Here is a 52,419-nt window from a genome sequence, read left to right as displayed (position 1 = left end):
CTTATAATGGCAAAAGCACCTGTTCGTGCACGTAAGCGTGTAAGAAAACAAGTCTCTGACGGTGTGGCTCATATCCATGCTTCTTTCAACAACACAATCGTTACCATTACTGACCGTCAGGGTAACGCATTAGGTTGGGCAACTGCCGGTGGTTCCGGTTTCCGTGGTTCTCGTAAATCAACTCCATTCGCAGCACAGGTTGCAGCAGAACGTTGCGCAGAGGCTGTGAAAGAGTACGGTATTAAGAATCTGGAAGTTATGGTTAAAGGACCTGGTCCTGGCCGTGAGTCAACCGTTCGCGCATTAAACGCGGCTGGTTTCCGCATCACTAACATTACTGATGTGACTCCGATCCCTCATAACGGTTGTCGTCCTCCGAAAAAACGTCGCGTCTAATCGCCCTCACGTTTTTTAGGATAGTTGGAGAAAGAAAATGGCTAGATATTTGGGTCCGAAGCTCAAGCTGAGCCGTCGCGAAGGAACAGACCTCTTCCTGAAGTCTGGTGTTCGCGCGATTGACACCAAGTGTAAATTAGATCAAGCACCAGGCCAGCACGGCGCCCGTAAACCGCGTCTGTCTGATTATGGTGTTCAGTTACGTGAAAAACAAAAAGTTCGTCGTATGTACGGCGTGCTGGAACGTCAGTTCCGTAACTACTATAAAGAAGCAACTCGTCTGAAAGGCAACACAGGTGAAAACCTGCTGTCTCTGCTGGAAGGTCGTTTAGACAACGTTATTTATCGTATGGGCTTTGGCGCTACCCGCGCAGAAGCACGTCAGATCGTCAGCCACAAAGCTGTCATGGTAAATGGCCGTGTTGTAAACATTGCTTCTTATCAGGTTTCCCCTAACGACGTAATCAGCATTCGTGAAAAAGCGAAAAAACAGTCTCGTATTAAGGCTGCTTTAGAGCTGGCTGAGCAGCGTGAAAAACCAACTTGGTTGGAAGTTGATGCTGCGAAAATGGAAGGTGTGTTCAAACGTATTCCTGAGCGTACTGACCTTTCTGCTGATATTAACGAGCACCTGATCGTCGAGCTTTACTCTAAGTAAGGCTTAGCACCAAAGAGAGGACACAATGCAGGGTTCTGTGACAGAGTTTCTTAAACCGCGCCTGGTTGATATCGAGCAAATCAGTTCGACGCACGCCAAGGTGACCCTTGAACCATTAGAGCGTGGCTTTGGCCATACTCTGGGTAACGCACTGCGCCGTATTCTGCTTTCGTCTATGCCGGGTTGTGCGGTAACTGAGGTTGAGATTGATGGTGTACTCCATGAGTACAGCACTAAAGAAGGTGTACAGGAAGATATCCTGGAAATTCTGCTCAACCTGAAAGGGCTGGCGGTAAAACTTCAGGGAAAAGATGAAGTCATCTTAACTCTGAATAAATCTGGCATTGGCCCTGTGACTGCAGCCGACATCATCCATGACGGTGATGTTGAAATCGTCAAGCCGGAGCATGTAATTTGCCATCTCACTGACGAAGGCGCATCTATTAATATGCGCATCAAAGTTCAGCGTGGTCGTGGTTATGTTCCAGCTTCTGCCCGAATTCATTCGGAAGAAGATGAGCGCCCAATCGGTCGTCTGTTAGTAGACGCGTGCTACAGCCCAGTTGAGCGTATTGCTTACAATGTTGAAGCAGCACGTGTTGAGCAGCGTACCGACTTGGATAAATTGGTTATCGAAATGGAAACCAACGGCACGATTGATCCAGAAGAATCAATTCGTCGTGCGGCAACCATTCTGGCCGAACAACTGGAAGCTTTCGTTGACTTACGTGATGTTCGTCAGCCGGAAGTGAAAGAAGAAAAACCAGAATTCGATCCGATTTTACTGCGCCCAGTAGACGATCTCGAATTGACTGTCCGCTCTGCTAACTGTCTCAAGGCAGAAGCAATCCACTACATCGGTGATCTGGTACAGCGTACAGAAGTTGAGTTGCTCAAAACACCTAACCTCGGTAAGAAATCTCTTACTGAAATTAAGGACGTTCTGGCATCTCGCGGCTTATCTCTGGGCATGCGTCTGGAAAATTGGCCGCCGGCAAGTATTGCTGACGAATAAGATCACAGGTTAAGGTTTTACTGAGAAGGATAAGGTCATGCGCCATCGTATGAGTGGTCGTCAATTGAACCGCAACAGCAGCCATCGCCAAGCTATGTTTCGTAACATGGCCGGTTCTTTAGTTCGTCACGAAATTATCAAGACGACTTTGCCTAAGGCAAAAGAACTGCGTCGCGTTGTTGAGCCGTTGATTACCCTGGCTAAAACGGATAGCGTTGCTAACCGTCGTTTAGCATTCGCCCGTACTCGTGATAACGAAATCGTGGCAAAACTGTTCAACGAGCTGGGACCACGTTTCGCTCAGCGTGCAGGTGGTTACACCCGCATTCTGAAATGTGGTTTCCGTGCTGGTGACAATGCTCCAATGGCTTACATTGAGCTTGTTGACCGCGCTGAATCCCAGACTGAAGCAGCAGCAGAGTAATCTGTTACTGCGTAAAAAAACCGGGTTTTTACCCGGTTTTTTTATTTCTGTTAATCCTGCCCTTGAAGTTACTTTCCTCAGCCCCATATCTCTGCCAACGACATACAACATTTTACTATTCTGATATGATGGCTTCAGGCCAGATGATGTCAGGAGGTTGCCGATGTACCGAATTGGTCAGTTAGCAAAACTTGCAGAAGTGACACCGGATACGATCCGTTTTTATGAAAAACAGGGCATGATGGATCATCAGACCCGGACGGATGGCGGCTATCGTTTGTATACTGAGCAGGATCTGCACCGGCTGCGTTTTATCCGGTATGCAAAACAATTAGGGTTTACACTGGAAGCGATCACGGAACTGTTATCGATCCGGGTTGATCCTGAACATCACACCTGCCGTGAATCAAAGCAAATTGTGGATGATCGGCTGAAAGATGTGGAAACGAAGTTAGTCGAAATGCAGCGAATGCGGGATTCTCTGAAGATGCTGAGTGATGCCTGTTGCGGAACGGCACATGTCAGTTCACAATGCACCATTCTGGAGATCCTGGAACAAGGTGCGACTGAGCCCTGTGGCTGTTCACAAAAAGAGAGTAAACATAATCAATGAGGTTACTATGACAAAATATGCTCACAAGCGTGGCGTAATACAAGATAACGCCCTGGAAGCACTGCTATCCGATCCGTTGTTCCGGCAGAGAGTAGAAAAAAATAAGAAAGGTAAAGGGAGTTACAACCGGAAAGAAAAACACAACAAGGCAGATTACCGGGAGGCCAGTAGTAAACGATTAGATAATCTTTTACTACTGGCCTTTTAGTTTATTATTTCTTTTGTTCTTTTAATAAATCACGGATTTCAGTCAGTAATGTTTCTTCTGCTGACGGTGCCGGCGGCTCCGCAGGTGCTTCAGCCTGTTCGCGGCGTAATTTATTCAGCATTTTGATGGCAATGAAGATAGCAAACGCAACGATAACGAAATCAAAGACGGTTTGCAGGAATACACCATAATTCAGTACAACAGCAGGCACATCTCCGCTGGCTTCCCGCAGTACAACGGCAAACTGTTTGAAGTCGATCCCGCCGATCAGTAAACCGAGTGGTGGCATGATGACATCAGCAACTAATGAGGACACAATTTTGCCGAATGCCGCACCGATAATGATACCGACAGCCATATCAACGACATTGCCGCGCATCGCAAATTCACGAAACTCTTTTATGAAGCTCATACCCTTTTCCTTACCCAAAATGTTAACAAGTTGTCATTCTCAAGTATAAATCAATAGTATTTACTATCAGAATGGAATTAAAATGCAATAAATCATTAACTATCAATGGGTTACCATTAAATAAAAGATCAAAAAACGGATTCATGAACACGTACATGTACAAATAAACTATGCACCAATACGCACCATGACTCACTGTATAACACGAAATAGCCGCACCGTACACCCACCAGTGCGGCTTTGTTTTATTCCTCTGAGTCTCCGGCCTGTTCCGCTGCTTCCTGAGCCTCGCTCTCCATCTGCTCCGCCAGTCCACGCCGCTTAACATTCCACACAGAGCCCTGCGGCATTTCCACACGCACATCGAGGCGGGTTGATTCCGGCAGGTCGCACAGTTCACCGTCCTGATAGAAAATGCGCTCACCTTCCGGGGTGACGTCTTTCAGCCGCCAGTTCTGGAAACGTTCCGGTAAGTGTGCATGCTGACGGTGACAGGTTTCGATGATAATACTGCCGTCTTCCTGTACGCGGTCATCGACATAAACCAGCTCAAGGCCGTTGTTATCTTTCGGTACTGAGATGCCACCGTTTACACCCCATGCACCATCTGAGTTATAACCGAGTATACCGGTAATGTGGTACTGGCCGGTGCCGGTACGGCGGACTTCTGCGCCCTCGGATTCGTCATTGGTATCGTAGTTGCCGTCCGGGTGAATCTGGATAATCGGGGATGATTTTTTGACATAACCGCTACCGTCAACATAGTAGTTGCCCGTCGTCATCATTTCGCCGCCATTTTTAGGGATTGTGATGTTAGACCAGCCCCCGTCACCCGTTCTTAACGCACTGAGTAACAGACGACCATCATCATAAGCATAGAGTCCCGCTTTGAAATTATTATTCGGCGATGCAATTTCTGCGCGTGATACACAGTCCATTGTGTTATAGAGTTTTAATCTTCCGTCCTGAAAACTGAATAACTGAGTATCTGTTGTGTTGCAGTAAAATATCCCGCCATTCTTTATGCCGATCCATGATTTTTTATCCGGCGCATACAAACCATTAACGACAGAGTTATCTGTTTGCCCAAACAAATAGTAAGCAATCCAGTCTTTGACCGCCTTCTGGTGCATGACATTAACCATCGATTCCCCGACGGTTCCGGTCAGTTGCACAATCCCTTTTGTTGCAGTTGTGGCGTCACCTGGTTTTGCTGCGTTGATTGCTTTAACCGTTCCGTCCTGGCTGATAACATCCGTTTTTGAATCACCGGTACCCTGAACCACTTTCGGTATTTTACCGATAGCGTCATTCAGCGCCTTAATACTATCCAGCGTCACCTTCTGCCCGTTCGGCAACTCAATTTCCACCTGGCCGGTGTCTGTCATCCACTGCTGCATTGCCTGGAGAAAATACACGATATAGCCCTGGTTCGCTGACATGGTGCGGGCCGCATCCGAAATGGTATCCGGTACCGTGGTGGCGATAGAGTATTTCGCGCCGCTGAGCGTTACCGGGGCATTGAATGACAACACCAGTTCGGTATCACTGTTTACCGCTCGGATCATCATACTGACAGGCGCTGTGCCGTTCTCAATGCTGATAAGCTGGCCGGGTGCCACACCGTGAATGTTCTTTTTCCACTGCGTACCGGTGCCGGTCACAATCGGTGAGCCGGCATTAATGGCTATAGTGCCGTCTGTGTAAATCATGGGGTTTCCTTAAATTTCAGACGAAAAAAAACCGCCGGAGCGGTTGTTGAGGGAATTACTTATTTTGATTTTAGTTTTGCTGGTCGAAGTAAGCGACAGGTAACGCCAATAATCAGTCCTCTGTACCCTTGCCTTTAACACATGTAATTTTGTCAAATGCATCCATACGGATCCAACCATGTAACCCCAGAACAGGATCTCCTGTGCTGAAAAACCGTTTACTGTCCGGTGCATATTTTGTCAGCTTAGCTGAGTAATGCCGGTTATCCAGCCCCTCAAACATATGCCCGGTGCAATCCACTGGTTTGGTGTATACGTTATGGCTGCAGGCTGTCAGCGTGGTTATTGCAGTTAATGTGATTAATTTTAATATATTCATTCTTATATCCCCGTTGTATCTATTATCATTATATATAGCGGTATATCACATGACTCAAAAGATTGTGACGCATGTGGTCTGGAATACGTATCAACCAATAAACGCACCTCCAGTTTAGAGCCATTCATTCGCCAGAAATAAGACTCGAATTCCATAAATTCTTCATAATCTGTTCTTTTCTGAGCGCCGCCGCCAAATACAACTGCACAGTTATTACCATTATTAGGCATTGTCATAGACCACATTGTATCAGGCCATAGTTTTAGCCGCTGTACATGCAGTATATTTGCAACACCCCAGTTAGTATTATATACCACCTGATTGGTTACCGGGTTTATTACAACAATTCCTATTTTTTGATTACGCACCTTAACAGGTGCGTTACCAAACTCCCATATTTCTATATTTCCGCCGGAGCCGTCGCGAAAAGGCATAGAGACAAAAGCATTGTTATTCGTATTATCAAACGCCTGCCCACCTATTCTGACCCAAAATGATGATCTGGCTGCGATCATTTGTGTGTTTGGGTGGACTTTGGTCGGGAAATAAACCTCTTTAATGGTTCCCTGTCCTGCATCCTGCACTTTCGGACAATTAAACGACTGCTTTCTGATTAGCCCTAATGCTATATTAGTGCCGTCAATTTGCATCCGGCCGGTGTCACCAAAACATATAAAACCGTGCGTCATGATTTCACACCATATAATATGCGCATATAAGTTTCCCTGGCTCTCTGCTCATCGTTTCGCTTTAAATTACCTTCAAAAACAATTACGCCATTTTCAACCCGGCAGTCGCACCAGCCGTTATGATTGAACCAAAAGCTCGGATTAACCCAGACAATAATTTCCCCCATCGGTAACAGATTCCGGTGATCCCAGCTGTATTTAAACTGACCGACAGGTGCGGGATTAACATCATGCCACCCGACGAATCTTCCAAGTCTTTTGCCGGAATCTAATATTTTATTACCATGTTCATCATATACAATAATCCCATGAGCCATATTAATACCCCGATATATCACCAACAATAACAGTTAGACGTTTGTTGTCATACACCTTAATACCATCTGCTGTAATAGAGGTTCCATTTGTTGTCGTCCCGCCAAAGAACTCGAATTTATTAGCCTTTGCATCCAGAATAAAACCCTGCTGATCTGGTATATAGTTCTCCGACTGCATTTTATCAGTAACAACAACTTCGTTCAGCCAGGCTTTGTTGATGAATGTCTCATTCATGAAAATCTGTCCGTCCTTCATATACATGAACAGATCCATTTTCCCGTTCACCGGGTTATAAAACGCAAACTGCTGCGCGTTAAAGCCCATGATGGTATCGACCTTACCGCCTTTCAGTTCTGCGCCAATCACCATACCGGCATCATAATTCACACCGTCATACACAATACTGACCAGCGACTTCCAAATTGCTGAAGCCGTGCCTTTCTCCATGTCATACTCGGCTTTGATGGAGTTCTGCGCACGGGCAAGGCTTTTATCTGCGGTGGCCTGTACCGCATCAAGGTGCTCAGCAAGCGCTTTGGTTTCCGTCACCACGTAGTTATCAACGCGGATAATTTCAGCTTTCATCACACCGTTTTCACGCTGCAGGTGCATCCACTGGCCATAGGTGTTGTTGGCGTTGTTGATAATGGCCTCGAATGAGTCCATGTCGTTATTGCTGAGTTCCTGAATAATTTTTGAGTCTTCCAGGATCGCTTCAACATCATCCAGAATAGCCTCTGTATCAAACTCGGCCACACCGCGCACAAACTCAGTCCAGGGGGACTGATTGCCGGTTTTATCTACCAGGCGGGCGCGGAAATAAAACGCGGTACCGGCGGCCAGACCGGCAAGCTCATGAGAGCGGGACGGGTACGGCACATCGGCCAGCAGCAACAGGTTCTGTCCGTCGTTGGTTTTGCTGTACTGAATTTCAGTTTTCAGGGTGTCTTCCGTAAATTTCCCGAACTCCCAGTTCAGCTTGATCCCGAATACCAGCGTGGATACCCGGAAGTTCAGCGGTACCGGCGGATCACCCGCCTTACCGGTCAGCCGGGTTTCCTCTGAATATCCCCAGCCGCTGGAGATTTCCGCTGCATTTATCGCCCTGACCCGCACCAGATAGCGGCCTGAATAGACCCCGGGCACGTCAAACGAGGTGGTGGCATTGCGCGGCACATTGATCCAGTTGCCGTCATCACGCCGCCACTGTGCCTCATAGGCAATGGCGTTCTCGGCCGGTGACCAGGTAACCTGCATGGTTTCGACGCTGATCCCCTGATTCACCACAGAGTAAGAGCTGATGGTGATATCTTTCGGCGGGAACTGGTTGCCGGGCGGAATAACACTGATCGGACGTTCATCGAGTACCGCGCCGGTATCTATCCGGTCGTATTTGTCCGGATCATGCATGGCCGCCGATATCGTGAACGTGCCGTCATCATTCTCAGTCACGCTCACCACCCGGTACTGCTGGGCGTACAGCTCATCTGATTCCGTCACCCAGACACATTCCGGCTCCGGCGTTTCACTGTATTCCGTGGTAACGGTTATAACGTTATCCGTGACCATCTGGATGGTGCGGGCCTGTGATTTACCGGACGGCAGGTTCAGCATCAGCCGGTCACCCGGCGCGGCATCCGGTTTGCGGTCGAGTGTGATACTCCGGCCATTCACCGCACTGACGCGGCCGCCGGTCACTTTCCCGGACAGGTTTTCATCCGCCACCGCAATGATGTACCCCGGCTGCGGGATATTACCGTCCAGCCCCACACCGAATGTCACTACCCGGTCTTTGTTGTTGGTGAGTATCCCCCAGCGGCCTTTGCGGTTGGCCTCAGACTGCCGGGTACAACCGATTGCCGTCATTTCCAGCTGATTAAATCCGAACCGGTAAACCAGTTCATTTTCAAACACCGGCTCCATCGCATCGGCATAGCCGTTTAACGGATCTGAGTACGACACCAGCGCGGAGGAATAGCGGGCCTTACTGCTGCTGCCGGAATAGGTGAACTTCCCGTCGAGTACGTTGGCTTTGGTATAGCTGTAATCGATATCACGCGGCATATCCGCCAGGGTGATAATCTGGTTACCGCCCCAGTAGGTCATGCCCCGGAAAATGGCTGCAAAATCGCGCAGTACCGTATAGGCTTCATTGCGATCCTGCACATACACATCACAGATATAGCGTGGTTCGGTGCCGCTGCCGCCCTTGCCGTCCGGTACCGTCTGGTCACAATACTGCGCAACACGGTACAGTTCCCATTTATCGATATTCTGCATTTTGATGCGGTCGCCGAGGCCAAAGCGATCGGAAATGACAATGTCGTAGAATATCCAGGCAGGGTTATTGGTCCATGCCCATTTAAACGAGCCGTCCCAGGTACCGGAATACGTCCGTTGTTCCGGATCATAGTTTGACGGTATGCGGATAACCCGCATCTTCGGTTCACAGGTGACCTGCGGGATAGAGCCGTTAAACTGTTTTGAGTCAAACTCAATATATAGCAGCGCGGTGTGCGGATAGGTCAGTTTGGCATCGATCACCTCGGTGTAACTCTGCAGCACCATGGTGTCACCAATTTTGGCGCTGTTGGCATCTTCTGTGATTTTACGCACCCGCAGTGTCCAGGATGTGGCCGACTGCGGAAGATCAATACGATGGGTGCGCTCATAACCGGAAGTGGTTTTACCCTTTACGCGGCCGTCCACAACGGTTTTCCAGCTCCCGCCGTCAGTCTGTAAATCAATGGCGTATTTCACTTCATTGCCGACCATGTCCCCGTTATCCTCCTGGCGGAACAGGGACGGCCATTTCAGGCGGACGCGGACCGCAGACAGCTGCGGATTAGTGAATGCGTGTGCCCACGGTGTGCTGCTCTGAACAGTGGTACCAACCGTGATTTCATTCTCCGCTGCCGGCATCCCCTGAATATAGGTTTGTGCCTGGGTACCGGGGCGGTATTCCCATACCACGCCGGGGAAGTTTTCTGACCCGTCAGCATTCAGAAGCGGGGTACCGTCCAGAAAAATAGCCTTCCCGGTCAGCTCACCGGCAAATTCACCTTCACCGAGGGCGATCAGTAATTTTGCTCTGGCAACTGACTGTAAATCGTCCGGCTGTTCGACGGGTGTGCGCGGGCTGCCACCGCCACCTTTGCGGCCTGTGATTTGTGTCATTATGAATTTCCTGCTGAAAAACGGAGAAAGGATTACTGCTGATCTTCGACGTAAATTCCGGCTGAGATAACGGCCCCGCCGATACGACGCTTACCGTAACCGATCGGTACCGGGTAGCCCTGAGAAACAGTGTTCGTCGGGGCACCGAACGCATAGGACGGTTTATTTTCGCCCTGGTCTTTCATGGCGATCCCGCTTGGTTGCGGGGACAGCATCTGAATAACACCACCGAGTATCATGGATGCACCGGTCATTGCCAACCCGGTCTCCAGCGCATCCCATGAAGCCAGTGATGTACCGCCAGAAATGAAGGCGGCAGCCACCAGCACCGCACCAAAAATAACCTGCAGCAACCCGCCGCTCTTGCTGCCGATCACCACTGGCACAATCCGGATGACATCGTCAGTCACCGGAAAACCGAGGTCATCCACCCCGATATTCTTTTTCCCGCGAAATACCGCATAGGTTAAGCCGCGTGATTTGCTGGTATTCAGGAACTGTTCAAAGCCCGGAATAGTACAACACAATGCACGGACGGCTTCGGACGTGGTACAGACAAGCCGCTGGTGCGTTTTACCGAAGGTTTTACCCAATACACCGCCCAGCTCTATTTTTGCCATTATTTCCTGTGACATATCTTCCCCATAAAAAAACCCGCCGGAGCGGGTTGTGTCAATTATTCACGAATGTGTTGTGCCTCAGGGTCATCACTGTGCGGTCGCGCCAGTAACCGCCATATGGCACCCGCTGGCTCAGGTGACCATATAAGTGATGCAGGAGCATATTATCGTCCAGCAGAATACCGGCATGATTGGCGACCGGAGCCTGTACCTGCATCACTATCATATCGCCCGGTTGCGGATCATCGACCTGAATAAATCCGGCCTCCTGCCAGTTGTCCACATAACGGTTTTCCCCCTGCTCCCACCACGGGTAATCCACCCGGTAATCCGGCAGTTCAATACCGCATTCCTGCCGGAACCAGCTCATGACCAGCCCCCAGCAGTCTGTAAACCCGAGCACAAACGGCCGACCGAGTAATGGTAATTCACCGCGCGGCTGAACAGTCCGCAGATCCCCTTCCGGCCAGCTGATGATATACCACGGCACACCGAAAGCATCGCACTGTGCTTTGTCCAGTTCTGACGGCTGGGTAGTGGCATCCGGGTGACTGTGTACAATACCGATCACCGTTCCCCAGTCTTCCGCAGCAGCGTAATCCTCCGGCGATAATACGAAATGCTCTTCCGGTGTGGCCGCGATATTGCGGCAGGGAAAGTATTTCACTACACGGGATTTTTGCGCGATCACCCCGCAGCACTCGCGGGGGTATTCACGTTCTGCGTGGGCAAAAATGGCTGCCTGAATGTTTTTACGCATCATTATTTCCTCAGTAATGAGGTTCCCGGAAAGCCGCCAAACGGGATCGGATTGTTTTTGCCGAAGCGGGGGAAGCAACCTGTGTTCAGCATGCCGCTGCACTGATCCTGTGCCGGATCATCCACACGATTGCCGTGCTTATCGAAATACCCGTTCTGCCCGGCATAATCACAGCCGTCACCGGATTTGTATTTGCCGCGTATACACCAGGTACACATTGCATGCAGTTGCCGTGTCGGGATCGGTACCCCCTGCAGATCCATCGGACTAGCTAATTCAAACTCGATAACTTCGTTAGTTTCCGATGATTTGCTGTCGATATAAAAGACAGAGACTTTTTCCTGTGTCGGATCTGCCGCCGGGTTACCATCCGTAAAGTTTACCGCATCCAGATAGTGCGCCAGGGTATCGTGTATCGTGACTTTCGCCTTCAGCATGTCATCATATGCCAGGCACAGCGCGGTGATTGAGCCATCGAGGTTTGCCACCGATAACTTCGGCTGTGCGCCGGACCCCGTTGTGGATGCCTCAATCCCGTCAATCAGCACCGGCCACGCACGGTACTCTTCGCCCTGCCACCAGATGGATTTCGCCGGCAGTTTTTCAGGGTCACCACCAGCGGCAGTAATCTCTGCCTCAGTGTGAGGAATGTTGTAAGCATGGAACCGCAAAACATCCGGCGCACCGAACGCGGTACCGTCAACCTCAAAAAGCCGGACGGCATTACCCGGTTCCAGCTTCTGGTAATCGTTTGTGATCATGGTTTAAATGCCTGGGTAAAAGTGAGAGAAAGTGAATAGTTGTCACCGCCGAGCGGGGTGAGTTTCGGATCATCACAGCGATACAATCCGGTATCTTCCAGCGGCGGCGTCCACTGGAATGCCCGGATTCCGCCGTGCCGGTCAATAAAATCACGGATTGGCCGGATGTAACTTTCCGTCCCGGTAAAATTCAGTGACCATTTCTGACTGCGGGGGTTAATACCGTCACCGCAAACCTGTTCGTAACCGTCACCAAACTTCGCCTTACGGGTTCTGAAGGAGATATCGCCCTGCGGATTCAGGCGCGGACTCCAGGTGAATGTTTCTATCATCTCCCCCCCTTAGCCAGATTCCAGACAGCCCCGCCGGGACGGGTGTCCCTGTCCATCAGTGTGCGGAAACGTTGGTCGACATACTGCCCTATATCTCTGCCGAACCGCTCAAGACCACCGGATGCCTGAACCTGCTGATTTCTGTCACTGTCGATGTGGATATTAACCACAGGTGCCGTACCGCCGGCACTACTGCCACCATAGGCACGTACACCAAGGTTGCCGTCCGGTCCGCGCTTCAGCGGCATAATCGCTTCAGATCCGGCTTCACCCATCAGGCCGATATTGGGTGCGCCGCCTTTGGCGAACGGAAACACCGTCGGAGAACTGACAATGCTGTTGCTGTATGCACTGAGTCCCGGTGAGGTATACACCCCGCCGGTCGCATTGGGTGCCACCCCCATCGCATTGCCCAGCCATGTCCCGCTCAGGCCGCTTTTCAGGCCGTTGAAAATGGTCATCTGGACGATCATTTTTGTGATGTCGGTGAGAATGGATTTCGTAAAGTCGGCAAAATTCGCCCGTCCGGTGGTCAGAAAGTCAGTGAACATAGACGATGTGCTGTTAAGCGCATTGGCTGATGTGTTGCGCACCATCGCAAACGCGTTGCTACTGCTGTCGCTGAAATCTTTCCAGCCCTGTTTTAAGCCACCCTGCCAGTCTGCATCTGATGCAGTTTTATCTTTTGCAGCCTTACGGACGATATCTGTCTGTTTTTGTTGTTCGGCATTCAGAACGTCCGTCTGATCTTTGTATAACTGCGAGGTTTTATCTGAGATTTCTTTATCCAGCTGATACCGGCGCTGACGGAAGTCATCCGCAATCCGCTGTTCCTCAAGCATCAGGTCATAATCTGCTGTCGGCATCATGAGTTGCAGACGCTGATTATCCGCCTCCTGCTGCATGGCCCGGGTGCGCTGCGCTATTTCAAAATTCTGATCATCAAACTTTTTACGCAGCCCTTTCAGTGCTATTTCACGCTCAAGGCCGGCATTGAGCTGTAACTGAGTCCGGATAGACCCGGCATTTTCCATTACGCTTTTCTGAGCGGCATTCAGTTTTTTACCTGCCAGGCCGACCAGCTCCTGCTCAAATGCAATCAGCTTACTTTCGGATGCGGTCAGCTTTTCATTTTCAGCAAGCTGCGCCCTGAGTGTGGCAGTCTGCTCCATCAGCTGCTGCGCCCGGCGCTGACCTTCCGGAATACCGCTGCCGCCGCGTCCCTTCTTATCCAGCGAACTGTAAAGGCTGTCGATCCCCTTCATTGTCTGCTCAAACTGCTTTGCATCCATCTGACCGGATTTCAGCTGCTCACGGGCGGCATTCTGCAGTTTCAGCTTTTCCGCGTGTTTATCCGCGCCCGCTTTATACGCTGAGTTTAACTGCAACTGCGCATCTATCTGTTCACGGGTATTTTTTGTCTGTTCCTTTTGCTGCTGCTCCAGCTGCATCCCTTTTATTGCCGCACCAATCTGCCACACCAGTTTTTCCTGCTGCATGGCAAGCATAGCAGAGGGTTGCGCATTCATGGCAGAGGCCTGCACCTGTGCCGCACCATAAAAGGAATCAGACATGGAACGGGACAGTGAGCGGTAGCGATCTTCAATATCCTTAACGCTCTTCTCATGAATGGCATTGACCCTGGTCTGTTCTTCATTCAGTGTCTTTGTGGCACTCAGGGCGCTTTTTCTGGCCAGCTCTTTTGCCCCTTCAACATCCCCCTGACGTTCCAGCAGCGCAATCTGGTTTATAGTGGCCTCGTCAAAAACCAGCCCTTCATTGATAAGCTCGCGCAGGCTCTGCAATGGCTGCTCGTTAATGGATGACAACTTAGTAATCAGGAGATCGGCGCTGCCGCCGGATTTTTCCAGCTGCACGCCGAATTCAGACACTTCACGCAGCATAGAGCCGGAAAAACCGGCTGTTGCTGCCGCCGTCACTGTTTTGTACGCTTCCGCCGTTCCGCCCAGCTGATTAGCCAGTGTGCGCAGCTGGTATACCGAGTTATTCAGCCCCGCCCCGCCTTTCTGAATAGCAGCATTAAACGCCTTTTGTCGTTCTTCCGCTTCTTTGTATTGTGAATACAGATAAGTGGCAGCACCGGCGGCGGCCATCAGACCAATGCCAAGTGTTCCGCCCAGCATAGCCCAGGTGTTTTTCAGCAGGCCGCCAGCCTGGGCGGATGCCCGCTGTGCAAATGTCAGCTCTTTGCTGGCACCGGCCAGCTGCGTGGTCGCCGCTGTCAGCTTTTGCTTACCCAGTGCCTCGTCAGCTTCCGCAGCGGCCAGCGCTGCCGAGCCGGATCTGAGACGATCCCTGGCTTTTTCTGCCAGTGCGTTTGCATTCGCTATCTTTCTGTCATTGATTGCCCGCTCTTCGCTGTATTTCCTGTCTATTGCATCGGCGGACATACCGTTTGCGAGGTTAACTTCCCGCATTTTTTCCATATGGGCATTCTGCACCATTGCCAGTTCACGCTGATACCTGGCAGACTCGCGCATTTTATGGCCCATTTTCATCTGCTGCATTGCTGCTTCTTTGGCGCTGTTAGCCTGTTTAATGTGACTTTCAGCGACTTTTACTGCGTCATTTGCAGCAGCAATATCCATCTGCCGCTTCTCGCCCATAGACATTTTAAGGCGATCAACGTCATTGGCGGCCCGTTCCAGTGCCGGAATAAAGGCACTGAGAACAGATGAGCCGGCGACATTCGCGCCGGATGAAATATTGGTCAGCGATGTCCGTAAGTGTGCGAACCCGCCTTTAGCTCCGGTGTTACTCATTCGCGCAATACTGTTACCTGCCCGCTGAGCCTCAGTTGAAACCTGAGAAATCTGTTCGGCCGTTTTAGCCGACTCCCTGCCGATATTTTGTGTGAATTTTTTTGAGCTGGCGGATGCACTGTTATAGGCATCCTCCACATCAGACTTAAAACTGGCTGCGTTGAGGTGTAACGCAACCGCTAAACTTGCAACGTCAGCCATTTAAGATCCTCATTACATCATTGCACTGCGTGCTGATATCCGGTGATACCGTTGGTACCACTGTGTTTTCCCCGGCCTCACCCGCAGCCTCCTCTTCCAGCATAAAAAAAGCCCGCCAGTGATTGAGCAGATCGGCGGGCATGTCAGCCAGTTTCCGGGGGTCAGGTTCCCCCCACCGGTCTGCCAGCTGAAATAACAGATAGAGGCGGGGTGAGTCCGTCAGTTTTTTTTCGCGTCCTCAATGGTCCCGTAGCAATATTTTTGCAGGGTATTCATTGCATCCACAAAAACAGGATTACTGTGTGCATCAATAAGTTCTTCTGCCGTCGGCAGATTTTCCGCACTGACCGGGGTTCCGTTCTCATCACAGATAGCTGACAAAATCAGACCGGCCCCCGTAAGGGTGACCCCGGAATAATCACCGGCATCAAAGGCAGCCTTACGCTCTTTCTCATAGCGGTCAAGCTCCCCGACAGTGAGGCGCCGCAGATAAACTTCTGTACCGAAGAGTGTGTGTTTTTCCGTGTGTGAATCCGGTTTTAACAGGGCTGATTTCAGATTCATTATTCTCCGCCTCCTGTTGGTGGTGTGACAGTGGTGGTTCCCCAGGTGATGTTGTTCTGCTTACCTTTCACGGTAATCTGAATCACCTCACTGGCCGGGGCGCTGATGTCGTTCATTTCCCAGCCTGACAACGCGAGGATCATTGTCGCTGTACGCCCGTTCGGCAGTGCGAAATAAAACTGCACGGTCTTACGCTGCTCGGCAGCATTGAGAAACGCAGCGAAATCAGCATTGCCGGGATCATCAATAAACCCGAGTGATTTTTCAGGCCCTTCCGGCAGATCAGAAATCGACTGTTTGTTGGTATCTTTCAGGGTGGTGCAGTCAATAAAACCACCGGTAAGCCCGGTAGCCCCCAGCGCTTTACAGTTAATCAGCGCTTTCATTTTGTCGACGGTATCACCGGCCTCACCGAATTTTACGATGGTACCGGCGGGCAACATGGCGTATTCCGGGGAGGATTTTTCTCCGGCCATAATAGTTCTCCAGGTTAACGGTTTTCATTAATACCGGCGCGTATGGCGGCGGTAAGGGTGTTTAAAATATCTTTACGGTGATAATCCAGCGCAGGGCGTATAAACGGACGCGGGATCTGTTTTGATGTCCCGAATTCCTGAGCCTGCGCCTTCATGTGGTGCGCTTTTGACGGACCCACGCGAACGGTCATCAGAGTGATGTATTTTTTATCCTTCATCCGGTCAGTGGTTCTGACTTTGATGCTGTCCCGCATGTGGTCATCGTCGTGACTGCTGTCATAACCGGCGTACTGTTTCATATCCTCAGCAACAACGGTCATCGCCTCGCGGCCTGCATCGCGCAGTATTTTGGATGTCAGCTTTTCCCCGAGATTCATCAGCTCCGCTTCCAGCCCGTCAAGGCCGGAAACCTTAACCGTAGTTCTCACGATACATCCTCCGGATAAGTGATAATAAAATCCCGCATGACTGACCAGCGGACGGTGTTTTTTGTCAGCTCTTCCCGCCCCTGCTGAAAACTACCACGCTGCACGGTCTGCACCGGATAATTACCGATGTAACCGTGCACTATCGACTCCCAGGCATCACGAATGGCTTTATCCAGCAGCAGGGCTTTTTCGTAGTCATTCAGTACGTGAATGCCTATCTGAAAACGCGCCACGATAAGATGAGTGGTGACCATACCGGCGGAATAACGCGGATCACTGATACGCTGAAAGGTGATACCTTCCTGTGCATCTTTCGGTAATAACAGGGGGAAAACGGGCATTGCGGTGATAGCGGAAAGAGACGACTTAATGTCACTTTCGATCATGTCGTATGTCTGCCTCCGTGGTAATAATCAGTTTCGCCGGATCGTTACGGTCACAGGCACGGACGGTAAAAAACCGGTTCTGGTATTCAATCACCCAGTCGATTTGAATATCTGCGCGCGGCCGCACAGTAAACTGCATGGTTTCAATAACCTGATCCTGCTCTGCCGTCCGGATTTTACGGTTGGATATCGCCTCAGCTTTAGCCCACACCATGATGACTTTCATCAGTTCGGTACGGAGATCACCAAGTTCCCCGGTCACCACCTCCGGCCGGTACAGAGTGATGCGTTTGTTGAGTTCACCGGTTTTCATGGGTCACCTATAAATTGATATGCCGGTAAGGATCCAGAATGGCTTTAAACCCGTTCGGCATGGCTGACGGGTCCCGGTTTTCGTAAAAATGGGTAACAGCCAGCATCAGAGCCAGCTCAATATCAGCAGAAACAATCAGGCCATCGGGGTCGCTCTCCGGAATGTTACTGTTATACAAATTGCGGTTAATGTAATTTTCAGCCCGCTTTTTTGCCGCCTGAAGATAGGTCAGGAGTAATTCATCTTCCTGCTCATTATCCTCATCGATACGGCACTGCATTCTCAGTTTTTCGAGTGTCGGTAACGACATGTTTCCCCCATACCTGCGGCCACGCCGGACCGCAGGCACAAAAAAACCGCAGTTAAGCGGCGTATCGGGTTAAGACCGGATTACTTTGTCGCAGCTTTGGCCACCAGCGCCTTAATCGCGGAGGTGTCTTCCAGGCAGCAGTCAAAGCGATGAAACGCGAGGAATGCAGTCTGGTCATATTCTGCATAACGCTCCACCAGACGCTTCAGTGTCATATAGGTGACACGGCGGACAATGAAGCGATCGAAGTCACCACAGAAGATAAACTTCTTGCCGGTTTCCATGCTGTCGATAGCCTGATCCACAGCATACTGCATACCAAGAATGGTCGAAGGTGCCACGCCGGTGATTTCAGGCAGCCACAGCGGACGCTTGTTACCGTCTTCCATTTCTGTCATCAGTTTCAGGGTGCTGTCATTAAAAGCCAGTCGGAATTTCGGGTTGTTACGGTAAGCGGGGTCAATGGCGTGTTTCAGGGCATTAATATCTTTCCAGGTGAATACGGCAGAGGCATCGACCGTGCCGGTAACGGATGCATCCAGCCCCTTCGGCTGCACCGGAGTGCCTGCGCCGGTACCTTTCACCAGATATTTCGCCTCACCGCGTCCGATACGCTGCGCAATCCGTGCTGCGAGGTAGGATTCAATATCAATCCCGCTGTCCTGCAGCAACTCATTGGATACACGGATAATTTTGGAAGACAATTTTTTGGCACCGAGAATGGCGGTCCCGAATTCCACATCCTGTTCGCTGGCTGCGGTGTTTTCACCCAGTAGTTCACCCTCTTCCGCTGTGCCGTCTGATGTTGACCAGGTAATATCCTGCCCGTTTGAAGTTGTCAGAATCTGCGAAATGCCTGCAATGCCGCCATAGGCTTTCATCTGATCAACGACTTTATTCAGCATCTGAGTGGGTACAGTGTAGCCCCCTTTTTCATCCGGGGAGGTCCCCTGCGCACGCAGCTCTTTAACCGCCTGGCGTTCTTCAGCTGTCAGTTCACCGAAACCATGACGGAGAAAACGGTCAAATGCCGCCTGACGGCGCTCTGCGGCTTCGCTTTCCGGATTACCCGGCTGCTTTCCGCGCTGCTCCGGTTCTTTGTCATCCACGAAGGTCTGATCTGCCGAGCGCAGTTCCTCTTCGCGGGTGATCTGCTCATTCAGGCGGTCAAACTCAGTTTTGGCCTGATTCCACTCGCCGCGCTGCTCCTCGGTCATGACACCGTCACCTACTTTTTCATGGATAGCACGCATTTCGGTGGCGATAGTATTACGTTTTTGTTTTAATTCATGAAGTTTCATAGAGTTACCTTATGCATTCATTAATGTAAGAAGACGCTCACGCGCCAGTTTTTCATTGATAGCTTTGGCTAAACCGCCGCTGTCGCGTGCTTCTTTCCACGCTTCCATTGACCGCACCGTTGAATTCGCAGCCTGATAAGCCGGATAAGTCACCGGACTGACATCATACAGACGGGATATTTTGTGAATTTCCCGGACAACCATGCCGTCATCATCCTGGTACCAGTCATCACCATTCACCGCCACACTGAACGCGAATGAACTCTGATTGACATCACCGCGTAACATCGGGGCAATAACCAGATCCCGGATAGTCTGCGTGTCGGGCGCAGTGATGTCGTAAACAAGCCCCTGCTCTGTGACACTCAGGGATAACGTCCCGGAAGAGGACCGGCCGAGGATATAATTGCGGTCATGGTTAAACAGCCCGCGCACATCATCATTCAGCACATCGTCGAATGCGCCGGGTTTGATAATTTCACGGAATCCCCACATCGGCTCTGACAGGGAATTAAACACCGAGGCCAGACCGATAATGTGGGTCGGCTTGTCCTCTTCCCCCGGCGCGGCCCGTACCTCTCCGACATAGCTGCGGGTTTCTCTTTCATTACTGCTCATCTTTTTCACCACCTTTTGATTTACTGCCGACAGGTTGTGCGGCGTTAACGCTGACCAGCATTTCATCCAGCCCGCTAACCGGGTTCATATCCTCAAATGCCCGCGCCTCATTCCGGCTCATCCAGCCGTCAGTAATGGCGTAATGATAAAATTCAGCACGCTCTTTCGGGGTTCCGCGTAACAGCCCGGCCAGATTAAACCGGGCATAAAATCCGGCGCGGCGCTCCTGCCGGGTGAACAACCGCCTGTTAAGCTCCTGCTCCCAGTTCACCACCCACGGCATAACTGTGTGCCGGACAAACTGAATAGATTGTTCGGAAATGTTGGAGAATGTCGCCTTTTCCAGGTCATTGATCATGTGTGCCGGCACATTAAAAATTCCGGCAATCATGGAGCGGTTGAGTTTCAGCATGTCAATCAGCTGGGCATCCACCGGGGAAACAGTCAGGGCTTTGTAATCAAGATCAGCAGGCAACAGCATGGTTTTGTTTTCCTGGCTGCGCAGTGCCGCAGACGCTTTCTGCCACATGTCTTTCAGTCTGGCCCAGCCATCTTTCTGTAAATCCCCTTTCACCGAGACGATACCGGCAGGACGGGCGTTACCGCCGAAGAAAGAACTGGTGTATTTCTGCCCGGACATCCCCATGCCGATGGTTTCCGCATGCTGCACTATCGGGCTGATCCCCATCCGCTGGTTATTACCCAGCGCCCGGATATGGATCATGTCATCCGGGCTGACCGCAAAATTACCCTGTTCGTTATAAACCCCGTAGGTATACCGGCCGCCTGTATTGAGTAGTGCGGTTTCCCACGGCATACAGGCTTCCAGATTGGTCACCTCACCGCGACTGTTACGGATCACCTGTGTGTAGCCGTTTCCCCAGCCGAGAATGTGGCGTTCTTTGGTTTCCCGCCATTTATAGCTGGTCTGCCATTCGTTCGGCTCATCGTGAACAAGGTGGAACACGGGATGATCGCGGGCAGTCTCAACCTTATCGCCGGTTTTGCGCATCACATGCAGCGGCATCTGTGCTATTGAGGAAGAAAGAACATAAATACAGGCATATACAGCAGCCAGTTTCATCGAAGTTTCTGGGCTGACATACACATCGGCTTTGAACAGACCGTCTGTATCAACAGAATCTGCACTGATGGGTACCGCCGGATTCTCAATACTGGTCGGTGTATCGCGGAATAATGCATCAAGAAGCACGTTTCCCCCTCATGGCCACAGCCAGTGAATAGATAACCATTGCTGACCCGCCAATCACCAGGGAATCCGGCAGGCCGTATTTCAGGTAACAGCCAGCCAGCACCGCGCCGAAACCTGTCAGGGCAGTGAGATCAAGAAGTATATTTTTCATAGGAATAGAATTTCTTCGTCAGGATCCAGAGAGGAAAGGAAGTCACCGGGACCGTTCAGCATCGCTCTGCCTATAGCCATAATCAGCGCTGTTGCACCGTCAATTTTGTTTTCGTTCTGCTCTTTGGTGGGGCGGACAACATCATCATTGCCCGGCAGATATCTGCCGACCACGTTACCGATACACCATGTCATGATCGGATTACCGTCATGGTGAAACCGTCCGGCCGCTACAGCAGCTTCCAGCTCCTTCATCGGGTCGGACATGTTGGTGTAGTTTTGTACTATTGTGATCGGATTCATCCCCTCATCAGCCAGTTCATGGGAGATGTTTGTTGCGCCATGCGGGTCGATAGCTGTCTCATCAACCGGATTTATCAGGTTTCCGGCCTTCGCATCCTCCAGAATGACGCGGTAATCAATCTCCGCTCCTGCTGTAAGTTTAAGATGCTTCGTTTCCACCCATTTCATAAAACGCTCTGCTGTACGTCTGTTTTCAACATCAACGCTGAATACGGCGTCATACGGAACATAAAAATCAGGTGAAATACAGTAGTAATGGCGTTTGCCGTCAATAACCCGGTGAAAAAGCCTTACCCGTGAGTTCATGTCGAGTTTTCTGGCTAAATCCAGAGCCTGAACACAGGATTGCCCCTCGAACATTTCCAGGGTGAGTGTCTTATCCTCACATTCCCGCCAGGACACCATGTTGAAATAGGCCGCCCGGGCGGAAACCCAGATATTCAGGTGCTTTGTTTTAAATATACCCGCCAGACGGGCATTGTTTTTGGCTCTGTTCTGCTGGCTGATCAGGAAGTCACTGTAGACAGAAACCCCCATATTCGGATTTGCTTTGCGCAATGTTGCCGGATCTGTCCAGTCATCACCATCGTCAACGGTATAAATAATGCCGAAAAGCTCAGGATTCGGCACCGTACCATTGAGCATTTCAATCACTTCGCGCCGCTTGTCGTAACACGGGCCTTCAATGTTATATCCGGCGGTGGTGATAGCCCACATCAGCGGCTGCCGCCTGGCCCCCATACCGGTAATCATGGTCGTGTACAGGGCATCCGTGTCGTGCTCATGGTATTCATCAACGATAGCGCAGTGCGGGGACTGACCATCACCGGGGGATCCGATAAGTGGCTCAAACCTCGCCCCGTCTTCCGGCCGGTTCATGTTTTTTGCGTTGACCTCTATACCGAACGCCTCCGTCAGCAGCGGGGTACGCTTGCACATCAGTTTTGCGGGGCGGAACACTTCCCATGCCTGCTTTTCCGTGGTAGCACCGGAGTAGATTTCAGCACCAAACTCGTTATCACAGGTAAAACAATATAGAGCAACACCGGCTGAAATAGCTGATTTACCATTCTTACGTGGGATCTCCGTATAAACTTCACGGAACCGCCGCAGCCTGCTGCCCTTGTGAACCCAGCCAAATGCACTGCAGACAATAAATAGCTGCCACGGCTCCAGTGTTATCGGCATGCGCTTAAATGCCCATTCACCTTTGGTGTGCGGCAGCAGCTGGATAAATTTTGCGGCCTGTTCCGCCAGGTCTTTATCAAACCGGTACCGGAATTTACGGCTTTTTTCTTCACTCAGATCATCCAGATGACGCTGGCAGGCATCTTTCACGTACTGACAGGCCACAATCTTGCCGCGAACCACGTCGCGGGCATACTGACTGGCCGCGTTTACGTTCGGGTAAGATTTGCGACTCATGATGTGATTAACCTCATAAACGGATTATCCTGTTTTTTCTGTCCCGCCAACCCGATCAGACGCTGACGGCTTCCCGGATCCAGACCGAGCATTGCACCGGTGCGATCCATTTCGCTTTCCTGCTCTTTTTTCGCGGTTAAATCGGGGTTCTTTATCGGGCCGCCGGTTGCACCTTTCAGCCGGGTACCGTCTCTGGCTATTGCGATAACCAGCTCCCGCCAGAAATGATAAGCAACACACCAGCGCTCAAGAACGGCCAAATCAGTCAGACAAATAATCCCCTGTCCGCACAACTCTTTGACGGTCATTTCCCACATTGTGACAGCGAGGTGCAAATCGTTTTCCGCAAACCAGCCCGGCGGGTCGACACCGGTCAGCGGGGTAAAAACGGGCTCATCTTTATTCAGTGCCCGTTTGCCGGGATTGCCAGCCAGTTCTTTTCTGGCTGTCGGCTTCGGGCGGCGACCAGATTTGCCCGGAGTGCCAGCCATAAAATCCCTCCTTACGGATACATAAATACTGCTTACAGATCAGCCGGTTTTAATTTCATTTTTCGCGGGTATAAAAATCTGACTAAGGCGGCGGTCCCCTGAGGCGAGAGTGGCAAGGATTTGACCTCCCCTCCCCTGTGAATAATAGTGTAACTTTAACCTACGGAATTATTTTCATTCAGGGTGTCCACTTTAACCGACTCCCTTTCACCGCCCGCAAGCCACGCCTCTGCTCGCTTGACTCCACTGAAATACATCCGATCAGGATTAAGAAAATTAAGCAGCATGTCATGGGTTACCCTGATGAACTGCAGTGTATCTGTTGCGTAGTGCCGCGGGTCATTGTTAAACCCCCAGCGAGAAAGGTAATCCAGACGATAGAGGACATTATCTATCTCCACATCAACCATGCGTATGAACCAGTCGGGCGCTTGCTTATCTGCTGCCTTAATGCGATTCAGTCTGAGCTGACGCATACGTGGATGGGTAACGATACTGTCCGCATACGCTTTGGCAAACAGCGCAGCCTGGTATTCATTCTGTGATTCGGGTAAATCAGGTAGCGTCATCGTGTTCTCTCCGTTGCGGTCTTCCGGCTTTGGGGTCCGCAGTTACCAATGCGCGGGCTGAATACCCTGCTGATACACCATCCTGCATTAAGCCGGTAGTCCAACGAAGCTCTGGATAGACCAAGATAATTAGCCCACTCATTCAGGCACATTGTCTTTCCATGTGCAGTGTATCTGCGGGGTGATTTCTCTCTCATTTTTTTCGTCATTTTGCCTATACCCCGTTTCTGATTACAGACAGGACAACTTGGCACTAGGTTGCCGGGTTTATTGTTAGTTTTGCAGTCATCAAGATGATCAATATGCAAAGTATCCCAATTCACTGATTTACCACACCAATGGCAATCAAACGGGCCTGCACCATGAATATCGTAATAAACTTTACGGTGCTCATAGACACGACTTCTGCAGCCAGCCAGCGGATGCTCAGGTGCATAAACCAACAGATATCCTCCTGAATGCTCCAGCTTACCTTCCTTTCTGGTACTAAGCTTTTCGGTTGAACCATGGCGACGAATGCGCATGTAATGCTTCTCGCAATATTTGCTATTACGTGAACGGGTGGACATGCCGCAATCTGTTGCTTCACAGACGTTATGGGCGTGCGAAAGCCCTGAGTCATTCTTTAGCTCAGTCATATTTGCCTCAAAATTCAGAATCGCTTCAGGTGTTCGTGTGCGGTTTTGGCTTTATGGCAGGAGTAACAGAGTGACTCTAAATTTGATTCCGCATCGGTTCCCCCATGTGCTTTAGGTGTGATGTGGTCGACTGTCTTTGCTTCCGTTGCCCGGCCTTCACGCAGGCATTGCTGGCACAGGTGCTTATCCCTGCTCAGCACCACGGTACGCAGGCGGTCCCACTTGGTACCATATCCACGCTCGTGACGGCTCTTACCCTGCTGGTGGTTCTCCCACCCAGTATTGCGGTGCTCTTCGCAGTATCCGCTGCGGTCGGTGGTTGTCTTTGCGCAGCCACGTTTGCGGCAGGCGCGGGGTATGCGTGGTGGCATCATATCCTCCGATTATAAAGCCGACTCATTATGAACAGACTTTATGATTGGTTTATGCCGCCTCTCCGGCTGTCACGCCTTTTATTCTCCAATGACTGACGTTGCCACTTACACCATGAGTCAGGCTGGATTCGTTGTTTTTGATTCTCTCCGCGCACTCACCGTACAAGGTAGACGGGTTATGGTTAACACGGAGGGACGGCGACAACGCGGCGCACACAAAAAACGCTATATAGCAGGACGTTGATGTTTGGTTTAAGTTTGTTCCGGTATTCTCCCGCCGTAAGTTTCCTAAACGGATTTCATTGATCTTTACAGCCCACTTTCCATCCGGTTATGGGCTGCTTTTTTTGTTCTTTCATCGGTAAGAGTCGGCCATTTAGCAAAGCGTTGTTGATTTGTTTAATTTGTTATGGCTATATTGTTGAGCGTGAATTAATAGATATTTTTTCATCATTTTCAGCCCTGCATGATGCATGGGCTATTTTTTTGCCCATAACAGGCGGGGCGTTGATACTTTGTTGAACTGCCTGTCGGCATAATAATCCGCAACAGATACCCATTTCTCATGCCTTGCATCGGCCCTTTATTGTTATAGTAAAGGGCTGTTTTTTTGTCTCTCCGCTTCTGTTGTCTGCTATTTAGCCGAGCACTCCGTTCTCACATAATCCCTCAGGCCAAGGTATTGCTTTTCCAGCGTTTCAAGCTGTCCGAGGAGATCGAAATAATCCGGTTCAGCGTCTCTCGCCAGGGTGGCGGGTCTGCTATCATCCATGCCGGCGGCGGTATCGGCTCCGCTCTTTGGACACTCGGCTTTGATGTACACGCGCTTAGTGCCAGACTTAACAGCGTCACGCAGACTATCAATTTCAGTTTTGGCATTGGTTAACTCCTGCGTGTACATAGTGTCGAGTTCGTGAAGTGACTGAATGCGGGATTTATAGTCTTTGTTGATGGCGACCTGCTCAGCAAACTGAGAGGACAGCAGCTGATAATTATCTTTCAGACCACCATACAGGTGCAGGGTAAGTAGCAGACCAATGACCAGCACCACACAGATACCAGTCAGTGCTTTTGTCAGCCAGTCCATATCATGACTCTTTTACTGACAGCGCAGCGTTACCGACCGGCAGCGGGCGATTATCCACCGGCACACCTGACGGCCAGCGGTAACCGGTAACACGGTCGGCACTGAATGCTTTGATATTTACTGCATCGGACTGATTGCCACCCAGAACCATCAGCTGACCTGATTCTGTTTTGCCGACCACAAACCCGACATGGCCGCCACCAGTACGGGAAAATGTGACAATGCAACCGTATGCGGGCTGTGTCAGCATTTTTCCGAACGCCAGATATGAGCGGGAAGAATCAGAACGGGTCGAACGAATACCAGCACGTTCCAGGCAGGCATTAACAAATCCTGCACACCACGGCACTTTACGCGCAGTGCCAACCAGTCCGCGCAGTTTGCTGTCAATCCACATCTGGTCTACTGCTGCGGAACCTGCTGCCGTGTGTTCTGATACGCCGATTTCTTTTCGGGCCTCAGTAATCCATTCTGGCTCAGTCATCTTTTACTCCAAGTTTATTTTTAATTACCTTTGCCGCCAGCTCGAGAAGCACATACAGCTTCCGGGTGCCCAGGAAACCAATCATCGCACCGCAAAATTCAGCCAGCAGCCCCCAGCTTCCGGTGTCACCGCTGCGTAATAACCACCAGTCCATAAACCGGATAGTCCCCACACTGAGCAGGCCGCAGATGACTGCCTCGCCCAGCGACTGCTTCCACCGGGAGCCATCCCGGCGCTCTCTGATGTAGGCGATAATAGTGGCGACAGAAAAACCGCCCAGCAGCGGGGTGGCATTCTGCAACCAGCGCAGTATCTGTGCCCACCAGTCAAATTTATCAGGCATACGCATATATCCACCCCCTGCGGAGTGTTCCGTGTGTAAATTAATAAGGGAAATGCCGCAACCGGTTTATATGTTTTAAACAGGTTAAAGTGAGGTGGCTGCGGCATGGTTCGGGTAATCCCACCAGCGGCGGGAAAGCAATAAAAAGAGCACTGACGAGCGTCGCCACATATCCTATTGGCCTTTCGCAGATTGCTGGTCAGAAAATAAAATATGCCGTCTGCCTGGCGCTCTTTTTGTTGCTTCCTGAAAGAAAAAGGCCGCCGGAGCGACCTGTGATTTAGTTAAACGTAATTAACACATATCCGGGATATGGTTATCAGTTCAGCCCAGTGAAATTAACCGGAGTGATGGCTGGTCAGCTTCGGATGGAGTAAAAATGCCCGATATCATCAAAGAGAAAAGCATTACCTTAACACTTGAATCTAATGTAAAAACAACACAAGATTTACTGGAGGAACTGACAGCAATAAAAGCCCTCATTGCTCATATTTATTTCAAGCTTCCTGAGCGCCAGAGAAAAGAACTACTGGTTGAGCTTGAGCCATTTAAGGGAAACAGGGCTATTGAAGGCATGATGAAAAACTTTAGTCTCGCTGATAAGAAATAGTACATTTCGTATTCACTGAAACTGAGCAAACCTTGTTTTCAATTTCATGACAAAGGCTGGCTTCCTGTTGCTTGGTGGTCAGCCTTTCTTCCAGATCGGTAACACGCTGTTCTAATGTTTTACCATCTCCACCGGGGCACCCTGTCGCTGAAACAGGTTCACCGTTGGGGTGATAAAACTCAAATCTTTTTGCGATCAATTTATAAGTATCTGTGTCTGTAGATGCTGCATCCACCATACCGGCGGCATTAAATGAATGAAATAGTTCATCACACGGCACCATATGGACACAGACAGCACAACCAGCCGGTGCATTGCTTTCGATGCGCAGCGGCTCACTCCGGGTATAACCCACATCATACTCACGGTAGAACGTACCGGTATGGCGACCTTCAATGCGATCACTGACCAGCAGGCGCTTACCCTGCCAGATATTAAAATCCACATAATCACCGGTAGCCGCGCTACCCAGACTACCTATGGATACTGTTAATTTTTTCATCTCAATACCTTTTTGTAGATATCAGAAAGCCGCACACAGCTCTTGTGTTAAGTGATAACGAGGTGATTGATACTGTGGCGGCGTATATGGAAAAAGGCCGCGCAGGCGACCTTTCAGATTGGTGGCTGATATAGTTCAGCCGGACTGCCCTGCGCTAACAAAGCGATTGCTACTGGTATTCAGTTGCCCGGAATAGCCGAACATGTGAACTATCCGGAAAGTACTTCAGAATCCATATCTTTGCCGCTGTAATTCCCTGTAAGCCTCCTGGCTTGCTTTTATTGTGTTCAGCGTGCTTTCCGCGTATGGGTCTTCTTTTGGTTTGTCTTTTAGCTGACTATTATCAGCAGAAGCACACCCAAATAAAAATACAGAAAAAATAAGTGGCAGTAGTTTCATTCGCTCTCCGGTCGCTTTCATTTTAAATTTAGACCACGGGAACTGAATAAGTTCCGTCGCGCAAAAAACCACCCGAACACTTCAGGGGGCCTGCCTGCAAACTGTCGTTACGAGCTGGGTTCCAGACAATAAAAAAGCCCCACCGAAGTGAGGCTATGAATTAGGAGGCTTTTTCTGTTGACCATGCTAGGTATGCAGGATCCGGCAAGTAAAAAATTCCGTCTCGAGTATAGTGTTTATACATATCGACTAACGATATTGTATTACTTTTTCTATCCCATTGAAAATGCAAAACCCAATCAGATGTTTTGTATTTACCATTCTGGGAACGAAACTCTGGGATGCCTATATGATAATGCCATAATTCATTCTGACGAGCGTAGGTATACTTGGCATCGGTTGTATCTAACCCTCGCCAAGAACACGCTATTTTTCCTTCATAGCAGGAAAAATCAGACAACCCATTGTTCTCGTATACATCAACAAAATCTAGAATCTTATCCTGCTGATCTGATGGAAAGTTTTTGAATTCCCTAGCAAATAATCCAGAAAACTCCCAGTTGTTATCGGTTGCCATGTCAGAGCATCATCCCTAATTACGCAGTTGCACGATCTAAAATAAACTTTCTTCGTTCTTCTCTGCTCAAACCATTTGGTGCGCGATACCTAGTAGAGTTGATTGCAGCATTCATTCTGTCGACATCGAACACTACTACTGTTTTTTGCCTGTTCTCAAGCGCTTCTTTCAAATCAACCACTTTGTTTATTGTTAGCATAAGATTGTCCATCCCTTTCAAGGCTCGATTTCTTAAATCGGCAGCGAACGTTAAATCCTTTAATCGGGGATCATTGAGTATGCTCTCAAAAGATTTTGATATAACGGCTTTGGCTCTAATAATGCCATCCGTTGTTTTATCAATGAGTTTAGCCGTCCTGCCAAGCTCATCATCAGAGAAATAAACGCAATCTATGTTGTCCATAGTTTGACTAACTTCACGCTCCAATAGTATTCTCGCTTGCTCTAATCGAGAAACTTTATCATTTATCTCTTGGTAAAAACCATCGAAAACATTTTTATTTTCACGACTCTTCACCACATTTCGACCAGAAGGTGATGTGGCTTTTTTTACAATCTTAACAATTGGAGTCGTCGTTTGGCTTAACTGAACTTGAGCTGAACAAAAAAGTGGCAGTATAGCCAAGCCCGCGTATGTTAATGTTTTCATATTATCCCTTATTGGGCACATCATGGTTCTTACCAGGAAATTACTGCAGCACCGTACATATTCAACTTTTATTACCGCTGCTTCGCCAGTTACAGTTCCGATGGCTAACAGCCAAGAAGGAGCTTTAGCCTATTTAACTATAAGTTAAGTTATGAATCCATAGTTAATCACACAAAACGCAAAAAAATCAACGTTATCAACATTTATTAAAGTTACAATCCAGTTTTGTGGATAACCCTGTGGATAAAGAAAAAGTGATAGCTTTAGCTCTTTTAGCCGGCTGACAAAAGTAACTAAGAAATATAAAAACCCCGCGAGTGCGAGGTTTAAAATTTGTGTAGTGCGCTAACCGTAAGATGCCCACTATTTGGAGATAATAAGGCACTTTCGGACAAAATGCAAGGGTTATGTCTGCTGCCCTATGGCGCGAAGAATTGAAGAGTGGAGACTTGACCCGCTGTATATACCATGTTTAACAAGTAACAGCGTAAATAAAATGAAAAACATCAACAAAATAGTATTAGCAATCCAATTTCCCCAGTGCGTCTCTTTTAAATATGATATGTAGTCGTGAAGTATAGCGAACATAGTTGCGCATAAAACAAATGAAAAAACACATATTGATATTGTGTACTTCCAGGAAGAGCGGTTATCGATCACAAAAATATTGAATGATATGACCGCAAAAATAAGAAGAGTCGGTGACATTAAAGCCATCGACCTCCGGAAAAAATCTAAAGATAACGAAATGCGAAATGATTTTTTTTTCATTTACTTACCTGGTAATTAAACTTTTACATCACATCAAACTATTCCGGTGATTTTTATACCTTATTTTGTTATATAACTAAATAAATTTTCCGCCTGACTTTCCTCAATATGACATTTCCCTGTCAGACCTTCGGAAAACGGTTTCCAGTTTCTGCGCCATGTTCTCTCGTTTAAATCCGGTACCAGATGCTTTATCGCCTGATACGCCACTGACGACGGCACACGCTTATACCCGCGCCCCGAGCATTTCGGACAATCTTTGAATACCGGCGCACCCTGTAATTCGCTCTGCTCTTCGTCGTACACCTTCCCCCGGCCTTTGCAGCGGCACCGGTGGGTTAACTGCCCTTTACCGTTGCAGGTCGTGCACAGTTCGTCAACGCGCTCAGTGCGGACTACCGGCTCAACAATCACAGTACCTTCCATATTGGTGATACCCGGATGCTTCACCACCTCTTTACGGCGATAAATCAGCCCTTTTCCGTCGCAGTCCTGACACTGGCAGACAGAACCCGCTGAACGGGCGTAATCCTCAAATGCCATTGCGGCCAGAATCTTCATACACTGAGCAACACGGTTACCGGCCGATTTCGCCACCAGCTTTGGTACCGTGCGCAGAGCATACTGCGTCAGTGCTTCAACCGTCCTGAATTTATCTTCAATGCTGACATCATTCTTACCAAAAAACGCATGCATGCCGAACGCGGCCCGCTGTGATGCCATACCCATTGCCGCTGCCGAATCCATGCCTTTCAGTCTGTCCGGGGCTGTGGAGTTTGAGCTGTCACTGAATGTCGGTGACTTCGGATGAAATTGTTTTAATGCGCTTTCGAGTTTCATTACGCGGCCTCCTGGTGTTTTTCCCGGTAAAATGTCAGTTCCCGGACTTCACTTCCGTCACGGATCAGGTCATTAAAATCACCTTTATCAGGCCAGCGAACGCTGACCTTCTCCACATCATTGTTTGCCACAAGGTTGCGTTTGGCACAGGCAAAAGCCGCAGCATGCCCGGTTGCGCTGCCCCAGTCAGCATCAGCAAAAACAATCAGGTGAGTCACTCCTTTCGGTGCAGTGAACTTATCCATAAATCCGGCATTAATCGTTGCCCAGGTGTTTACCCCGTAAACCTGTTTACAGGACAATGCTGTCTCTATTCCTTCAGCCACTCCCAGCGTGGATGCGACCGGAAACATGCGGATTGCCACTGATTCGGCATAATCCAGATAGTTATCTTCCTGCAGCTTTGTCATGCGCTTTACCACATTGATATCGGCCTTCCGGTCACCGTCCAGATATGTGCGGTGCAGATAACACAGCTGACCTTTTGAGTCCGTGGCCAGCGCCCACATGGCCTGATAATTAATAACCGTCATGCCTTTACGAGTCGGCTGTCTCTCACAAAACCGGATATGTTCTGCCGGTAACGTAAATATGCCCCGGTTTTGCAGGTAGCCAGCCGCTGAGGTGTCTTTCAGATCCGGCATCTGAGCATAGCAACTGATAAATTTTTCACGGTCTGAACGGGTATTGCTGCTGACCGGCTTCAGAACCTCTTTTTCCCGGTTATTTCCGAGCAACTGATCAATCTCATCCGCCAGCTGCTTAAAGCTCTTACCCTGTGTTTTTTCCAGCAACTGAAATCCTGTGCCGGAACTGCAGGTGCAGATATACGTTCCCCGGCCGTCCTGATCGTCTATGCGAAATTTTCCCTTTTTCTCACATATCGGGCACTTTCCTGTAAAATGCCGTTTCCCGGTGATCGGCGGCAGTCCGTAGTGTGCAAAAATCTTTTCCCACTGCCCCTTTGCTGCTTCAGCTGTATTCACAATAATTCTCCCTGCTGTGCGTTTTTATTCAGTTGCTGTTTTAAATCTGCGATTCTCTGCGGCATCAATGCTTCGGCTTTCTGTTTGCGTCTAACCCACTGAATACGTTTGTGTGTGATGAAATTGGATACCTCCGGGGTTATTTCCTGCGGTGTGGCATGCAGGCTGCGCGGCCATTCACCGAACTTGTCCCTGAAGGTATTAGAGACCCACCCGTCACTGACCGGCTTTCCTTCTGTGGCGCGGATGTTCTGGTAATATTTGAGCTGGGAGTAAAAACTCTGTTTGTCTTTGGTGGTATAAACCTTTTCGGATTTGCCCATTTTTTTGATATTACGGGAGGTATCAACATCAACGTCTTCACCGGCCAGCGGTTTAAAGCCGCATTTCGGGCAGACGTAAACACCGGCAGGCTTCATGTAGTGACAGGATGTGCATTCCTTCGGCTTTTTCTCCCGCTTTTCCTGGTCACGAACAGACGATGATTCTTCCAGACCGTCACTTTTACCCGGCAATTCGTCATATTCGATATCATCAGGAAACCCCAGACGATGTACGGAGCCGGAGTGATCGAAAATAAGGCATTTATCTTTGCCTTGTGCTTTACGCAGACCCCGACCGAGACACTGTACCCAGCGAATTTCCGATTTCGTCGGACGGGCGTAAATAATGCACCGGACATCACTGTCAAACCCGGCAACCAGTGTGCCGACGTTCACGATGATTTTTGTCCCGCCCTGCTCAAAGCGGTGGATGATAAGCTGGCGCTCTTCATGCGGGGTATCTGCGGTAATAATCTCTGCATTCACACCCGCCCGGTTAAACGCTATCGTGACGAAATTTGCATGGCTGACGGTCACACAAAAACAGATGGTCGGCAGGTTCTGACCGTTGGCCAGCCAGTTATCGACCACGTCACCGACCAGATCCGCACCCGACATAATTTCAGCAATGTCAGCCTCTTTGTAATCGCTGCCATACTCTGCGCTGCTGGTGGATTTAACCGCAGAAAGATCCGGCTTTGTCGGGGCGTAAAACTCATACGGACTCAGGTCCCCGCGCTCGATCAGTTCTTTCATCGTGGTAGGTTTGATCAGTCTTTCGTAATACGTCCCCAGGAACGGAGAAAACGGTGTGCCGGACAGGCCAATCACCTTAAATTCATTATCGCGGATAACTTCCAGCAGTTTTTTACGGCGCAGATGGGCCTCATCGATAAACAGCAGATCGATGTTGTCCGGGAATTCACGGCGGATCAGCGTATCGGCTGACGCAATCTGGATCAGTCGTGTAGGGTCATAGTTCGGATGCTCACGCCAGACAAAACCGATATCTTCCATCGGAATCCCGTAATCGATAAACCGTGCTGCGGTCTGTTCAATCAGGATCGTGTACGGCACAACAAACATCACCCGCATATCACGGCTGTTGCAACCGTGCGTGATGAATGCAGCCAGCGCTGTTTTACCGCTGCCGGTCGGACTGCTGATCATGAACGTGCGGTGTGATTTCCACTCTCTGCGCAATAACCGCAGTGCTCTTTCCTGTGCAAAATTTGGTGTGATAGTTAACATGCCATTACCTCAATTTTATCGACCAGGTAGCACTGCCAAGGAGAGGGGTATTTTTAATAAACGGACGTCTATACGTCTGATGCCATTTTTAACCCCTACAGAGATCTATCTTTAAGATCTGAGTCCTTCCCTTGGCAGTGCCTTCCCCTACACCCCTTTCAAAGATCACCCCCCTTACCCCCCTAGAAAGTTTTCCCCTCTTCCCCAAACCGGAAAACCATCTGGACGGCTAAACGTCTTAACTTCCACACCTCCTGATAATTTTTATCCCGCAACTTTCTGTGGGTCTGCGGTGTAACCCTGCATGGCTCTGTTAAACTTCCTGACGTATTCCCTGAGCCGTTTATTCGCTTCCCTGCGTGCTGTGTTGTCTTTCCTGTACGGAACAGGCTCTGCTTCCCACCGTTCCTGATACACCGCTGAGTAAGCCACCAGCGCCCTGTTTCTGGCTCCCGGTGATAACTGCAACAGCATTTCCTGAATCCATTTGCCGTCATCAGGAAAATAGCTGTCAGGCATCAGTGTGTTTTGGTTCGGATGCATGGGAATAACCCTCCGGATGAGGGAAAAGATCAGGAAGATCAGGGCGAATTTCGTGTGGACTAATCAGCCCGCCAGTTGCTGACACTATTCTCAGCACGCACTCGACTGGTACTTTGCTTTTCCCATACAACCAATCGCATACTGTTGGCTGTGCTCTACCGCACTTTTCGGCAAGCGCTTGCTGGCTACCAACATGCGATATGGCTTTTTCGATTGCTTCATTTTTCATTATCGGTTCTCCTATTTCCAATAGGATACAAATCGGAAAACCGTTTGTCTATAGGCGTTCCGATTATTGGTTGCTTTTTATCGGAAAAGCGATAGAATCACTCTTACGTTTTCGGAGGATATAAAATGAGTTTTTCTGATAGGCTAAACACCGCAATGCAAAAGGCAGGGTATACTCAAGGGGCTCTAGCTAAGGCTGTCGGCATGGCTCAGTCCAGCATTAACCAGCTACTTAACAAAGCCACAGGATCTAGGAAAACTGTTGAAATAGCCAAGGTGTTGGGGGTTAATCCTGAGTGGCTGGCGTTTGGTCAGGGGCCTATGCTGCCTAGTGGACAATACTCCGTGGAACGATTAACCGGAACTTACGAACACGAGATTGCCATACGGGATTCATATACAGTCGATTTGATGGACTTGGCATATAGTTGCGGTCCCGGAAGTTATAATTCTGATTTTCCAGATATTATAAGATCCATTTCTTTAGAGCCTGACTTTGCGTTGAGTCTCTTTGGCGGCAGGCCCGCGTCATCAATGAAAGCCATTAATGCTCAAGGTGACAGCATGCAAGGAACCATAGACCCGGAAGACTTGGTTTTTATCGACATTACTGTGAAAAAGTTTGAAGGTGACGGGGTATATGCATTTACATTTGGTGAATCATCTCACATCAAAAGGCTTCAAAAAATAAAAAATCATCTTGTCGTTCTATCCGATAACCCCGCCTACAAAGAATGGCAAATCGATGAACATGAGGAAGACCAACTTTTCATTGATGGTAAAGTAATAGTTAGTTGGCCCATGAAATTGCGACGTTTCGCATAAGCTTGCTCCCTGTCAAACCCGCATTCCTTGCGGGTTTTTTATTGCCTATTTTCCCTTAATTCGCCAGCATCAAAATAAAATCGGAAAACCGATTGACACCCCATAAAAAAATGGTATCTTGATAATCGGTAAAGCGATAATTCAAGGTGCGTGATATGAAAAATTTCTTAGGTTTTCCGTTAAATCATTCTGACGCGTTACATAACATTGAGATTATGTTGGAGGCAGGACTTCTTCTGGTTAGCAGCACAGATAACGAACTTAATGAGATCGGATTGTTGTTAGTGGGCATCACCAAGCGATACTCGTCTGAAGCATCTTTTGTTTCAATGGATCAGCCGCTCACAAATACATCACCGAAAAAATGTGTGCAGTCCGAACCATGCGTAAGCTTCCCGCTGCGCTTAAAACACGCCATGAAAGTGGCAGGATTAACACAGAAGGAACTGGCAGAACGCGCCGGGGTATCGCAAAGCGTGATCAGTCGGCTTATCACCGGTAAAGATAAAACCGGAACCCGGTCAGGTGTGTTGTCTCATGCGCTGGGGATAAATTTTGACTGGCTGCATTACGGAACCGGCGAAATGTACCCTACTAATTTTTCTACTGATAACCGCGAGGTTTAAAAAATGCCGACTATACATTGTATGTCAAATGGCAACGTGCCGAAACCTGACACCTATACAGCGGTTAATCAGATGTTCACCTTTCGGTTCTTTGCTATCAAGCGTATCGACCAGAACGCAAAACCTGAATGCAAAGAGGTGCAGGCGCCGGATTTACGGTCCGCAAAATTACAGCTTGTCCGTGATTATATTTTATCACTGGCAACACAGATTCCAGTTAAGGCGGTGTGACATGTTGGTAACGATAACAAACGAGAAAAACCCCGACGTTCGCTGGGAATTTCGCCAGGACCCGAAAAGCGGACGCATGGCCGTGAAATGGCTGAAGGACGGAACTCAGGATCAGATCATTGCCGCCCTTCAGGAAGCATTAGAAGAGGCTAAACATCAATTTTCATTGATTGAATAAGTGAATTTATCGGAGCTGACTTCATCAGGAATAGACAGCACCACATTCCAATACCCGGATTCAGGAATAGTAATACGGACAGGAAAAATGGCGCTAAAACCCCCGATCCAGTCATGAGCTTCATCTTTATTGAATAACTCGTAATTTTCATCATCCATGACCAGAACATTGGTCTGGTGTGAGCAGGTAACACAAAGTTGATGTCCGGCTTCAAAGTACTCCCGGATTCTGGCGTGAGCGGTCATAAAAATTCCTCTTTGTTTGTGGTGAACAGAGGATACCACCGCTGCCTGAGGTGGGAAAACAATCAGGCACAATTAAAAAAGGTGATTTATGGCGCATGAAATTGATTTAGAAACAGCGGAAAGGAAAGTATCGCAATTAAATACCCTGCTGTACGTTATCAAAGACGCTGACTTTATCGCTCTTGATTGCCAGCAGGTATCCGATTTATTTGAGCTCGCATCGTCATTAGCTGACCCGATTGCCTGCTGGTTAATCGAAGAAAACGAACAAAGAAAGGAGTTGTGACATGGAACACGAAATTAATTTAGGAACCGCTGTCGATAAAGCAGCACAGTTAAGCGCACTACTGTTCCAGTTAAGCGCCCATTGCATTGACCCGATCACGGATAACCTTATCGAACTGGCGCGTGAATTATCTGACATGGTTTCTGGGTTTCTGATTGAAGAAAGCATAAACGACAATCGTGACATGTCACAGGAGGTAGCTGCCAGCCGCGTGCAGCTCATAGATACGTTACTCAGAGTTAAGGCGTTTACAGCAGCAGCGCAACACCTGATTAACGACAACGAAGAACACCCGCTATCACTGAAATTACTTTGTCAGGCGGAAGCTGAAATTGATGAGGTTCTGGAGGGAGACGAAAATGAATAAAGTGACCGGTGCATATACCGAGCAGGATTTAGAAGCATATAACGATATATGCGACCAGGCATATACCGTGATTAGAAACACCGATACATCGGTGGCTGAAAATCACTCTCAACGCCGCCTGCTGGAATTAGATGCATTATTAACCCACATTCGCTGTGATGCTATACCGCAAATTATTCAGGATAGCGGGGTTCTGCTTTTAGTTCAGTACTGGTTAGAGCAGCTGCAACGACCGGCCCATGCAGAACGTAGCGATACAAATAATAAGGTTGCGAACAATGGCTAAATACAGCCTTTTACCGGCACACCGCCAACACCTTGATGACGCGTTGAAAATAAACGAAGAATTACAGGCTTTATTAACACCCTTACTTACCGCAGTGGAAAACGAAGCTGACACTGACACCTATTTAATGTTACGTACTGTGCAGAGAATTATATTTGTTCAGTTGGATGATTTAACCAGATTAGACGCTGTAATTAAAAAGGACTGATTATGAATATCGGTGAATTACTCGAAATAAAAGACTTCAATGCGTTATCAGAAAAAGAACTGACAAATATATCTATCTATAACGGCGCATCCTCACAGGGGATTATTGAAGGCCTTAGTGTTATCGGAACTTTAATGTTTCAATGTTCATTAGGTGATAATGACATCTTAACTAAAGATACTATCAGAAGACTGGGTTTGTTTATTCAGCACACTGCAATGATTGCAGCCACATTAAATGAAAATGCAATGCAGTCTGAGAGTGAGTTAAATAGCCGCTCAGCCCCCCATCTGCACAATCAAAAGTCAGAGGGACAGCGAAATAAAATTATTGGTGTCATTGGCGATATCAACAATGCTGAATTATCACTACAGCAACTTAAAAGTGATTTATACGAAAACGAACCAGAGAAAGAAATAATATTCGCACAGCTTGATTTAGTGACATCTAAGTTAAGTGGTTCATTAGACCAACTGGAAAAAATGACAGGAAACAATCATGACTAATAAATTTGAAGCAATCGAAAAAGCATCAAAAGGTGAAATTACTATCGAAATGCGCCCCGTGTATGTTGTATCAGGTGCCAATCATGCTTACCTCAGCCAGGGCGGCGCGCTGAATAAACTGGCCTACATTATCGCTGAAAAGCAGTTTCATGCGGAAGGCAAGCAAACAAACGAACCCGCTCAGGCTATCCGGCTTGAGAATGGTGCGACCGCATGGAAAGCAGGAGCACCACGGGACGAATTTATCGAACGCAAAAACGAAGTGTTAAACGAATTAAAAGCGGCACTGCGCCGTGAAAACGAAATTATGAAATTAAAAGTTGAGCATAAAAAAGCTATTAAAAAAGCAACTGACGCACAAGAAGCTTTATCAATTGCATCATGGAAATTAAAGTCAGCCATTAATAAATAACAGAAATCAAAAATAACTTTTAATTACAGCGCCTGCGCTGGGAATCCCTTTATCTCAAATCAGGATATCTATTATGGAAAATAACAATATTTTATCAAACAGAAGAAAGTCATTCACTGATGCTTTCTTTCATCATCTGAAAAAGAAAGGTAAGTCAGCATCGTTTAAACGCTCTGTAGATGGTGTGAAATATCAGATTGATTTAGATGCTGAGGTACTGACACAAGCGCTGATATCGCTTTATGAAAACAAAGCATGCAAAGACGCAGGGTATACAGAACAACAGATAATTAACTCATATGCAAATTACTACAACGATTACGGAAATATCACACCAGATGGTGAAATGTTTATCAGTTTAATCACAGAGTTAATTGCTGAAAACATGCACAGAAAGGAATTTAAGAATGAGCCTGTTTAATGAACTGATGATATCCGGCAGCAACTTAGAAAAGCGGAAATTATATCGCCGTGCAGCAGAGCAATATAACAAGGCATTTCATTTAGCCGAGCCCGGTAACGGTGCCGTATTAAGTAAGCAGGAAAAAACAAGCAAACAGGCAATGGAACGCTGCCTGATTAAATCAAAAATTAAAATCGCAGAGGGTTTGTGATGGGCAAAAGAAAACGTAGCAGAACGCAACAAGGTTTCGCGGGCATGACTATTGCTCAGGGGATGAGTTTAGAAAGGGATGAAGTTAAAGATTATACCAATGTCTGCAAACACTTATCTCAATTTGAAAAATGTGGCGATGAAATTCGGATGCCATTAAACAGAAAACAACGCCGGTTAGCCAAAAGATTAAAAATTGAATTAAAGGAAGTTTAATTATGAACGAATTAATCAGTATGCAAAACAATATCATCATGTCCAGTTTAGAATTTTTAGACAACATTATTAATCCGGCCAGAACTTCATGCGGTGAGCCAGAGGTTAAAAATACACATTTTGTCAAACGGATAGAGGATGAACTGGACGATTTACCAGCGGTAAAAATTATTTACCGCTATGGAAATGAAGTCCGATCCTACGATTTGAACATGGATCAGTTAATGCTGGTCGGAATGCGCGAATCAAAAGCGGTTCGTCGCTCCGTGCTCGCCACTCTTAAATCACTTGGTCAGCCTGAACCAAAATCACAGGCAGAAATTATCGCCGCAATGGCTATCGCAAACCTTGAGAGTGAGCGCCGAATATCCAGCGTAGAACACAAGGTCGACCATGTTCATGAGGCTGTTGAGCAAATCAAGCAGGGGACCATACCTGCCGGCTGGATCGGCTATTCACTGGCCAAAACAAAATCAGGTATGACCGTCGATAAATGCAAAACACTGGTGAAGCAATTCAATATCCGCAAGGACCAAATAACCATACTCACGCCGGAAAGGGTTCCACGCCCGATGGCGATCATCCCTGAATCTGAGTTTATGGAAGCTTTCAGATTGATGATGAGTGAGGCGGAATTACGCGGGGCACGTTGGTATCACCCGAAAATGGGATTGTTTCAGGCTATCGGCTGGGAGGACAAATAATGGAAACGACAAAATACGCAGTAACTTACCTGGGCAATTATCCGTGTGGCCACCGTCATGCCCTGACTGTCACAGTGACGGCTCAGGATGCAGGTTCGGCTATTGAAAAAGCGCAGGAAGCCTTTGATGACGAGCGGATCACCTCAACCAATCACATGCTTCATGCAGTGGTTCCGGTCGGGTTCAGTACCAGCATGATGGCTGAAGTCGATATGTGCCCGCCGCGCAGTGAGATTGAGCTGCAACCCTGCCCTTTCTGCGGTAATGACGACATCAAGCTGAATAGTACCAGCTGGGATGGTGAATACCTGTATACCGTCCGCTGTGACTGCTGCGGTTCCAGTCAGCCCGAAGACACTCTGGAAACTGCCGTGCGCGTATGGAATCAGCGTGAAGCACTGCAAACAGCGGAGGTTAAATAATTATGAACTTTACTGATACCGGCAATGGCGTCCTTTCTGACGACGGCACCCTGATCACTTACTCAGATTCAGTCAGCGCCCTTGAGTCAGGCAAATATGACAAAGATTTATTAAGCGGTTTGTATCTGGCCGCTGCCGTCATGGGAAAGTTAGCTGATGATCCTGACACTCTGACGCCTGTGCAGCGCGTTTCAATATGGCGCTGGGTGGTAGCCGCCTGCTTTATCCGGGAGCAGCAGGCAAAGAACGGCACTGTTGAAGTTCCGAATGATGAAGGCGGTACTGATCTTGCGACTATTTACAGTAACGGCGAATCAGCACTGACTATTTACCCAGCACCTCTGCGCCTTTCACTGAGTGAAGTGCTGGAACAAATCATGATCGATACATTCGGAAATGATTACTGGGCTGATTTCACTATCAAAACCTATATAGATTTTATTGAAATCTCTGTTGAACACGGGCCACGGCTATCAGAAAAGGGACGCGAAGGTCTGTGCCTTCTTCGTGATGGTTATATCCGCGAGCTGGAAGCTAATGGCAGTTTTCCTGCAATGCCCACCATGCACTAAGGACGGTGAAAAATGAAAATCGAATTTATCTCAAACGGCAACATAGCCAAGGTGGTGATCCATTCCTTCATCACCGAACACAGGAAACTGAACCGCCTGGTTGACGCGGCCCTGCTCCGTACTCCGGTTCAGCAATCAACTACCGGCCTGTTATTCCGCATGACGACTATCTACGGCAAGCAGAACCATATCCGCCGGGCACATAAGATTATCTGCCGGGAGGTGTCACGATGAGCCAGCAGGAAGAAGATTACGAAATCGGTGTGTACGACGACCCGCTGATAAAGGCGATCCACCATGTGGATGACGGACGGGATTATACGCAGCGGATTATTCACGATATGCGCCAGCGGTATTACATCAGAGCGGGGATATACCTTCCCCGCCCACCAGCTCCACAGGTCGTTGCGCCGAAGTTAACCCCGACAATGACGGGTAAAAAATGGAATAAGAAAGTCAGGAAGGTGAGCCATGAACAAACAATTTGAAGCGATGATCCGCCGCATGTACGGCAGCCGGTACAGTTTAGAGCGGGACATGGAAGGCAATTACGCCCGTGAAATTGTTCGCCGCATGTTTGAAGTCTGGCGTGCTGCTAAGGGGATAAAATGATGAAAGCAACTGATCTGCACCTGGTGCAAATTATCACGGCCGCCGGTCATGACCCGTCTGATATTACAGATGCTGTCTGGGCTGCCGGTTACCGGAAAACAGACTTTACCACTGAGCAGGTTATCGAAATGGCGGTTAATCAGACCGCCGATACGGTGCTGAACGGCTTCCCTGTTGAGACACTACCTAAAACGCTGGATGACCTCAGTCAGTACCATCTGAATGGGATTATCTTTGAAGCAAAGTGGGAAGGTACACCTGCAGCAGTGGCAAATACAATATTGATGAACGGGTACAAAAAGGAGTGTGAGAAATGAGCGATTACTGGAGCACGGCGGAGGTTGCCGCTTTTCTGAAAGTAACGGATAAAACCATCATTCGGTGGGCGGGATCGGGAAAACAGAAAAAAGACGGTTTCCCGAAACCCAAATATACGACGAAGCAACATCAATTTGATCCGGAAGAGATCATCGCGTGGCGCTCTGGTAAACGATTTTATTAACCTTATCCCACCACTTTTCATAAGCATCGCGCTGTTCATCAAGGTAGGTGTGCTTATCGTACACCTGCCATACTCCCGGCAATTTGTGACCTAACATAATTTCAGCGACATGAGGCATGGTTAGGTCAGATATACCGGTACGCATGGTTTTGCGCAGATCATGGATTGACCAGGTTTTATAGTCATCACAGTTGGCAGCCATTTTCTTGTTCAGAATTTGCATTATCGGACCCTGGCTACCTTCTATCATTTTACTTCCGTCTGCTGTCGTAAAAAGATAAATGCCACCACTCATCGATATAGCCTCAGATATCATAGCCTTTGCTGGCTCAATGATTGGTCGGGTAAGTGGCTTATTATTTCTATTTCCGGTTTTGTGATTTTCAGGCGGAACAGTCCAAACGCCAGAGTCAAAGTCAAAATCAGTTATTTTTGCTTTCAGGAGTTCACCAATCCGGCAACCAAACAACAATGCCAATTTGATAATAAGCCGGTTTCTCGGGTTGTATTTTTCATCATCAATCAGCCTGAAAAGCAGTGATATTTCATCATCCGACAATACGCGGTCGCCCTGCCTGCTCTTAACTCCAAGATCCACTGGTGACAAATCACTTAACGGATTTGTAGTTATGATACCCCGCCTTATCCCCCAACGATGAGCAGCCTTAGCGTAACGAAGAATGCGGGCTGCTATAGCCGGTTTGTTTTTGCTTACATCCTCGAGGAGGGATAACCATACGTGCAGATGGGTGTCATTATGGGGCAGCATCCCGATTTTAGGGAAAACATAAATCTCAAAAGACCTTAGTAGCTCATCGGCTCTGACCTGTGATTTTTTTACTGCCTTTTCCCACCACTCGCGAATAACAGTCTCAACCGTGCAGGATGTGATGGCCTCCTGCCTTTTGATGCGCTTCACTACTTTTGGGTTGCGGTGCTGCTCAATTTCGCCACGATAAAACACCGCGCTGTCCCGGGCCTCTTTGAGGCCGGTAGCAGGATAAGTACCTATGTCGATACGTTCACCTTTATCGCCCCACCGATACCGAAATTGAAATACAACCTTACCCAATGGCGTAACCCTGACAGACAAGCCATCCCTGTCCGATTTTGTCAGCATTTTTTGTTGCGGCCTTCCATTCACAGAACGAAGCCAGGAGTCGGTGATTGCCATATTATTTCCCCGTTAAATACTCTGGGGGAAATGATAATTCATGTACATGAATATGTACACAAATCTTATGCGCCACCGCGGATGTTAAATTACTGCCAAGCACCACGAATCACCGCAAATTACATAATGCCATTTAATATCAATTGATTAAATCCAAATTGACGAGGTTTCGTGAACAATAAAGCCCTCGTGGTCACCTTTACGAACATGAGATAGTATTTACTATCAAAATATTAAGTACTTATTTATAAGAAGAACGGACTTGGCTGGAAGAGCTTCTCCACCTCGGGTACGTGGCGTTTGTCAGTGATGAACAGCACGACATGGTCTCCCTGTTCAATACTGTGCTCGTCATTCGCAATAATAACCTGCTCATCTCTGACAATCGCACCAATAATAGTGCCCGGCGGGAGCTTAATATCGGCAATTTTGCGTCCGACAACTTTTGACGTATTTTCATCGCCATGTGCGATAGCCTCAATCGCCTCAGCAACACCGCGTCGTAATGACGATACACTGACAATATCTGCTTTACGCACATGGCCGAGTAATGCAGAAATGGTGGCCTGCTGCGGGGAGATAGCGATATCAATCACGCCGCCCTGGACCAGATCCACATAGGCACTGCGCTGGATAAGCACCATTGCTTTCTTGGCACCCATGCGCTTGGCGAGCATCGCGGACATAATATTGGCTTCGTCATCGTTGGTCAGGGCAATAAAGACGTCAACCTGCTCAATATGTTCTTCTGCTAATAATTCCTGATCAGAGGCATCTCCATAAAAAACAATGGTGTCATGCAGCAGCTCAGCGAGGTCGGTTGCCCGGTTGGCGTTGTGCTCGATTAGTTTGACGTTATAGTCTTTCTCGATACGCAGTGCCAGACCGGCGCCGACGTTCCCGCCGCCGACAATCATGATCCGCTTATACGGTTTTTCCAGACGCTGTAATTCACTCATTACTGCACGGATATGCTCGGATGCGGCAACAAAGAATACTTCATCACCGGCTTCGATGATGGTTGAACCCTGCGGACGAATCGGTCTGTCCTGGCGGAAGATAGCCACAACCCGGGTTTCAATATGCGGCATATGCTCGCGCAGGCTGGAAAGGGCGTTTCCGACCAGCGAGCCGCCGTAATAGGCTTTCACGGCGACAATACTGACGCGCCCTTCGGCAAAATTCACAACCTGGAAAGCACCGGGGTACTGAATAAGCTTATAGATACTGTCGATCACTAACTGCTCGGGGGCGATCAGGTGATCGATCGGGATCGCTTCCGGTAAAAATAATTTATCAGCTTCCCGGACATATTCAGAAGATCGGATACGGGCGATCTTATTTGGCGTATTGAACAGCGTGTATGCAACCTGACAGGCGATCATATTGGTTTCATCGGAGTTGGTCACTGCGACGAGCATATCCGCGTCTTCCGCGCCCGCTTCCCGCAGTACCCGCGGATGAGAGCCAGCACCGTTTATTACCCGGAGATCGAATTTATCCTGTAACTGACGCAGCCTGTCCGGGTTGGTATCCACAACAGTAATATCGTTGTTTTCATCCACTAAGTTTTCTGCCAGTGTGCCGCCGACCTGACCGGCACCGAGAATAATAATTTTCATATAAATGATCGTCCGGGTTGTTTATCAGGCAGAAAGTGCCTGTTTAACCAGTTTAGCGTAAAAAAATCCGTCTCCGCTCTGCGCATCCGGCAGCATCTGGTAGCCTGTTGCCGGTGTATCGGTTAATACAGCATCACGGTGCGAAGAGAGGAAATTATTTATCTGATGAATATTCTCTTCCGGTAATACAGAACAGGTTGCATAGACCAGTGTGCCGCCGGGTTTGAGATAAGGCCAGACAGCGTCCAGAATTTCCCGTTGCAGTGCCGCCAGCTCATTGATGTCATTATCACGGCGCAGCCATTTAATGTCCGGATGGCGGCGGATAACGCCGGTCGCGGAGCAAGGTGCATCCAGCAAAATGCGATCGAATGTCTGTGATTCTGCCCATTGTTCCGGATAACGGCCGTCACCGGTTTTCACCACCGCGTTTTGTTTAAGTCGTTGTAAATTCTCATTAACCCGGGTTAAACGCTGTTTATCCACATCAACAGCCATGACATGAGCGCGGGGCGCTATCTCTAAAATGTGGGTGGTCTTCCCGCCGGGTGCCGCGCACAAATCTAAAATAGTCTCATCATTCTGCGGATCAAGTAGTAATGCACAGCCCTGAGCGGAGCTGTCCTGCACGGTGACCCAGCCATCAGCAAACCCGGGCAGATCAGTGACCGGGCAGGGAACTGCCAGACGCAGTGCATCCGGATATGCCGGATTATAAAAGGCTTCAATATCCTTCTCTGTCAGCAGCGCCTGATATTCCTGAGCGGAATGATGGTTACGGTTAACCCGTAGCCACATCGGCGGTTTTTCATTATTTGCCGTAATAACAGCTTCCCAGTTGTCAGGATATGCCGCCTGAATCCGCGACAGCAGCCATTTCGGATGCAGCCAGCGGCTTTCATTATTAGCAAAACGCTCGGACAACACCTGCTCCTGACGCTGGAACTGACGCAGCACGCCGTTAATCAGTCCTTTCAGCTGTGGTTTTTTCAGTGCCACAGCACCGTCAACCGTTTCGGATAGTGCTGCGTGTGCCGGGATCCGTGTATAACGGAGCTGATAAAAACCGACCAGAATCAGATAATGCAGTACCCGCTGCTTACCGGTCAGCGGTTTTGCCATCAGCTGCTGGCTGTACCATTCAAGCTCCGGCAGCACCCGCATCACACCAAAACATAATTCCTGCAGTAATGCTTTATCTTTCGGGTTGATATCCCGCTGATATTCAGGCAGAAGTGCGCTGAGTGACTGTCCCTGATCCAGGACCTGGCTGATGATACGGGCAGCAATGCTGCGTAAGTTATAGCTGTTTTTCATTGTGATTCCGGTATGCCGGCAAGCGATAAAGAGAAAGGGGGACCGGCATACCACGCGGGGAATGCCGGTTATGAAACAAAATTACAGTGAATTTCCCGGGGTAAACCATTCTTTGCGGGAATTCAGAATATCAGCGGCTGACATCGGTTTTTTCCCGGCAGGCTGTAACTGTGTGATATTCAGGATCCCTTCTGCAGTGGCAACCTGAATGCCGTTTTTATCCGCACGGATAACCGTTCCCGGCGCTGCGGAAGTCTGTTCCGCAATCGCATTGGCCTGCCAGACTTTCACCGGCTGCTCATCAATCACCATATAACTGATTGGCCACGGATTGAAGGCACGTATACAGCGGTCTAACTGTGCGGCAGAAAGAGACCAGTCCAGCCGGGCTTCTTCTTTGCTCAGTTTTTCTGCATAGGTAACCAGGGTGTCATCCTGTTTTTCAGGGCGGAGTGCATTCTGACACACCAGAGACAGTGTCTGTAACAGTGCCTGCGGGCCGATACCGGCGAGTTTTTCATACAGGGATGCACTGGTATCTTCTGATGTGATATCACACTCAGCTTTATACAGCATATCGCCGGTATCCAGGCCGGCATCCATCTGCATGATGGTGACCCCGGTTTTGGTATCACCGGCCCACAATGCACGCTGGATAGGCGCCGCACCACGCCATGCCGGTAACAGGGAACCGTGAACATTCAGGCATCCAAGACGCGGAATATCCAGCACTGCCTGCGGCAAAATCATCCCGTAGGCTACGACAATCATAATGTCCGCCTGCTGGTCACGTATCCACTGGTGATTTTCTTCTTTGCGCAGCGTGGATGGCTGGAAAACAGGAATATCGTGCTGCTGTGCCAGTTCTTTTACCGGGCCCGCGGTGATTTTTTTCCCGCGGCCGGCAGGGCGATCCGGCATGGTTAAGACGCCAACGACATTGTGCTCTGACTGAATCAGGGCATCGAGGTGACGTGCGGCAAAATCAGGCGTTCCTGCAAAGATAATACGTAATGAATCTGACACGTTGCTTTCCTGTAAAAATAATAATGCCATAAACAATAACAGTGCCCGTGCGCTGCTGCGGTCTGTGGCAGATAAAGACTGCGGGTATTAAGACCGGGCTCTGAGTCTGTCCAGTTTTTCGACTTTCTGACGGATGCGCTGGCGCTTCATAGCGGAAAGGTAATCGACAAATAATTTACCTTCCAGGTGATCCATTTCATGCTGGATACAAATTGCCAGCAGATCGCCGGTTTCCAGCTCGAAAGGCTCGCCGTTATAGTCCAGCGCCCGGATTTTAACGTGCTCAGCACGCGGTACGAATGCCCGCTGCTCAGGAATCGATAAACAACCTTCTTCGATTCCGGCTTCTCCGGATTTTTCCAGCAGTTCCGGGTTGATCAGCACCAGGCGCTCATTCCGCTCTTCTGACACATCAATCACGATAATGCGCTGGTGGATATCAACCTGAGTGGCTGCCAGACCAATACCTTCTTCGTCGTACATGGTTTCGAACATATCATCGACAATCTTCTGAATGCCGGCATCGACTTTTTCAACCGGCTTTGCAATCTTGCGAAGCCGCTCGTCGGGATAATGTAATACAGTTAATAACGCCATAGATTTTTTCGTGTTCTATCTAAAAAATGGATGGAAATTAATGTCTATTCTAGACAGTTATCAGCCTGATTGACAGTATTGCCCGCAGCGGACACCGCATTTTTATCACAGGCTCAGTCAGGATGGCGCAATGGATGAAAGGGAAATTTGGTTACGTCTGGCGTGTATCAGGCGGTTAAGTGCACATCATGCTGTCAGTGCTGCGACAATACTGACAGAGACCTGCACACAGAAAAACGGTGAGATCCGCCGCCAGTTACATCAGTGCGGACTTACACTGGTACAGTGTCAGCAATTCATGAATGTGAATACATCCAGGCTGAAAACGGCACTTATATGGGCTGATTCACCGGGTAACATGATATTACCCCTGTCATCACCACACTATCCGTTTTTATTAAAGCAGATCTATTCACCTCCGCTTGTGCTTTTTGTGGCAGGGCAGTATGAGGTGTTATCTGCCCCGCAGGTCAGTATGGTGGGCAGCCGCGCGGTTACCCATTACGGCGAAAAGTGGGGGGACTGTTTTACCCGGCATCTTGTGCAGCACAATCTGGTGATAACCAGCGGCCTGGCTGCGGGCGTGGACGGATGCTGCCATAAGGCGGCGCTGGCATCAGGCGGAAAGACGGTTGCGGTATCCGGCAGCGGGCTGTCTCATATTTATCCCGCAAAACACCGGTCGCTGGCAGAGGAGATTACAGAAAATGGCGCACTTATCTCTGAATATTTTCCGGATGTACCGCCGCTGGCCAAAAACTTTCCCCGCCGTAACCGGATAATCAGCGGGTTAAGCCGTCTGCTGATTGTGATTGAGGCCGGACGGCGCAGCGGGTCATTAATTACGGCACAATGCGCACTGGAACAGGGGCGGGATGTATTTACGTTACCGGCGGTGCTTGGTAATCCGGCGTATGAGGGTAATCACTGGTTGTTGCAGCAGGGCGCCTATATTGCGACAGCACCGGCTGATATCACGGATCATCTCGCGCTGGATATGCAGTGGCTGGCGCTGCCGCCGGTCACGGAAGCACCGGAAGTGATTATCACACCGGTACAGGAGGAACTGCCGTTTGCACATGTGCTGATTAATGTGGATGATGAACCGACACCGGCAGATATCATTGCCGCTCGGTGTGAGCTGCCGGTCACAGAGGTGACAACACAACTGCTGCAGCTGGAGTTATCAGGTAAAATAGCCGTGGTCAGCGGGGGATATATCCGCCTGCATCACTGAACGGTATCGGCGTAAGGTAAAATTATCATGTCAAAATCAACGGCGGAATGCTGTCCGGAATGCGGCGGAGAGCTGGTTATCCGTAATGGTGCCCACGGGCCTTTTTTCGGCTGTTCTGCTTATCCGGAATGTGATTACATCCGTCCACTGAAAGCCGGTACTGACGGGCATATCATCAAAGTGCTGGACGGACAGTTGTGCCCGCAGTGCGGCGGGACGCTGGTGCTGCGCCAGGGGCGCTACGGGATGTTTATCGGCTGCGGAAATTTTCCGGAATGTGAATATATTGCATCTATTGATTCACCAGATGAAACGACGGTGGCCTGTCCGCAGTGCCATGATGGTAAGTTACTTCAGCGTAAGTCACGGTTCGGTAAAGTTTTTTATGCCTGTAACCGCTATCCTGCCTGCCAGTTTTCACTGAACAGCAAACCGGTTGCCGGTGAGTGTCAGTATTGTGGTTATCCGCTGCTGGTGGAAAAAAGGACATCAACAGGCGTAAGATTAAGTTGTGCGAGTAAAGCCTGCGCAAAACGACAAAAAGAACAAAATGAGAATAATGATGAATCATAATCAAACCACAGCAAATTTCGACACAATTATAAAAGCCCTGAATAACCACGAAGTTATCGCATATCCGACAGAGGCTGTTTTTGGCCTGGGTTGTGATCCTGACAGTGAGCAGGCCGTGATGGCGCTGCTGGATCTGAAACAGCGCCCGTGGGAAAAAGGACTGATTCTGATCGCAGATAACTATGATCAGGTAAAACCTTATATTGATGACTCACGGCTGACAGATGAGCAGCGTGAAGCGATGTTTGCCTCCTGGCCGGGCCCGGTGACCTGGGTGATCCCGGCAAAACCCGCCACACCAAAATGGCTGACCGGCCGTTTTGACTCGCTGGCTGTCCGCGTGACAGATCATCCGGTGGTCAAAGCATTATGTCAGTCGTACGGCAAACCGGTGGTCTCCACCAGTGCGAACCTGAGCGGGCTGGAGCCGTGCCGGACAACTGATGAAGTAAATGCACAGTTTAACGGACGGATCCCGGTGGTTGACGGGCTGGTCGGCGGGCGGAAAAATCCGTCTGAGATCCGTGATGCACTGACAGGGCAGTTATACCGCCAGGGCTGACAGAACACCAAAAGGACCCGGAATGAAAAAATTTGCCGTTTTTGGCCATCCGATTGCACACAGTCAGTCACCTTTTATTCATCAGGAATTTGCCGGACAGTTTGGTATTGAGCTGAGTTATGAACGGATCCTCTCTCCGCTCGACGGCTTCCGCGACAGCGTTTCTGCATTTTTTGCTGCAGGCGGGCTGGGGGCGAATGTCACACTGCCTTTTAAAGAGCAGGCACATGCGCTGGCGGATGAGCTGAGTGAACGGGCACAGGTCTGCGGTGCGGTAAACACCCTGTATCTGACAGAAGATAAACGGCTGGCAGGGGATAATACCGACGGTGAAGGGCTGGTAATTGATTTGCAGCGGCTGATGTTTATCCGCCCCGGCGACAGTATTCTGCTGATTGGTGCAGGTGGCGCAGCCCGCGGCGCGTTGCTGTCTCTGTTGCTGGCAGGTTGCGCTGTTACCGTTACTAACCGGACATTCAGCAAAGCGCAGTCTCTGGCTGAGCGGTTTGCCGGTCACGGAAAAGTCAGTGCAATGCCTGTCAGTGAAACCGGAACGACCGGATTTTCACTGATTATTAATGCCACATCATCCGGGGTGGACGGCGTGGTTCCGCAAATCCCTCAGTCATTACTGAATCCGTCTGTTGCCTGTTACGATATGTTTTACCGTACGGGGCTGACACCTTTTCTGCAGCTTGCCGCAGATAACGGTGTAACCCGGTATGCTGACGGGCTGGGTATGCTGGCTGGTCAGGCGGCTTTTGCATTCAGGTTATGGCATGGTGTATTGCCGGATATTGCACCGGTACTGACAAAACTCAAACAGAAGATGACATCATGAACCAGTCCATTCAGTTTCCGGACCGCGAATCACGGGATGATGATCGGGAGTGCATTGTTTTTCCGGTGATGATCAACGGCTTTTTATCAGATTGCCGCGTCTCTGCACAATACCTGCAATCCCGTTACGGAACGGCTCCCGGGGAGGATATGCTGGTTCTCTTCCGCCGGAACCGCTGGGATCTGGAGGAAGAGTTTGCGGAATTCATTGAAAAAGGTGAGGCGGATGAGCCGCCTTACCGGTTGCCCTGTGACAGATAATTATTTTTCCACATAACATAGTTATTGGCTGAATATTTCAGCCCTTCATATTCTTCCGGTTTCAGCGGACGGACGGCTTTGGCAGGGCTGCCGAGATACAGGTAGCCGCTTTCCAGACGTTTGCCGGGAGAGACCAGACTGCCCGCGCCGATAATTACATCATCCTCTACCACCACTCCGTCCAGCAGGATTGAACCCATACCGACCAGGACACGGTTACCGATAGTGCAGCCGTGCAGCATCACTTTATGGCCGACGGTAACATCCTCACCGATAATCAGCGGGTGACCGGCCGGGTTATCTGCCGTCTGGTGAGTGACATGTAATACGGAGCCGTCCTGAATATTGGTACGCTGACCAATCTGAATGTAATTGACATCTCCCCGGGCAACAACCAGCGGCCAGATACCGACATCATCAGCCAGACGCACATCACCGATAATGACGGAGGAGTCATCGATCATGACATTTTTACCGACAGAAGGGGTTAATGTCAGATAGGGACGGAGTTTATTCACAATAATTACCTCAGAATATAAATGTATTTTGGTGATCTTAATGAGAGAGTTTACCGGAGGCAATGCAACTTTCGGGCATAATTGCCGGAAAATAAGACATGATGCTCAAAAGACAGACAGTTAATAAGAAAATTCAAAAAAAAGGTTGTGCAAAACGAAAAGCTCCCTATAATGCGCCACCACTGACACGGAACAACGCGATAACACGCGGTTCCGGCAGAAAGAGAAAAAGCGGAAAGTTGAAAAACAACGCTTGACTCAAAGGGGCTGA

The 52,419-nt window shown here is 49.1% G+C and carries 78 protein-coding genes; 33 read left to right on the top strand and 45 right to left on the bottom strand.

Annotated features, from left to right (window positions below; genetic code table 11):
• The first annotated feature begins 6 nt into the window (after positions 1-6).
• From rpsK to X965_RS16905, 6 genes are all read left to right on the top strand, one after another.
• On the top strand, positions 7-396 hold the full coding sequence (gene rpsK, locus X965_RS16930) for a 30S ribosomal protein S11 (protein ID WP_003863312.1): 390 nt from the start codon (positions 7-9) through the stop codon (positions 394-396).
• Between the two features lie 37 nt (positions 397-433).
• Complete coding sequence (rpsD, locus tag X965_RS16925) at positions 434-1,054, top strand: 30S ribosomal protein S4 (protein ID WP_015422331.1); 621 nt, start codon at positions 434-436, stop codon at positions 1,052-1,054.
• Positions 1,055-1,079: 25 nt separating this feature from the next.
• Positions 1,080-2,069, top strand: a complete 990-nt coding sequence (gene rpoA, locus X965_RS16920) for a DNA-directed RNA polymerase subunit alpha (RefSeq protein WP_004238609.1) — start codon at positions 1,080-1,082, stop codon at positions 2,067-2,069.
• A 37-nt stretch (positions 2,070-2,106) separates the two neighbouring features.
• The gene (rplQ, locus tag X965_RS16915; protein ID WP_015422330.1) at positions 2,107-2,493 is read left to right on the top strand and encodes a 50S ribosomal protein L17; all 387 of its coding nucleotides are present in this window, start codon (positions 2,107-2,109) and stop codon (positions 2,491-2,493) included.
• Between the two features lie 163 nt (positions 2,494-2,656).
• On the top strand, positions 2,657-3,106 hold the full coding sequence (gene zntR / locus X965_RS16910; protein WP_004238607.1) for a Zn(2+)-responsive transcriptional regulator: 450 nt from the start codon (positions 2,657-2,659) through the stop codon (positions 3,104-3,106).
• Positions 3,107-3,113: 7 nt separating this feature from the next.
• Entirely contained in the window at positions 3,114-3,314 is a 201-nt protein-coding gene (locus X965_RS16905) for an alternative ribosome-rescue factor A (protein ID WP_015422329.1), read from the top strand.
• Positions 3,315-3,318: 4 nt separating this feature from the next.
• On the opposite strand, the gene mscL is transcribed toward X965_RS16905, so the two are convergent.
• The 29 genes from mscL to X965_RS16770 form a co-directional block, all read right to left on the bottom strand.
• Positions 3,319-3,726, bottom strand: a complete 408-nt coding sequence (gene mscL, locus X965_RS16900) for a large-conductance mechanosensitive channel protein MscL (RefSeq protein ID WP_004242253.1) — start codon at positions 3,724-3,726, stop codon at positions 3,319-3,321.
• Between the two features lie 245 nt (positions 3,727-3,971).
• Positions 3,972-5,438: a hypothetical protein gene (locus X965_RS19815; RefSeq protein ID WP_036419122.1), complete on the bottom strand. Its 1,467-nt coding sequence runs from the start codon at positions 5,436-5,438 to the stop codon at positions 3,972-3,974.
• 112 nt (positions 5,439-5,550) lie between these two features.
• The gene (locus tag X965_RS16890; protein WP_004239782.1) at positions 5,551-5,817 is read right to left on the bottom strand and encodes a hypothetical protein; all 267 of its coding nucleotides are present in this window, start codon (positions 5,815-5,817) and stop codon (positions 5,551-5,553) included.
• A 2-nt stretch (positions 5,818-5,819) separates the two neighbouring features.
• A complete protein-coding gene (locus X965_RS16885) occupies positions 5,820-6,506 on the bottom strand; it encodes a hypothetical protein (RefSeq protein ID WP_036419119.1) in 687 nt (228 codons plus the stop codon).
• A complete protein-coding gene (locus X965_RS16880; RefSeq protein ID WP_036419117.1) occupies positions 6,503-6,823 on the bottom strand; it encodes a hypothetical protein in 321 nt (106 codons plus the stop codon). The genes X965_RS16885 and X965_RS16880 overlap by 4 nt, the downstream gene beginning before the upstream one ends.
• A gap of 1 nt (position 6,824) precedes the next feature.
• Positions 6,825-10,001, bottom strand: a complete 3,177-nt coding sequence (locus tag X965_RS16875) for a host specificity protein J (RefSeq protein WP_036419114.1) — start codon at positions 9,999-10,001, stop codon at positions 6,825-6,827.
• Positions 10,002-10,033: 32 nt separating this feature from the next.
• Complete coding sequence (locus tag X965_RS16870; protein ID WP_036419111.1) at positions 10,034-10,636, bottom strand: tail assembly protein; 603 nt, start codon at positions 10,634-10,636, stop codon at positions 10,034-10,036.
• Between the two features lie 37 nt (positions 10,637-10,673).
• Positions 10,674-11,381, bottom strand: coding sequence for a C40 family peptidase (locus X965_RS16865; protein ID WP_036419108.1), 708 nt, complete (start codon positions 11,379-11,381; stop codon positions 10,674-10,676).
• 2 nt (positions 11,382-11,383) lie between these two features.
• Positions 11,384-12,142 (bottom strand): phage minor tail protein L, encoded by a 759-nt coding sequence (locus tag X965_RS16860; protein WP_036419106.1) that lies wholly within the window; start codon positions 12,140-12,142, stop codon positions 11,384-11,386.
• Positions 12,139-12,474, bottom strand: a complete 336-nt coding sequence (locus tag X965_RS16855; RefSeq protein WP_036419103.1) for a phage tail protein — start codon at positions 12,472-12,474, stop codon at positions 12,139-12,141. Before X965_RS16855 ends, X965_RS16860 begins: the two co-directional genes overlap by 4 nt.
• Positions 12,471-15,458: a phage tail tape measure protein gene (locus X965_RS16850; protein WP_036419101.1), complete on the bottom strand. Its 2,988-nt coding sequence runs from the start codon at positions 15,456-15,458 to the stop codon at positions 12,471-12,473. The genes X965_RS16855 and X965_RS16850 overlap by 4 nt, the downstream gene beginning before the upstream one ends.
• A complete protein-coding gene (locus X965_RS19390) occupies positions 15,451-15,600 on the bottom strand; it encodes a hypothetical protein (RefSeq protein ID WP_155251720.1) in 150 nt (49 codons plus the stop codon). Before X965_RS19390 ends, X965_RS16850 begins: the two co-directional genes overlap by 8 nt.
• A gap of 77 nt (positions 15,601-15,677) precedes the next feature.
• Positions 15,678-16,022, bottom strand: coding sequence for a hypothetical protein (locus tag X965_RS16845; RefSeq protein WP_036419095.1), 345 nt, complete (start codon positions 16,020-16,022; stop codon positions 15,678-15,680).
• Positions 16,022-16,498 carry a major tail shaft subunit gene (locus X965_RS16840; protein WP_036419092.1) on the bottom strand — a complete coding sequence of 159 codons (477 nt, stop codon included), beginning with the start codon at positions 16,496-16,498 and terminating at the stop codon, positions 16,022-16,024. The genes X965_RS16845 and X965_RS16840 overlap by 1 nt, the downstream gene beginning before the upstream one ends.
• Before the next feature lie 14 nt (positions 16,499-16,512).
• Positions 16,513-16,926 (bottom strand): HK97-gp10 family putative phage morphogenesis protein, encoded by a 414-nt coding sequence (locus X965_RS16835; protein WP_371257986.1) that lies wholly within the window; start codon positions 16,924-16,926, stop codon positions 16,513-16,515.
• Positions 16,923-17,312 carry a hypothetical protein gene (locus tag X965_RS16830; RefSeq protein WP_036419086.1) on the bottom strand — a complete coding sequence of 130 codons (390 nt, stop codon included), beginning with the start codon at positions 17,310-17,312 and terminating at the stop codon, positions 16,923-16,925. The genes X965_RS16835 and X965_RS16830 overlap by 4 nt, the downstream gene beginning before the upstream one ends.
• A complete protein-coding gene (locus X965_RS16825) occupies positions 17,299-17,625 on the bottom strand; it encodes a phage head closure protein (RefSeq protein WP_036419083.1) in 327 nt (108 codons plus the stop codon). Before X965_RS16825 ends, X965_RS16830 begins: the two co-directional genes overlap by 14 nt.
• A gap of 7 nt (positions 17,626-17,632) precedes the next feature.
• A complete protein-coding gene (locus X965_RS16820; protein WP_036419080.1) occupies positions 17,633-17,935 on the bottom strand; it encodes a head-tail connector protein in 303 nt (100 codons plus the stop codon).
• Between the two features lie 80 nt (positions 17,936-18,015).
• Positions 18,016-19,236, bottom strand: coding sequence for a phage major capsid protein (locus X965_RS16815; protein ID WP_036419077.1), 1,221 nt, complete (start codon positions 19,234-19,236; stop codon positions 18,016-18,018).
• 9 nt (positions 19,237-19,245) lie between these two features.
• Positions 19,246-19,854 (bottom strand): HK97 family phage prohead protease, encoded by a 609-nt coding sequence (locus X965_RS16810; RefSeq protein ID WP_036419074.1) that lies wholly within the window; start codon positions 19,852-19,854, stop codon positions 19,246-19,248.
• Complete coding sequence (locus tag X965_RS16805; protein WP_036419071.1) at positions 19,844-21,067, bottom strand: phage portal protein; 1,224 nt, start codon at positions 21,065-21,067, stop codon at positions 19,844-19,846. The genes X965_RS16810 and X965_RS16805 overlap by 11 nt, the downstream gene beginning before the upstream one ends.
• Positions 21,057-21,218 carry a hypothetical protein gene (locus X965_RS19590; RefSeq protein ID WP_004239754.1) on the bottom strand — a complete coding sequence of 54 codons (162 nt, stop codon included), beginning with the start codon at positions 21,216-21,218 and terminating at the stop codon, positions 21,057-21,059. The genes X965_RS16805 and X965_RS19590 overlap by 11 nt, the downstream gene beginning before the upstream one ends.
• Positions 21,215-22,945, bottom strand: coding sequence for a terminase large subunit (locus X965_RS16800; protein WP_036419068.1), 1,731 nt, complete (start codon positions 22,943-22,945; stop codon positions 21,215-21,217). The genes X965_RS19590 and X965_RS16800 overlap by 4 nt, the downstream gene beginning before the upstream one ends.
• Complete coding sequence (locus X965_RS16795) at positions 22,942-23,436, bottom strand: phage terminase small subunit P27 family (protein WP_036419065.1); 495 nt, start codon at positions 23,434-23,436, stop codon at positions 22,942-22,944. The genes X965_RS16800 and X965_RS16795 overlap by 4 nt, the downstream gene beginning before the upstream one ends.
• A 155-nt stretch (positions 23,437-23,591) precedes the next feature.
• Positions 23,592-24,005, bottom strand: coding sequence for a hypothetical protein (locus tag X965_RS16790; protein ID WP_036419063.1), 414 nt, complete (start codon positions 24,003-24,005; stop codon positions 23,592-23,594).
• A 652-nt stretch (positions 24,006-24,657) separates the two neighbouring features.
• Positions 24,658-25,014, bottom strand: coding sequence for an HNH endonuclease (locus X965_RS19095; protein ID WP_036419060.1), 357 nt, complete (start codon positions 25,012-25,014; stop codon positions 24,658-24,660).
• Positions 25,015-25,651: 637 nt separating this feature from the next.
• Positions 25,652-26,104: a lysis protein gene (locus X965_RS19255; RefSeq protein ID WP_051997356.1), complete on the bottom strand. Its 453-nt coding sequence runs from the start codon at positions 26,102-26,104 to the stop codon at positions 25,652-25,654.
• A 1-nt stretch (position 26,105) separates the two neighbouring features.
• Positions 26,106-26,588, bottom strand: a complete 483-nt coding sequence (locus tag X965_RS16775) for a TIGR02594 family protein (RefSeq protein WP_036419059.1) — start codon at positions 26,586-26,588, stop codon at positions 26,106-26,108.
• Entirely contained in the window at positions 26,581-26,937 is a 357-nt protein-coding gene (locus X965_RS16770; RefSeq protein WP_253280781.1) for a phage holin family protein, read from the bottom strand. The genes X965_RS16775 and X965_RS16770 overlap by 8 nt, the downstream gene beginning before the upstream one ends.
• A 373-nt stretch (positions 26,938-27,310) precedes the next feature.
• On the opposite strand from X965_RS16770, the gene X965_RS16765 reads away from it, so the two are divergent.
• The gene (locus X965_RS16765) at positions 27,311-27,541 is read left to right on the top strand and encodes a hypothetical protein (protein ID WP_036419056.1); all 231 of its coding nucleotides are present in this window, start codon (positions 27,311-27,313) and stop codon (positions 27,539-27,541) included.
• Here the strand turns inward: X965_RS16765 and X965_RS16760 are convergent.
• From X965_RS16760 to X965_RS19085, 9 genes are all read right to left on the bottom strand, one after another.
• Complete coding sequence (locus X965_RS16760; protein WP_036419053.1) at positions 27,519-28,043, bottom strand: hypothetical protein; 525 nt, start codon at positions 28,041-28,043, stop codon at positions 27,519-27,521. The two genes, X965_RS16765 and X965_RS16760, sit on opposite strands and share 23 nt — an antisense overlap.
• A 225-nt stretch (positions 28,044-28,268) precedes the next feature.
• The gene (locus tag X965_RS19385) at positions 28,269-28,442 is read right to left on the bottom strand and encodes a hypothetical protein (RefSeq protein ID WP_156341075.1); all 174 of its coding nucleotides are present in this window, start codon (positions 28,440-28,442) and stop codon (positions 28,269-28,271) included.
• Positions 28,443-28,602: 160 nt separating this feature from the next.
• Positions 28,603-29,019 carry a hypothetical protein gene (locus X965_RS16755; protein ID WP_036419049.1) on the bottom strand — a complete coding sequence of 139 codons (417 nt, stop codon included), beginning with the start codon at positions 29,017-29,019 and terminating at the stop codon, positions 28,603-28,605.
• A 19-nt stretch (positions 29,020-29,038) separates the two neighbouring features.
• On the bottom strand, positions 29,039-29,668 hold the full coding sequence (locus tag X965_RS16750) for a hypothetical protein (RefSeq protein ID WP_036419046.1): 630 nt from the start codon (positions 29,666-29,668) through the stop codon (positions 29,039-29,041).
• 831 nt (positions 29,669-30,499) lie between these two features.
• Positions 30,500-31,279: an antitermination protein gene (locus X965_RS16745; protein WP_036419043.1), complete on the bottom strand. Its 780-nt coding sequence runs from the start codon at positions 31,277-31,279 to the stop codon at positions 30,500-30,502.
• Positions 31,279-32,265 carry a toprim domain-containing protein gene (locus X965_RS16740; protein ID WP_036419039.1) on the bottom strand — a complete coding sequence of 329 codons (987 nt, stop codon included), beginning with the start codon at positions 32,263-32,265 and terminating at the stop codon, positions 31,279-31,281. Before X965_RS16740 ends, X965_RS16745 begins: the two co-directional genes overlap by 1 nt.
• Positions 32,262-33,839 carry a DEAD/DEAH box helicase gene (locus X965_RS16735; RefSeq protein WP_036419038.1) on the bottom strand — a complete coding sequence of 526 codons (1,578 nt, stop codon included), beginning with the start codon at positions 33,837-33,839 and terminating at the stop codon, positions 32,262-32,264. Before X965_RS16735 ends, X965_RS16740 begins: the two co-directional genes overlap by 4 nt.
• A gap of 264 nt (positions 33,840-34,103) precedes the next feature.
• Positions 34,104-34,382, bottom strand: coding sequence for a hypothetical protein (locus X965_RS16730; protein WP_036419035.1), 279 nt, complete (start codon positions 34,380-34,382; stop codon positions 34,104-34,106).
• A complete protein-coding gene (locus X965_RS19085) occupies positions 34,351-34,611 on the bottom strand; it encodes a helix-turn-helix domain-containing protein (protein ID WP_072144588.1) in 261 nt (86 codons plus the stop codon). Before X965_RS19085 ends, X965_RS16730 begins: the two co-directional genes overlap by 32 nt.
• Before the next feature lie 125 nt (positions 34,612-34,736).
• Here X965_RS19085 and X965_RS16725 point away from each other — a divergent pair, with 125 nt between their 5' ends.
• The 4 genes from X965_RS16725 to X965_RS19380 all read left to right on the top strand — a co-directional run bounded on the left by X965_RS16725 (position 34,737) and on the right by X965_RS19380 (position 36,470).
• Positions 34,737-35,435, top strand: coding sequence for a helix-turn-helix transcriptional regulator (locus tag X965_RS16725; RefSeq protein ID WP_036419033.1), 699 nt, complete (start codon positions 34,737-34,739; stop codon positions 35,433-35,435).
• Positions 35,436-35,590: 155 nt separating this feature from the next.
• A complete protein-coding gene (locus X965_RS16720) occupies positions 35,591-36,061 on the top strand; it encodes a helix-turn-helix domain-containing protein (protein ID WP_036419030.1) in 471 nt (156 codons plus the stop codon).
• Between the two features lie 3 nt (positions 36,062-36,064).
• Positions 36,065-36,292 (top strand): host cell division inhibitor Icd-like protein, encoded by a 228-nt coding sequence (locus X965_RS16715; protein ID WP_036419027.1) that lies wholly within the window; start codon positions 36,065-36,067, stop codon positions 36,290-36,292.
• Between the two features lies 1 nt (position 36,293).
• On the top strand, positions 36,294-36,470 hold the full coding sequence (locus X965_RS19380; protein ID WP_156341074.1) for an Rrf2 family transcriptional regulator: 177 nt from the start codon (positions 36,294-36,296) through the stop codon (positions 36,468-36,470).
• On the opposite strand, the gene X965_RS16710 is transcribed toward X965_RS19380, so the two are convergent.
• Positions 36,449-36,715 carry a DUF1883 domain-containing protein gene (locus X965_RS16710; protein WP_036419024.1) on the bottom strand — a complete coding sequence of 89 codons (267 nt, stop codon included), beginning with the start codon at positions 36,713-36,715 and terminating at the stop codon, positions 36,449-36,451. The two genes, X965_RS19380 and X965_RS16710, sit on opposite strands and share 22 nt — an antisense overlap.
• 88 nt (positions 36,716-36,803) lie before the next feature.
• On the opposite strand from X965_RS16710, the gene X965_RS16705 reads away from it, so the two are divergent.
• From X965_RS16705 to X965_RS16630, 17 genes are all read left to right on the top strand, one after another.
• On the top strand, positions 36,804-37,001 hold the full coding sequence (locus tag X965_RS16705; protein ID WP_036419021.1) for a hypothetical protein: 198 nt from the start codon (positions 36,804-36,806) through the stop codon (positions 36,999-37,001).
• A 1-nt stretch (position 37,002) separates the two neighbouring features.
• Positions 37,003-37,368 (top strand): hypothetical protein, encoded by a 366-nt coding sequence (locus X965_RS19810; protein WP_036419018.1) that lies wholly within the window; start codon positions 37,003-37,005, stop codon positions 37,366-37,368.
• Positions 37,361-37,654, top strand: a complete 294-nt coding sequence (locus tag X965_RS16695; RefSeq protein ID WP_036419015.1) for a hypothetical protein — start codon at positions 37,361-37,363, stop codon at positions 37,652-37,654. Before X965_RS19810 ends, X965_RS16695 begins: the two co-directional genes overlap by 8 nt.
• On the top strand, positions 37,647-37,862 hold the full coding sequence (locus X965_RS16690; RefSeq protein WP_036419013.1) for a hypothetical protein: 216 nt from the start codon (positions 37,647-37,649) through the stop codon (positions 37,860-37,862). Before X965_RS16695 ends, X965_RS16690 begins: the two co-directional genes overlap by 8 nt.
• 2 nt (positions 37,863-37,864) lie before the next feature.
• Positions 37,865-38,368: a hypothetical protein gene (locus X965_RS16685; protein WP_036419011.1), complete on the top strand. Its 504-nt coding sequence runs from the start codon at positions 37,865-37,867 to the stop codon at positions 38,366-38,368.
• Positions 38,361-38,780, top strand: coding sequence for a hypothetical protein (locus X965_RS16680; RefSeq protein WP_072144587.1), 420 nt, complete (start codon positions 38,361-38,363; stop codon positions 38,778-38,780). Before X965_RS16685 ends, X965_RS16680 begins: the two co-directional genes overlap by 8 nt.
• Positions 38,781-38,853: 73 nt before the next feature.
• Positions 38,854-39,201 carry a hypothetical protein gene (locus tag X965_RS16675; protein ID WP_036419008.1) on the top strand — a complete coding sequence of 116 codons (348 nt, stop codon included), beginning with the start codon at positions 38,854-38,856 and terminating at the stop codon, positions 39,199-39,201.
• A complete protein-coding gene (locus X965_RS16670) occupies positions 39,188-39,394 on the top strand; it encodes a hypothetical protein (protein WP_036419004.1) in 207 nt (68 codons plus the stop codon). The genes X965_RS16675 and X965_RS16670 overlap by 14 nt, the downstream gene beginning before the upstream one ends.
• Positions 39,394-39,609 carry a hypothetical protein gene (locus tag X965_RS16665; protein ID WP_036419001.1) on the top strand — a complete coding sequence of 72 codons (216 nt, stop codon included), beginning with the start codon at positions 39,394-39,396 and terminating at the stop codon, positions 39,607-39,609. Before X965_RS16670 ends, X965_RS16665 begins: the two co-directional genes overlap by 1 nt.
• A gap of 2 nt (positions 39,610-39,611) precedes the next feature.
• Complete coding sequence (locus X965_RS16660; RefSeq protein ID WP_051997354.1) at positions 39,612-40,313, top strand: hypothetical protein; 702 nt, start codon at positions 39,612-39,614, stop codon at positions 40,311-40,313.
• A complete protein-coding gene (locus X965_RS19805) occupies positions 40,313-40,735 on the top strand; it encodes a Lar family restriction alleviation protein (protein WP_051997353.1) in 423 nt (140 codons plus the stop codon). The genes X965_RS16660 and X965_RS19805 overlap by 1 nt, the downstream gene beginning before the upstream one ends.
• A 2-nt stretch (positions 40,736-40,737) precedes the next feature.
• Complete coding sequence (locus X965_RS16650; protein WP_036418999.1) at positions 40,738-41,307, top strand: hypothetical protein; 570 nt, start codon at positions 40,738-40,740, stop codon at positions 41,305-41,307.
• Between the two features lie 12 nt (positions 41,308-41,319).
• Positions 41,320-41,541 (top strand): hypothetical protein, encoded by a 222-nt coding sequence (locus X965_RS16645; protein ID WP_036418996.1) that lies wholly within the window; start codon positions 41,320-41,322, stop codon positions 41,539-41,541.
• Positions 41,538-41,795: a hypothetical protein gene (locus tag X965_RS16640; protein ID WP_036418993.1), complete on the top strand. Its 258-nt coding sequence runs from the start codon at positions 41,538-41,540 to the stop codon at positions 41,793-41,795. Before X965_RS16645 ends, X965_RS16640 begins: the two co-directional genes overlap by 4 nt.
• Positions 41,779-41,919: a hypothetical protein gene (locus X965_RS19585; protein ID WP_165763933.1), complete on the top strand. Its 141-nt coding sequence runs from the start codon at positions 41,779-41,781 to the stop codon at positions 41,917-41,919. Before X965_RS16640 ends, X965_RS19585 begins: the two co-directional genes overlap by 17 nt.
• Positions 41,916-42,236, top strand: coding sequence for a hypothetical protein (locus X965_RS16635; protein WP_082457293.1), 321 nt, complete (start codon positions 41,916-41,918; stop codon positions 42,234-42,236). The genes X965_RS19585 and X965_RS16635 overlap by 4 nt, the downstream gene beginning before the upstream one ends.
• Positions 42,233-42,421 carry a DNA-binding protein gene (locus X965_RS16630; RefSeq protein WP_024473784.1) on the top strand — a complete coding sequence of 63 codons (189 nt, stop codon included), beginning with the start codon at positions 42,233-42,235 and terminating at the stop codon, positions 42,419-42,421. Before X965_RS16635 ends, X965_RS16630 begins: the two co-directional genes overlap by 4 nt.
• Here X965_RS16630 and X965_RS16625 read toward each other — a convergent pair.
• From X965_RS16625 to def, 5 genes are all read right to left on the bottom strand, one after another.
• Positions 42,387-43,595 (bottom strand): site-specific integrase, encoded by a 1,209-nt coding sequence (locus X965_RS16625; protein ID WP_036418991.1) that lies wholly within the window; start codon positions 43,593-43,595, stop codon positions 42,387-42,389. The genes X965_RS16630 and X965_RS16625 overlap by 35 nt on opposite strands.
• A gap of 245 nt (positions 43,596-43,840) precedes the next feature.
• Complete coding sequence (gene trkA, locus X965_RS16620) at positions 43,841-45,217, bottom strand: Trk system potassium transporter TrkA (RefSeq protein WP_036418988.1); 1,377 nt, start codon at positions 45,215-45,217, stop codon at positions 43,841-43,843.
• Between the two features lie 24 nt (positions 45,218-45,241).
• Complete coding sequence (rsmB, locus tag X965_RS16615; protein WP_004238604.1) at positions 45,242-46,534, bottom strand: 16S rRNA (cytosine(967)-C(5))-methyltransferase RsmB; 1,293 nt, start codon at positions 46,532-46,534, stop codon at positions 45,242-45,244.
• Positions 46,535-46,615: 81 nt separating this feature from the next.
• Positions 46,616-47,560, bottom strand: coding sequence for a methionyl-tRNA formyltransferase (gene fmt, locus X965_RS16610; RefSeq protein ID WP_015422328.1), 945 nt, complete (start codon positions 47,558-47,560; stop codon positions 46,616-46,618).
• Between the two features lie 87 nt (positions 47,561-47,647).
• Positions 47,648-48,157, bottom strand: coding sequence for a peptide deformylase (def, locus tag X965_RS16605; RefSeq protein ID WP_004238602.1), 510 nt, complete (start codon positions 48,155-48,157; stop codon positions 47,648-47,650).
• Positions 48,158-48,287: 130 nt separating this feature from the next.
• On the opposite strand from def, the gene dprA reads away from it, so the two are divergent.
• Genes dprA through X965_RS16580 form a run of 5 tightly spaced genes read left to right on the top strand, consistent with a single transcriptional unit; the run spans position 48,288 to position 51,630 of the window.
• Complete coding sequence (gene dprA, locus X965_RS16600) at positions 48,288-49,394, top strand: DNA-processing protein DprA (protein WP_004238601.1); 1,107 nt, start codon at positions 48,288-48,290, stop codon at positions 49,392-49,394.
• A gap of 27 nt (positions 49,395-49,421) precedes the next feature.
• On the top strand, positions 49,422-49,967 hold the full coding sequence (locus X965_RS16595; RefSeq protein ID WP_004242257.1) for a type I DNA topoisomerase: 546 nt from the start codon (positions 49,422-49,424) through the stop codon (positions 49,965-49,967).
• Positions 49,957-50,529 carry an L-threonylcarbamoyladenylate synthase type 1 TsaC gene (tsaC, locus tag X965_RS16590; protein WP_004238599.1) on the top strand — a complete coding sequence of 191 codons (573 nt, stop codon included), beginning with the start codon at positions 49,957-49,959 and terminating at the stop codon, positions 50,527-50,529. Before X965_RS16595 ends, tsaC begins: the two co-directional genes overlap by 11 nt.
• Positions 50,530-50,551: 22 nt before the next feature.
• Positions 50,552-51,370, top strand: coding sequence for a shikimate dehydrogenase (aroE, locus tag X965_RS16585; protein ID WP_036418985.1), 819 nt, complete (start codon positions 50,552-50,554; stop codon positions 51,368-51,370).
• Entirely contained in the window at positions 51,367-51,630 is a 264-nt protein-coding gene (locus tag X965_RS16580; RefSeq protein WP_036418982.1) for a DUF1488 domain-containing protein, read from the top strand. Before aroE ends, X965_RS16580 begins: the two co-directional genes overlap by 4 nt.
• Here X965_RS16580 and X965_RS16575 read toward each other — a convergent pair.
• Positions 51,606-52,151, bottom strand: coding sequence for a gamma carbonic anhydrase family protein (locus tag X965_RS16575; protein ID WP_032099228.1), 546 nt, complete (start codon positions 52,149-52,151; stop codon positions 51,606-51,608). The genes X965_RS16580 and X965_RS16575 overlap by 25 nt on opposite strands.
• Positions 52,152-52,419: the final 268 nt, after the last annotated feature.

This window comes from Morganella sp. EGD-HP17, from assembly GCF_000512315.2.
GTDB lineage: Bacteria > Pseudomonadota > Gammaproteobacteria > Enterobacterales > Enterobacteriaceae > Morganella > Morganella morganii.
Note: the sequence above shows the minus strand (reverse complement) of the source record. Positions and strands in the feature narration are given on the sequence as shown.

Excerpts from the sequence above, each read along its gene's own strand:
- aroE (WP_036418985.1), top strand. The coding sequence starts at position 50,552 with ATGAAAAAATTTGCCGTTTTTGGCCATCCGATTGCACACAGTCAGTCA.
- X965_RS16750 (WP_036419046.1), bottom strand. The coding sequence starts at position 29,668 with ATGAAAACATTAACATACGCGGGCTTGGCTATACTGCCACTTTTTTGT.
- X965_RS16625 (WP_036418991.1), bottom strand. The coding sequence starts at position 43,595 with ATGGCAATCACCGACTCCTGGCTTCGTTCTGTGAATGGAAGGCCGCAA.
- X965_RS19590 (WP_004239754.1), bottom strand. The coding sequence starts at position 21,218 with ATGAAAAATATACTTCTTGATCTCACTGCCCTGACAGGTTTCGGCGCG.
- X965_RS16685 (WP_036419011.1), top strand. The coding sequence starts at position 37,865 with ATGAATATCGGTGAATTACTCGAAATAAAAGACTTCAATGCGTTATCA.
- X965_RS16665 (WP_036419001.1), top strand. The coding sequence starts at position 39,394 with ATGGGCAAAAGAAAACGTAGCAGAACGCAACAAGGTTTCGCGGGCATG.
- X965_RS19380 (WP_156341074.1), top strand. The coding sequence starts at position 36,294 with ATGTTGGTAACGATAACAAACGAGAAAAACCCCGACGTTCGCTGGGAA.
- X965_RS16640 (WP_036418993.1), top strand. The coding sequence starts at position 41,538 with ATGAGCCAGCAGGAAGAAGATTACGAAATCGGTGTGTACGACGACCCG.
- X965_RS16710 (WP_036419024.1), bottom strand. The coding sequence starts at position 36,715 with ATGACCGCTCACGCCAGAATCCGGGAGTACTTTGAAGCCGGACATCAA.
- X965_RS16660 (WP_051997354.1), top strand. The coding sequence starts at position 39,612 with ATGAACGAATTAATCAGTATGCAAAACAATATCATCATGTCCAGTTTA.
- X965_RS16760 (WP_036419053.1), bottom strand. The coding sequence starts at position 28,043 with ATGAAAAAATTAACAGTATCCATAGGTAGTCTGGGTAGCGCGGCTACC.
- X965_RS16815 (WP_036419077.1), bottom strand. The coding sequence starts at position 19,236 with ATGAAACTTCATGAATTAAAACAAAAACGTAATACTATCGCCACCGAA.
- X965_RS19585 (WP_165763933.1), top strand. The coding sequence starts at position 41,779 with ATGAACAAACAATTTGAAGCGATGATCCGCCGCATGTACGGCAGCCGG.
- rpsD (WP_015422331.1), top strand. The coding sequence starts at position 434 with ATGGCTAGATATTTGGGTCCGAAGCTCAAGCTGAGCCGTCGCGAAGGA.
- X965_RS16825 (WP_036419083.1), bottom strand. The coding sequence starts at position 17,625 with ATGAAAACCGGTGAACTCAACAAACGCATCACTCTGTACCGGCCGGAG.
- X965_RS16775 (WP_036419059.1), bottom strand. The coding sequence starts at position 26,588 with ATGACTGAGCCAGAATGGATTACTGAGGCCCGAAAAGAAATCGGCGTA.
- X965_RS16725 (WP_036419033.1), top strand. The coding sequence starts at position 34,737 with ATGAGTTTTTCTGATAGGCTAAACACCGCAATGCAAAAGGCAGGGTAT.
- X965_RS16840 (WP_036419092.1), bottom strand. The coding sequence starts at position 16,498 with ATGGCCGGAGAAAAATCCTCCCCGGAATACGCCATGTTGCCCGCCGGT.
- X965_RS16820 (WP_036419080.1), bottom strand. The coding sequence starts at position 17,935 with ATGTCGTTACCGACACTCGAAAAACTGAGAATGCAGTGCCGTATCGAT.
- X965_RS16875 (WP_036419114.1), bottom strand. The coding sequence starts at position 10,001 with ATGACACAAATCACAGGCCGCAAAGGTGGCGGTGGCAGCCCGCGCACA.
- X965_RS19810 (WP_036419018.1), top strand. The coding sequence starts at position 37,003 with ATGGAACACGAAATTAATTTAGGAACCGCTGTCGATAAAGCAGCACAG.
- rsmB (WP_004238604.1), bottom strand. The coding sequence starts at position 46,534 with ATGAAAAACAGCTATAACTTACGCAGCATTGCTGCCCGTATCATCAGC.
- X965_RS19815 (WP_036419122.1), bottom strand. The coding sequence starts at position 5,438 with ATGATTTACACAGACGGCACTATAGCCATTAATGCCGGCTCACCGATT.
- X965_RS16905 (WP_015422329.1), top strand. The coding sequence starts at position 3,114 with ATGACAAAATATGCTCACAAGCGTGGCGTAATACAAGATAACGCCCTG.
- X965_RS16635 (WP_082457293.1), top strand. The coding sequence starts at position 41,916 with ATGATGAAAGCAACTGATCTGCACCTGGTGCAAATTATCACGGCCGCC.
- X965_RS16795 (WP_036419065.1), bottom strand. The coding sequence starts at position 23,436 with ATGGCTGGCACTCCGGGCAAATCTGGTCGCCGCCCGAAGCCGACAGCC.
- X965_RS16765 (WP_036419056.1), top strand. The coding sequence starts at position 27,311 with ATGCCCGATATCATCAAAGAGAAAAGCATTACCTTAACACTTGAATCT.
- rplQ (WP_015422330.1), top strand. The coding sequence starts at position 2,107 with ATGCGCCATCGTATGAGTGGTCGTCAATTGAACCGCAACAGCAGCCAT.
- X965_RS16745 (WP_036419043.1), bottom strand. The coding sequence starts at position 31,279 with ATGAAACTCGAAAGCGCATTAAAACAATTTCATCCGAAGTCACCGACA.
- X965_RS16790 (WP_036419063.1), bottom strand. The coding sequence starts at position 24,005 with ATGACGCTACCTGATTTACCCGAATCACAGAATGAATACCAGGCTGCG.
- X965_RS19390 (WP_155251720.1), bottom strand. The coding sequence starts at position 15,600 with ATGCCCGCCGATCTGCTCAATCACTGGCGGGCTTTTTTTATGCTGGAA.
- X965_RS16755 (WP_036419049.1), bottom strand. The coding sequence starts at position 29,019 with ATGGCAACCGATAACAACTGGGAGTTTTCTGGATTATTTGCTAGGGAA.
- X965_RS16810 (WP_036419074.1), bottom strand. The coding sequence starts at position 19,854 with ATGAGCAGTAATGAAAGAGAAACCCGCAGCTATGTCGGAGAGGTACGG.
- X965_RS16630 (WP_024473784.1), top strand. The coding sequence starts at position 42,233 with ATGAGCGATTACTGGAGCACGGCGGAGGTTGCCGCTTTTCTGAAAGTA.
- X965_RS16870 (WP_036419111.1), bottom strand. The coding sequence starts at position 10,636 with ATGTCACAGGAAATAATGGCAAAAATAGAGCTGGGCGGTGTATTGGGT.
- X965_RS19095 (WP_036419060.1), bottom strand. The coding sequence starts at position 25,014 with ATGCCACCACGCATACCCCGCGCCTGCCGCAAACGTGGCTGCGCAAAG.
- X965_RS16675 (WP_036419008.1), top strand. The coding sequence starts at position 38,854 with ATGGAAAATAACAATATTTTATCAAACAGAAGAAAGTCATTCACTGAT.
- mscL (WP_004242253.1), bottom strand. The coding sequence starts at position 3,726 with ATGAGCTTCATAAAAGAGTTTCGTGAATTTGCGATGCGCGGCAATGTC.
- X965_RS19385 (WP_156341075.1), bottom strand. The coding sequence starts at position 28,442 with ATGAAACTACTGCCACTTATTTTTTCTGTATTTTTATTTGGGTGTGCT.
- X965_RS19255 (WP_051997356.1), bottom strand. The coding sequence starts at position 26,104 with ATGGACTGGCTGACAAAAGCACTGACTGGTATCTGTGTGGTGCTGGTC.
- def (WP_004238602.1), bottom strand. The coding sequence starts at position 48,157 with ATGGCGTTATTAACTGTATTACATTATCCCGACGAGCGGCTTCGCAAG.
- X965_RS16850 (WP_036419101.1), bottom strand. The coding sequence starts at position 15,458 with ATGGCTGACGTTGCAAGTTTAGCGGTTGCGTTACACCTCAACGCAGCC.
- X965_RS19085 (WP_072144588.1), bottom strand. The coding sequence starts at position 34,611 with ATGAAAAATGAAGCAATCGAAAAAGCCATATCGCATGTTGGTAGCCAG.
- X965_RS16880 (WP_036419117.1), bottom strand. The coding sequence starts at position 6,823 with ATGGCTCATGGGATTATTGTATATGATGAACATGGTAATAAAATATTA.
- zntR (WP_004238607.1), top strand. The coding sequence starts at position 2,657 with ATGTACCGAATTGGTCAGTTAGCAAAACTTGCAGAAGTGACACCGGAT.
- X965_RS16680 (WP_072144587.1), top strand. The coding sequence starts at position 38,361 with ATGACTAATAAATTTGAAGCAATCGAAAAAGCATCAAAAGGTGAAATT.
- X965_RS16650 (WP_036418999.1), top strand. The coding sequence starts at position 40,738 with ATGAACTTTACTGATACCGGCAATGGCGTCCTTTCTGACGACGGCACC.
- X965_RS16890 (WP_004239782.1), bottom strand. The coding sequence starts at position 5,817 with ATGAATATATTAAAATTAATCACATTAACTGCAATAACCACGCTGACA.
- X965_RS16580 (WP_036418982.1), top strand. The coding sequence starts at position 51,367 with ATGAACCAGTCCATTCAGTTTCCGGACCGCGAATCACGGGATGATGAT.
- X965_RS16885 (WP_036419119.1), bottom strand. The coding sequence starts at position 6,506 with ATGACGCACGGTTTTATATGTTTTGGTGACACCGGCCGGATGCAAATT.
- X965_RS19805 (WP_051997353.1), top strand. The coding sequence starts at position 40,313 with ATGGAAACGACAAAATACGCAGTAACTTACCTGGGCAATTATCCGTGT.
- X965_RS16670 (WP_036419004.1), top strand. The coding sequence starts at position 39,188 with ATGAGCCTGTTTAATGAACTGATGATATCCGGCAGCAACTTAGAAAAG.
- X965_RS16860 (WP_036419106.1), bottom strand. The coding sequence starts at position 12,142 with ATGATCACAAACGATTACCAGAAGCTGGAACCGGGTAATGCCGTCCGG.
- X965_RS16845 (WP_036419095.1), bottom strand. The coding sequence starts at position 16,022 with ATGAATCTGAAATCAGCCCTGTTAAAACCGGATTCACACACGGAAAAA.
- rpsK (WP_003863312.1), top strand. The coding sequence starts at position 7 with ATGGCAAAAGCACCTGTTCGTGCACGTAAGCGTGTAAGAAAACAAGTC.
- X965_RS16695 (WP_036419015.1), top strand. The coding sequence starts at position 37,361 with ATGAATAAAGTGACCGGTGCATATACCGAGCAGGATTTAGAAGCATAT.
- X965_RS16715 (WP_036419027.1), top strand. The coding sequence starts at position 36,065 with ATGCCGACTATACATTGTATGTCAAATGGCAACGTGCCGAAACCTGAC.
- X965_RS16690 (WP_036419013.1), top strand. The coding sequence starts at position 37,647 with ATGGCTAAATACAGCCTTTTACCGGCACACCGCCAACACCTTGATGAC.
- tsaC (WP_004238599.1), top strand. The coding sequence starts at position 49,957 with ATGAATCATAATCAAACCACAGCAAATTTCGACACAATTATAAAAGCC.
- X965_RS16705 (WP_036419021.1), top strand. The coding sequence starts at position 36,804 with ATGGCGCATGAAATTGATTTAGAAACAGCGGAAAGGAAAGTATCGCAA.
- X965_RS16770 (WP_253280781.1), bottom strand. The coding sequence starts at position 26,937 with ATGCGTATGCCTGATAAATTTGACTGGTGGGCACAGATACTGCGCTGG.
- X965_RS16720 (WP_036419030.1), top strand. The coding sequence starts at position 35,591 with ATGAAAAATTTCTTAGGTTTTCCGTTAAATCATTCTGACGCGTTACAT.
- X965_RS16595 (WP_004242257.1), top strand. The coding sequence starts at position 49,422 with ATGTCAAAATCAACGGCGGAATGCTGTCCGGAATGCGGCGGAGAGCTG.
- X965_RS16855 (WP_036419103.1), bottom strand. The coding sequence starts at position 12,474 with ATGATAGAAACATTCACCTGGAGTCCGCGCCTGAATCCGCAGGGCGAT.
- X965_RS16800 (WP_036419068.1), bottom strand. The coding sequence starts at position 22,945 with ATGAGTCGCAAATCTTACCCGAACGTAAACGCGGCCAGTCAGTATGCC.
- trkA (WP_036418988.1), bottom strand. The coding sequence starts at position 45,217 with ATGAAAATTATTATTCTCGGTGCCGGTCAGGTCGGCGGCACACTGGCA.
- X965_RS16730 (WP_036419035.1), bottom strand. The coding sequence starts at position 34,382 with ATGCATCCGAACCAAAACACACTGATGCCTGACAGCTATTTTCCTGAT.
- rpoA (WP_004238609.1), top strand. The coding sequence starts at position 1,080 with ATGCAGGGTTCTGTGACAGAGTTTCTTAAACCGCGCCTGGTTGATATC.
- X965_RS16645 (WP_036418996.1), top strand. The coding sequence starts at position 41,320 with ATGAAAATCGAATTTATCTCAAACGGCAACATAGCCAAGGTGGTGATC.
- X965_RS16865 (WP_036419108.1), bottom strand. The coding sequence starts at position 11,381 with ATGCGTAAAAACATTCAGGCAGCCATTTTTGCCCACGCAGAACGTGAA.
- X965_RS16830 (WP_036419086.1), bottom strand. The coding sequence starts at position 17,312 with ATGATCGAAAGTGACATTAAGTCGTCTCTTTCCGCTATCACCGCAATG.
- X965_RS16735 (WP_036419038.1), bottom strand. The coding sequence starts at position 33,839 with ATGTTAACTATCACACCAAATTTTGCACAGGAAAGAGCACTGCGGTTA.
- dprA (WP_004238601.1), top strand. The coding sequence starts at position 48,288 with ATGGATGAAAGGGAAATTTGGTTACGTCTGGCGTGTATCAGGCGGTTA.